50 protein-coding genes and 3 tRNA genes (2 of these 53 running past the window's edge) are annotated in these 57,671 nt (G+C 53.3%); 31 read left to right on the top strand and 22 right to left on the bottom strand.

The window, feature by feature from the left end; translation table 11 throughout:
- Window positions 1-144 carry the 3' end of a carbamate kinase family protein gene (locus FDW92_RS14875; RefSeq protein ID WP_042310821.1) on the top strand. The gene continues 807 nt to the left of window position 1, outside the view, so the window shows 144 of its 951 coding nt (coding positions 808-951); its start codon lies off the left edge, out of view; the stop codon is at window positions 142-144.
- 12 nt (window positions 145-156) lie between these two features.
- The gene (locus FDW92_RS14870) at window positions 157-1,539 is read left to right on the top strand and encodes an amidohydrolase family protein (protein ID WP_042310819.1); all 1,383 of its coding nucleotides are present in this window, start codon (window positions 157-159) and stop codon (window positions 1,537-1,539) included.
- 45 nt (window positions 1,540-1,584) lie between these two features.
- Here the strand turns inward: FDW92_RS14870 and FDW92_RS14865 are convergent, their stop codons facing one another.
- Window positions 1,585-2,460 (bottom strand): nickel/cobalt efflux protein RcnA, encoded by an 876-nt coding sequence (locus FDW92_RS14865; protein WP_042310818.1) that lies wholly within the window; start codon window positions 2,458-2,460, stop codon window positions 1,585-1,587.
- Between the two features lie 120 nt (window positions 2,461-2,580).
- On the opposite strand from FDW92_RS14865, the gene rcnR reads away from it, so the two are divergent.
- A complete protein-coding gene (gene rcnR, locus FDW92_RS14860) occupies window positions 2,581-2,853 on the top strand; it encodes a Ni(II)/Co(II)-binding transcriptional repressor RcnR (protein ID WP_003825567.1) in 273 nt (90 codons plus the stop codon).
- Window positions 2,854-2,904: 51 nt separating this feature from the next.
- On the opposite strand, the gene FDW92_RS14855 is transcribed toward rcnR, so the two are convergent.
- Window positions 2,905-4,134: an amino acid permease gene (locus FDW92_RS14855; RefSeq protein ID WP_042310816.1), complete on the bottom strand. Its 1,230-nt coding sequence runs from the start codon at window positions 4,132-4,134 to the stop codon at window positions 2,905-2,907.
- Between the two features lie 142 nt (window positions 4,135-4,276).
- Window positions 4,277-4,732, bottom strand: coding sequence for a multidrug/biocide efflux PACE transporter (locus FDW92_RS14850; RefSeq protein WP_042310814.1), 456 nt, complete (start codon window positions 4,730-4,732; stop codon window positions 4,277-4,279).
- Between the two features lie 101 nt (window positions 4,733-4,833).
- Between FDW92_RS14850 and FDW92_RS14845 the strand changes: the two genes are divergently transcribed.
- The 5 genes from FDW92_RS14845 (at window position 4,834) to araE (ending at window position 10,872) form a co-directional block, all read left to right on the top strand.
- The gene (locus tag FDW92_RS14845) at window positions 4,834-5,718 is read left to right on the top strand and encodes a LysR family transcriptional regulator (protein WP_042310811.1); all 885 of its coding nucleotides are present in this window, start codon (window positions 4,834-4,836) and stop codon (window positions 5,716-5,718) included.
- A gap of 102 nt (window positions 5,719-5,820) precedes the next feature.
- Complete coding sequence (locus tag FDW92_RS14840) at window positions 5,821-6,999, top strand: acetyl-CoA C-acetyltransferase (RefSeq protein WP_032944867.1); 1,179 nt, start codon at window positions 5,821-5,823, stop codon at window positions 6,997-6,999.
- Between the two features lie 482 nt (window positions 7,000-7,481).
- Window positions 7,482-8,318, top strand: a complete 837-nt coding sequence (gene kduI / locus FDW92_RS14835) for a 5-dehydro-4-deoxy-D-glucuronate isomerase (protein ID WP_042310807.1) — start codon at window positions 7,482-7,484, stop codon at window positions 8,316-8,318.
- Window positions 8,319-8,376: 58 nt separating this feature from the next.
- Window positions 8,377-9,138: a 2-dehydro-3-deoxy-D-gluconate 5-dehydrogenase KduD gene (gene kduD / locus FDW92_RS14830; protein WP_003033923.1), complete on the top strand. Its 762-nt coding sequence runs from the start codon at window positions 8,377-8,379 to the stop codon at window positions 9,136-9,138.
- Window positions 9,139-9,453: 315 nt separating this feature from the next.
- A complete protein-coding gene (araE, locus tag FDW92_RS14825) occupies window positions 9,454-10,872 on the top strand; it encodes an arabinose-proton symporter AraE (protein ID WP_042310805.1) in 1,419 nt (472 codons plus the stop codon).
- A 55-nt stretch (window positions 10,873-10,927) separates the two neighbouring features.
- Here araE and FDW92_RS14820 read toward each other — a convergent pair whose 3' ends face one another.
- Together FDW92_RS14820 and FDW92_RS14815 are read right to left on the bottom strand one after the other, a co-directional pair.
- On the bottom strand, window positions 10,928-11,815 hold the full coding sequence (locus FDW92_RS14820; protein ID WP_042310803.1) for an Rpn family recombination-promoting nuclease/putative transposase: 888 nt from the start codon (window positions 11,813-11,815) through the stop codon (window positions 10,928-10,930).
- Between the two features lie 196 nt (window positions 11,816-12,011).
- Window positions 12,012-12,338, bottom strand: a complete 327-nt coding sequence (locus FDW92_RS14815; RefSeq protein WP_042310801.1) for a cupin domain-containing protein — start codon at window positions 12,336-12,338, stop codon at window positions 12,012-12,014.
- 141 nt (window positions 12,339-12,479) lie between these two features.
- Between FDW92_RS14815 and FDW92_RS14810 the strand changes: the two genes are divergently transcribed.
- Window positions 12,480-13,187 carry an aspartate/glutamate racemase gene (locus FDW92_RS14810; protein ID WP_042310799.1) on the top strand — a complete coding sequence of 236 codons (708 nt, stop codon included), beginning with the start codon at window positions 12,480-12,482 and terminating at the stop codon, window positions 13,185-13,187.
- On the opposite strand, the gene FDW92_RS14805 is transcribed toward FDW92_RS14810, so the two are convergent.
- Window positions 13,159-14,094, bottom strand: a complete 936-nt coding sequence (locus tag FDW92_RS14805) for a LysR family transcriptional regulator (RefSeq protein WP_042311160.1) — start codon at window positions 14,092-14,094, stop codon at window positions 13,159-13,161. The genes FDW92_RS14810 and FDW92_RS14805 overlap by 29 nt on opposite strands.
- 118 nt (window positions 14,095-14,212) lie before the next feature.
- Between FDW92_RS14805 and lysA the strand changes: the two genes are divergently transcribed.
- Entirely contained in the window at window positions 14,213-15,469 is a 1,257-nt protein-coding gene (gene lysA / locus FDW92_RS14800) for a diaminopimelate decarboxylase (RefSeq protein WP_042310798.1), read from the top strand.
- A gap of 44 nt (window positions 15,470-15,513) precedes the next feature.
- Here the strand turns inward: lysA and FDW92_RS14795 are convergent, their stop codons facing one another.
- Complete coding sequence (locus FDW92_RS14795; RefSeq protein ID WP_042310796.1) at window positions 15,514-16,524, bottom strand: LacI family DNA-binding transcriptional regulator; 1,011 nt, start codon at window positions 16,522-16,524, stop codon at window positions 15,514-15,516.
- A 13-nt stretch (window positions 16,525-16,537) separates the two neighbouring features.
- Window positions 16,538-17,566 carry an HTH-type transcriptional regulator GalR gene (galR, locus tag FDW92_RS14790; RefSeq protein WP_042310793.1) on the bottom strand — a complete coding sequence of 343 codons (1,029 nt, stop codon included), beginning with the start codon at window positions 17,564-17,566 and terminating at the stop codon, window positions 16,538-16,540.
- A gap of 597 nt (window positions 17,567-18,163) precedes the next feature.
- Between galR and aas the strand changes: the two genes are divergently transcribed.
- Together aas and lplT are read left to right on the top strand one after the other, a co-directional pair.
- The gene (aas, locus tag FDW92_RS14780) at window positions 18,164-20,323 is read left to right on the top strand and encodes a bifunctional acyl-ACP--phospholipid O-acyltransferase/long-chain-fatty-acid--ACP ligase (RefSeq protein WP_042310791.1); all 2,160 of its coding nucleotides are present in this window, start codon (window positions 18,164-18,166) and stop codon (window positions 20,321-20,323) included.
- The gene (gene lplT, locus FDW92_RS14775) at window positions 20,316-21,509 is read left to right on the top strand and encodes a lysophospholipid transporter LplT (protein ID WP_038633338.1); all 1,194 of its coding nucleotides are present in this window, start codon (window positions 20,316-20,318) and stop codon (window positions 21,507-21,509) included. The genes aas and lplT overlap by 8 nt, the downstream gene beginning before the upstream one ends.
- An 84-nt stretch (window positions 21,510-21,593) precedes the next feature.
- Here the strand turns inward: lplT and FDW92_RS14770 are convergent, their stop codons facing one another.
- The 4 genes from FDW92_RS14770 to mutH form a co-directional block, all read right to left on the bottom strand.
- On the bottom strand, window positions 21,594-22,634 hold the full coding sequence (locus FDW92_RS14770; RefSeq protein ID WP_042310789.1) for an NADP(H)-dependent aldo-keto reductase: 1,041 nt from the start codon (window positions 22,632-22,634) through the stop codon (window positions 21,594-21,596).
- A 106-nt stretch (window positions 22,635-22,740) separates the two neighbouring features.
- Window positions 22,741-22,959, bottom strand: coding sequence for a lipoprotein YgdR (gene ygdR, locus FDW92_RS14765; protein WP_038633333.1), 219 nt, complete (start codon window positions 22,957-22,959; stop codon window positions 22,741-22,743).
- 145 nt (window positions 22,960-23,104) lie between these two features.
- Window positions 23,105-23,818, bottom strand: coding sequence for a TerC family protein (locus FDW92_RS14760; RefSeq protein WP_038633330.1), 714 nt, complete (start codon window positions 23,816-23,818; stop codon window positions 23,105-23,107).
- Window positions 23,819-23,893: 75 nt separating this feature from the next.
- On the bottom strand, window positions 23,894-24,589 hold the full coding sequence (gene mutH, locus FDW92_RS14755) for a DNA mismatch repair endonuclease MutH (protein ID WP_042310787.1): 696 nt from the start codon (window positions 24,587-24,589) through the stop codon (window positions 23,894-23,896).
- Between the two features lie 684 nt (window positions 24,590-25,273).
- On the opposite strand from mutH, the gene rppH reads away from it, so the two are divergent.
- The 12 genes from rppH to recD all read left to right on the top strand — a co-directional run bounded on the left by rppH (window position 25,274) and on the right by recD (window position 43,663).
- Entirely contained in the window at window positions 25,274-25,804 is a 531-nt protein-coding gene (gene rppH, locus FDW92_RS14750; RefSeq protein ID WP_042310785.1) for an RNA pyrophosphohydrolase, read from the top strand.
- 12 nt (window positions 25,805-25,816) lie between these two features.
- Window positions 25,817-28,063 carry a phosphoenolpyruvate--protein phosphotransferase gene (gene ptsP, locus FDW92_RS14745; RefSeq protein ID WP_042310784.1) on the top strand — a complete coding sequence of 749 codons (2,247 nt, stop codon included), beginning with the start codon at window positions 25,817-25,819 and terminating at the stop codon, window positions 28,061-28,063.
- A 189-nt stretch (window positions 28,064-28,252) separates the two neighbouring features.
- Window positions 28,253-29,128 (top strand): prolipoprotein diacylglyceryl transferase, encoded by an 876-nt coding sequence (gene lgt / locus FDW92_RS14740; RefSeq protein ID WP_042310782.1) that lies wholly within the window; start codon window positions 28,253-28,255, stop codon window positions 29,126-29,128.
- A gap of 6 nt (window positions 29,129-29,134) precedes the next feature.
- Window positions 29,135-29,929, top strand: coding sequence for a thymidylate synthase (gene thyA, locus FDW92_RS14735; RefSeq protein WP_003033990.1), 795 nt, complete (start codon window positions 29,135-29,137; stop codon window positions 29,927-29,929).
- A 184-nt stretch (window positions 29,930-30,113) separates the two neighbouring features.
- Window positions 30,114-30,584, top strand: coding sequence for a prepilin peptidase-dependent protein (locus FDW92_RS14730; protein WP_042310780.1), 471 nt, complete (start codon window positions 30,114-30,116; stop codon window positions 30,582-30,584).
- Complete coding sequence (locus tag FDW92_RS14725; RefSeq protein ID WP_042310778.1) at window positions 30,575-31,138, top strand: prepilin peptidase-dependent protein; 564 nt, start codon at window positions 30,575-30,577, stop codon at window positions 31,136-31,138. The genes FDW92_RS14730 and FDW92_RS14725 overlap by 10 nt, the downstream gene beginning before the upstream one ends.
- Window positions 31,135-31,542 carry a DUF2509 family protein gene (locus FDW92_RS14720; RefSeq protein WP_042310776.1) on the top strand — a complete coding sequence of 136 codons (408 nt, stop codon included), beginning with the start codon at window positions 31,135-31,137 and terminating at the stop codon, window positions 31,540-31,542. The genes FDW92_RS14725 and FDW92_RS14720 overlap by 4 nt, the downstream gene beginning before the upstream one ends.
- Window positions 31,527-31,850, top strand: coding sequence for a prepilin-type N-terminal cleavage/methylation domain-containing protein (locus FDW92_RS14715; RefSeq protein WP_042310774.1), 324 nt, complete (start codon window positions 31,527-31,529; stop codon window positions 31,848-31,850). Before FDW92_RS14720 ends, FDW92_RS14715 begins: the two co-directional genes overlap by 16 nt.
- Before the next feature lie 12 nt (window positions 31,851-31,862).
- Window positions 31,863-35,231 (top strand): exodeoxyribonuclease V subunit gamma, encoded by a 3,369-nt coding sequence (gene recC / locus FDW92_RS14710; RefSeq protein ID WP_042310771.1) that lies wholly within the window; start codon window positions 31,863-31,865, stop codon window positions 35,229-35,231.
- Between the two features lie 179 nt (window positions 35,232-35,410).
- A complete protein-coding gene (gene ptrA / locus FDW92_RS14705) occupies window positions 35,411-38,299 on the top strand; it encodes a pitrilysin (protein WP_137400653.1) in 2,889 nt (962 codons plus the stop codon).
- Window positions 38,292-41,837 carry an exodeoxyribonuclease V subunit beta gene (gene recB, locus FDW92_RS14700; RefSeq protein WP_042310767.1) on the top strand — a complete coding sequence of 1,182 codons (3,546 nt, stop codon included), beginning with the start codon at window positions 38,292-38,294 and terminating at the stop codon, window positions 41,835-41,837. The genes ptrA and recB overlap by 8 nt, the downstream gene beginning before the upstream one ends.
- The gene (recD, locus tag FDW92_RS14695; protein ID WP_042310765.1) at window positions 41,834-43,663 is read left to right on the top strand and encodes an exodeoxyribonuclease V subunit alpha; all 1,830 of its coding nucleotides are present in this window, start codon (window positions 41,834-41,836) and stop codon (window positions 43,661-43,663) included. The genes recB and recD overlap by 4 nt, the downstream gene beginning before the upstream one ends.
- Window positions 43,664-43,707: 44 nt before the next feature.
- Here recD and argA read toward each other — a convergent pair whose 3' ends face one another.
- A complete protein-coding gene (gene argA / locus FDW92_RS14690; RefSeq protein ID WP_042310763.1) occupies window positions 43,708-45,039 on the bottom strand; it encodes an amino-acid N-acetyltransferase in 1,332 nt (443 codons plus the stop codon).
- A 234-nt stretch (window positions 45,040-45,273) separates the two neighbouring features.
- On the opposite strand from argA, the gene amiC reads away from it, so the two are divergent.
- Entirely contained in the window at window positions 45,274-46,527 is a 1,254-nt protein-coding gene (gene amiC / locus FDW92_RS14685) for an N-acetylmuramoyl-L-alanine amidase AmiC (protein ID WP_042310761.1), read from the top strand.
- Between the two features lie 75 nt (window positions 46,528-46,602).
- On the opposite strand, the gene FDW92_RS14680 is transcribed toward amiC, so the two are convergent.
- From FDW92_RS14680 to FDW92_RS14670, 3 genes are all read right to left on the bottom strand, one after another.
- Window positions 46,603-46,679: transfer RNA gene (locus tag FDW92_RS14680), tRNA-Met, on the bottom strand.
- A gap of 151 nt (window positions 46,680-46,830) precedes the next feature.
- A tRNA-Met gene (locus FDW92_RS14675) sits at window positions 46,831-46,907 on the bottom strand.
- Window positions 46,908-46,955: 48 nt separating this feature from the next.
- Window positions 46,956-47,032, bottom strand: a tRNA-Met gene (locus FDW92_RS14670).
- Between the two features lie 205 nt (window positions 47,033-47,237).
- Here FDW92_RS14670 and mltA point away from each other — a divergent pair.
- Together mltA and tcdA are read left to right on the top strand one after the other, a co-directional pair.
- Entirely contained in the window at window positions 47,238-48,335 is a 1,098-nt protein-coding gene (gene mltA, locus FDW92_RS14665) for a murein transglycosylase A (RefSeq protein WP_042310759.1), read from the top strand.
- Window positions 48,336-48,399: 64 nt separating this feature from the next.
- Window positions 48,400-49,206 (top strand): tRNA cyclic N6-threonylcarbamoyladenosine(37) synthase TcdA, encoded by an 807-nt coding sequence (gene tcdA / locus FDW92_RS14660; protein WP_042310757.1) that lies wholly within the window; start codon window positions 48,400-48,402, stop codon window positions 49,204-49,206.
- Between the two features lie 78 nt (window positions 49,207-49,284).
- Here tcdA and csdE read toward each other — a convergent pair whose 3' ends face one another.
- Window positions 49,285-49,731, bottom strand: a complete 447-nt coding sequence (gene csdE / locus FDW92_RS14655) for a cysteine desulfurase sulfur acceptor subunit CsdE (RefSeq protein WP_042310755.1) — start codon at window positions 49,729-49,731, stop codon at window positions 49,285-49,287.
- Window positions 49,731-50,936, bottom strand: coding sequence for a cysteine desulfurase CsdA (gene csdA / locus FDW92_RS14650; RefSeq protein WP_042310753.1), 1,206 nt, complete (start codon window positions 50,934-50,936; stop codon window positions 49,731-49,733). Before csdA ends, csdE begins: the two co-directional genes overlap by 1 nt.
- A gap of 192 nt (window positions 50,937-51,128) precedes the next feature.
- Between csdA and FDW92_RS14645 the strand changes: the two genes are divergently transcribed.
- From FDW92_RS14645 to rlmM, 4 genes are all read left to right on the top strand, one after another.
- Window positions 51,129-51,356, top strand: coding sequence for a YgdI/YgdR family lipoprotein (locus FDW92_RS14645; protein ID WP_016154261.1), 228 nt, complete (start codon window positions 51,129-51,131; stop codon window positions 51,354-51,356).
- A gap of 362 nt (window positions 51,357-51,718) precedes the next feature.
- Window positions 51,719-52,636: a glycine cleavage system transcriptional regulator GcvA gene (gene gcvA, locus FDW92_RS14640; RefSeq protein WP_038633269.1), complete on the top strand. Its 918-nt coding sequence runs from the start codon at window positions 51,719-51,721 to the stop codon at window positions 52,634-52,636.
- 18 nt (window positions 52,637-52,654) lie between these two features.
- On the top strand, window positions 52,655-53,050 hold the full coding sequence (locus tag FDW92_RS14635; RefSeq protein WP_003034037.1) for a DUF423 domain-containing protein: 396 nt from the start codon (window positions 52,655-52,657) through the stop codon (window positions 53,048-53,050).
- Window positions 53,043-54,143, top strand: coding sequence for a 23S rRNA (cytidine(2498)-2'-O)-methyltransferase RlmM (rlmM, locus tag FDW92_RS14630; RefSeq protein WP_042310750.1), 1,101 nt, complete (start codon window positions 53,043-53,045; stop codon window positions 54,141-54,143). The genes FDW92_RS14635 and rlmM overlap by 8 nt, the downstream gene beginning before the upstream one ends.
- A 43-nt stretch (window positions 54,144-54,186) precedes the next feature.
- Here rlmM and fucR read toward each other — a convergent pair whose 3' ends face one another.
- From fucR to fucI, 4 genes are all read right to left on the bottom strand, one after another.
- Window positions 54,187-54,906 (bottom strand): L-fucose operon activator, encoded by a 720-nt coding sequence (gene fucR / locus FDW92_RS14625; RefSeq protein WP_042310748.1) that lies wholly within the window; start codon window positions 54,904-54,906, stop codon window positions 54,187-54,189.
- Between the two features lie 57 nt (window positions 54,907-54,963).
- Window positions 54,964-55,386, bottom strand: coding sequence for an L-fucose mutarotase (gene fucU / locus FDW92_RS14620; protein WP_042310745.1), 423 nt, complete (start codon window positions 55,384-55,386; stop codon window positions 54,964-54,966).
- 1 nt (window position 55,387) lies between these two features.
- Window positions 55,388-56,806, bottom strand: coding sequence for an L-fuculokinase (fucK, locus tag FDW92_RS14615; RefSeq protein WP_042310744.1), 1,419 nt, complete (start codon window positions 56,804-56,806; stop codon window positions 55,388-55,390).
- A gap of 104 nt (window positions 56,807-56,910) precedes the next feature.
- Window positions 56,911-57,671, bottom strand: the end of a protein-coding gene (gene fucI / locus FDW92_RS14610; protein ID WP_042310743.1) for an L-fucose isomerase. 1,015 nt of this gene lie beyond the right edge of the window; 761 of the gene's 1,776 nt are visible here — the last part of the coding sequence; its start codon lies beyond the right edge, outside the window — the gene reads right to left on this strand; it ends in the stop codon at window positions 56,911-56,913.

Below are 57,671 nucleotides of genomic sequence, written 5' to 3'. Positions count from 1 at the left end.
TTCCCACCGGGCAGCATGCTACCCAAAATCGTTGCCAGCCTGACATTCCTGGCACGCGGCGGTAAGCGAGTGATCATCACCACGCCGGAATGTCTGCCCGCCGCAATCCGCGGCGAAACGGGTACCCACATTGTCCATTCCTGAGAGGAGATGCGAATGAAAGAAAGTAACAGCCGCCGCGAATTTTTAAGCCAGAGCGGAAAAATGGTGACCGCTGCCGCGCTGTTTGGCGCAGTGGCTCCGGTCGCGTATGCTGCTAATCCTGTCGGGAACACCTGCGGGTCGAAGAGCACGATGACGATTAACGATAAACACTATTACCTGGACAACGTTCTGCTGGAAGCAGGGTTTGATTACGAAAACGCGGTGGTGGTACATACCCGTACCGCATTGCAAACCGTTGAAATCCAGGACGGGAAAATTGTTGCGCTGCGTGAGAATAAGCTGCATCCGGATGCGACGCTGCCGCACTACGATGCGGGTGGCAAGCTGATGCTGCCCGCCATGCGCGATATGCACATCCACCTGGATAAAACCTTTTATGGCGGTCCGTGGCGCTCACTGAACCGTCCGGCTGGCACCACTATTCAGGATATGATCCGCCTGGAACAAAAGCTGCTGCCTGAACTCCAGCCTTACACCCAGGAGCGCGCAGAAAAGCTCATCGATCTGCTGCAATCCAAAGGTACCTCGATCGCCCGCAGCCATTGCAACATCGAACCGGTTTCCGGGTTGAAAAACCTGGAAAACTTGCAGACGGTGTTGGCGCGTCGCCAGCCGGGTTTTGCCTGTGAAATTGTGGCATTTCCACAGCATGGCTTGCTGTTATCAAAATCAGAACCGCTGATGCGCGAAGCGATGCAGGCGGGGGCGCATTACGTTGGCGGTCTGGACCCAACCAGCGTGGACGGAGCGATGGAAAAATCCCTCGACACCATGTTCCAGATCGCGCTGGATTACGATAAAGGCGTGGATATTCACCTGCATGAAACCAGCCCGGCGGGCGTAGCGGCGGTGAATTACATGGTGGAAACGGTAGAGAAAACGCCGCAGTTGAAGGGCAAACTGACCATCAGCCACGCTTTCGCGCTGGCAACGCTGAACGAGCAGCAGGTTGACGCGCTGGCGACCCGTATGGCGGCGCAGCAGATTACCATTGCCTCGACGGTGCCGATTGGCACATTGCATATGCCGCTCAAACAGCTGCGTGACAAAGGCGTGGAGGTGATTACCGGGACCGACAGCGTGATTGACCACTGGTCGCCGTACGGGCTGGGAGACATGCTGGAGAAGGCGAATTTGTACGCGCAGCTCTATATTCGCCCCAACGAGCTTAACCTGTCGCGCGCGCTGTTTCTTGCCACCGGCGATGTGCTGCCGCTAAACGATAAAGGTGAACGCGTGTGGCCGAAAGCGCAGGATGAAGCCAGCTTTGTGCTGGTGGATGCCTCCTGTTCGGCAGAAGCGGTTGCCCGCATCTCCCCCCGCACCGCGACCTTCCATAAAGGGCGACTGGTATGGGGGAATGTCGCCAGCTAGCCTGGATTTACGCGCAGCGGCAATCGCTGCTGCGCGTTCTGTTCGTTAACCGACGATCCCCATATAGCCATGAATCCCCATATATAAGCCAACCATGGCGATGAGCGCGCTGGAAAAATAGGGCGCTTTGCGTGCCAGCGTGTTAAATCCACTCCAGCGTTTGGCCGCCTGCTGTACGCTGATTGCTGCGCCCACACCCACCGTCACCAGCGTCAATGCCAGTCCGAGGCTGAAGCACAGCACCATAGTCGCGCCCAGCGTGAAGGCTTTGAGCTGGATGCAAATCAGCAGCACCGTAATGGCGGCAGGGCAGGGGATTAACCCGCCGGTCAAACCAAATAGTAATATTTGGCCGTTAGTGACCTCTTTACCGGCAAAGCGGCGCTGAATGTCGGTGGCATGCGCCCGTTCGTGGGCATCCTGATACTCTTTTGAACCCTCGCTCAGCCCTGCCAGCGCGGCATGGTCATGATCGTGGTGATGGTGGTGGTGCTCGCCGTCGTGATCGTGATGATGATCGTGGTGGTGATGATCATGATGTTCGTGGCCATCATCGTGATGCGTCTGGGCCAGCCAGCTCTGCTCTCCCTGCCGGGTTCGCCAGAACATCCAGAATGCGGTGCCGAGAATGATAATCGCCGAGACAAACTGCAGCCATGGCTCAACGGCCTGGGCGGTAAACGCTTTGCTGATATACATCCCGCCGAGCGCGATCAACCACACCACTGCGGTATGCGACAGCGTTGCCGCCAACCCCAGCATCACTGCCTGTTTGATGGTGCCTTTAATGGCAATAATAAAAGCCGCCATCATCGTTTTCGAATGCCCCGGTTCCAGACCATGTAACACACCCAATAAAATCGCGCTGGGAATGAAAAACCAGGCGTTGCCTTGCTGAAGAAGCGTAGAAAACTCACCCATGAGAATGATTCTTAGTTGTTTAATTTCGCCCGATTCTACTCCCCCCCAGTATTAAATACTACCCCCCAGTAGAATGTCGATGGTATTGTCGCTACAGCCAGACGTTAAATAGGTAAAGTTATGTCACATACGATCCGCGACAAACAAAAGCTGAAAGCCCGAACCAGCAAGATTCAGGGGCAGGTAGCGGCGTTGAAAACCATGCTGGATGAACCGCATGAATGCGCGGCGGTATTGCAGCAAATAGCGGCGATCCGCGGGGCGGTAAACGGATTAATGCGTGAGGTGATTAAAGGTCATCTGACCGAGCACATTGTGCATCAGGGCGATGAAATAAAGCGCGAAGAAGATTTGGATGTGGTGCTGAAAGTACTGGATTCGTACATCAAATAAGTCAGTTTAACGGCTCATCCACATACAGGAATGAGCCGTTAAATACACGTTCTAGCCAAAAAACATCACAGATACACACAGCAACCCGACAATCAAAGTGATCAGATTACCCACTGAACGGTACGGCTTCAGCGCCGGGATCAGATAGGTAGATAATGTCGGCATGATAAACAAAATCATAGCGATGAGTGGCCCGCTAATGGCGTAAATCATTGAAATCGCATTAGGGTTAATGCAGCAGATGATGAACGTAATGGCCGAAACCAACATAATGGACAGGGCGCGGTTAAAGGCCCGGCTTTTCTTCACGCCCACCTGATGCAGCGACGTTTTTACCACTTCCGTTGCCCCTTCAATCACCCCAAAGTAGGTGCCAAGGAACGATTTTGACATCGCCACGACGGCGACGATAATCCCGGAAATTGACAGCCATGCCGGCGCGTTGGGCATCATCGATAGCGCTGACAGAATGGTCACGCCTTCATTTTTCGCGTCTTCAATATAGTGTGTCGGAATCGAAAGCAAACAGCTGAAGACGAAAAACAGTACGCTCAGGCAGATGATGATGTAGGCGACCTTCATGATTTTTTTGCATTTACCCATGGCCTGCTCGCCGTATTTCTCACGTCGGTCAATGGCGAACGTAGAGATAATTGGCGTATGGCTAAAAGCGAAAACCATCACGGGAATAGAGATCCAAACCTGATGAAGCGTGTGCTGATCGAAAGACATCTGGCCGGTGAGTAGCGTTGGCTGCCAGCTTCCGGTCAGGTAAAGCGAAAGGAACAAAAAGTAAGCAATCAGTGGGAATACCAGAAAGCCCATAACCCGAATGGTGGCTTGTCGGCCCATCAGAAAAATCAGGTTCAGCACCAGCACCACACCGAGACTGACCAGCATACGAACACGCAAATCGATAGTGATATGTTTTGCCAACTGTTCAGTGAGTGAATTGGTTATCGCCACAGCGTAGATCAGCACCACCACAAAGAAGGCAATAAAATAGAGGGTGGTGATCAGGTTGCCAATCTTCTTGCCGTAGTAGTGCGTAACCGCGCCGGTAATTCCTTCACCTGCCGAGGTTTTTGAGGACAGGATAAACTGGCACAGCGCCTTGTGCGGCCAGTAGGTTAAAGGCCAGGCGACGAGTGCGGTGATAAACAATACCACCGCGCCTGCAGAACCCAGCTGTATGGGGAGGAAGAGGGTTCCTGCGCCGACGGCAGTCCCATATAGTGCGAAGCTCCAGAGAGTCTCTTCTTTTGACCAAATTTTCGACATTATTTGAACGTATCAACTATAAAATAAACAAAAAGAAGCGCAATTTACCACAAATGAGAGGGGCTGGGGGAAGTGTGAACAAGTGGGCTGGTGAATAGATGAATAGTCGGAATCAAGATAATTCCGACTATTTATTGAATTATCAGGCAGTAACACGCTGCTGGCGACGCTTCATAACACGCTCGCGTAACGTGTCATAAGCCCAGTTATAGAACATGGTGTACGGCAGGAAGAACAGGAAGAAACCTATTTCCAGCGTGAATGCCTGAATCAGGCTGACGTTCAGCACATAGGCCACGATGCTCACCCCGATCACAATAAACCCGCTCTCGAAGCCTAAGGCGTGAAAGGCTCGAATTTTCGCCGTACGTTTTACCCGATGCGACGGCCATAAGCGGTCAAACAGAGCGTTATAAATGATATTCCAGATCATTGCCGTGGTAGCCAGAATAATTGTCAGCCCGCCCATTTCCAGCACCGAGCGCTGCATCAGCCACGCGGTGGTTGGCGCAAGGATCGCGGTGGCAATGCCTTCAAAGCAGACGGCATGAAAAATACGCTCCACTAGCGAGCGACGTTGGACTGTATCGTGTTGCATAACCTAAAACCTTCTTTAATGCCCGGATAACGGAATGGTGGCAATTTTATCGTTTTATGTGATATCTAAAAGATAGTATCCATCGATAAAGTAGATAGTTCATGCGTTACTCTCCTGAAGCATTAACGGCATTTGTAGAGACCGTTTCCTGCGGCTCATTTTCTGCCGCGGCCCGGCGACTGCGTAAAAGCCAGTCCACCATCAGTACGGCCATTGCGCATCTGGAAGCCGATCTTGGTTTTGCGCTGTTTGACCGATCGTCCCGTCAGCCAACGCTGACTGAAGAAGGTAAGCGGGTGCTGGGCTATGTGCAGGCAATTTTGACGGCCAGCGAACGTCTCGATGAGGCGGCTATCTCGCTGTCGGGTGAAACGGAAGCGCGCCTGACCTTCGTACTTTCGGACACGCTGCACCCGGATGTGCTGGAAGAATTAATGGTGCAGTTTGACCGCAAGTTTCCGCATACCGAGTTTGAATGTCTGATTGGTGAAGATGAAGACGTGATCGATCTGCTGCAAAAAGGGCGCGCGCAGGTCGGGTTGATTGAGGCAAGAGAGGATTACCCGACCGACATGGGCGTTACGCGTCTGCCGATGCAATCCTGGATGGGGTTGTACGTTGCGGACTCGCATCCGCTGGCGTGTCAGGAAAAACTACAATGGGAACAGCTACATACCTGGCGCGAGTTGCGTCTGAATACCTACCTGGAAAGCAGTACCAACGTGGCGCGTGGCCCCGTCTGGTCGGCGCCTAACTATTTGCTGTTGTTGAGTATGGCGGTTCAGGGATTCGGCTGGTGCGCGCTCCCTTGTGCACTGGTGGAAGAGTTTGCAGCGGAAAAACCGCTGGTTCAACTACAGGTGCCCGGCTGGCCAAAGGCTATCTCTATTGATCTGTTGTGGAATAAGAAATCACCGCCAGGCGTGGCGGGAAGTTGGCTGCGCGATCATTTACAGCAGAGTGGCGTTCAGATGACCAATAAATGATACGAAATTCATTTGTGATAAAAATCACCATTTTTAAACAACTTTGATAACTACTTTTAACAATCATCTACTATTGCGGTGTTATTTTGCGCTGAGGTAGTGATGAAAGAGGTTGTGATAGTCGGGGCGTTAAGGACACCGATCGGCTGCTTCCAGGGAACGCTGGCTCGCCACTCTGCCGTTGAGTTAGGCAGCATGGTGGTCAAGGCGTTGCTGGAACGCACGGGCGTGGATGTTCACGCCGTGGATGAAGTGATCCTCGGGCAGGTGCTTACCGCAGGTGCCGGGCAGAACCCGGCCCGTCAGTCCGCCATCAATGGTGGGCTACCTAATACCGTTTCCGCCATCACCATTAACGATGTTTGTGGTTCGGGGCTGAAAGCGCTGCATCTGGCGACCCAGGCTATTCAATGCGGCGAAGCCGACATTGTGATTGCCGGTGGACAGGAGAATATGAGCCGTGCGCCGCATGTCCTTACCGATAGCCGCACTGGCGCACAACTGGGGAACAGTCAACTGGTCGACAGCCTGGTGCATGATGGTCTGTGGGATGCTTTCAACGATTATCATATGGGCGTCACTGCAGAAAACCTCGCGCGGGAATACGGCATTAGCCGTGAATTACAGGATGCCTACGCGCTGCACTCGCAGCACAAGGCTCGGATGGCTATCGACGCCGGACGCTTTAAAGATGAAATCGTGCCGGTGGTGACCCAGCGTAATGGTCAATCATTCGTAGTGGATACCGATGAGCAACCGCGTACCGATGCCAGTGCGGAAGGGTTGGCGCGTCTGGATCCTACCTTTGACCGGCTCGGTTCGGTCACCGCGGGGAACGCCTCATCCATTAACGATGGCGCCGCCGCGGTGATGATGATGAGCGAGGCCAAAGCGCAGGAGCTGAATTTGCCGGTGCTGGCCCGCATTCGCGCGTTCGCCAGCGTCGGGGTCGATCCCGCACTGATGGGGATTGCGCCGGTGTATGCGACGCGCCGCTGCCTTGAGCGTGTGGGCTGGCAACTGGCTGATGTTGATCTGATCGAAGCCAACGAAGCCTTCGCCGCGCAGGCCTTGTCCGTTGGGAAAATGCTGGAGTGGGATGAACGGCGGGTAAATGTGAACGGCGGCGCTATCGCGCTTGGCCATCCGATTGGCGCATCGGGTTGTCGTATACTGGTTTCGTTGGTGCATGAAATGGTGAAGCGTCGGGCGCACAAAGGGCTGGCAACGCTGTGTATCGGCGGCGGTCAGGGGGTGGCGCTCGCTATCGAACGAGACTAACGATCTTAGATTTCCCTTCTTAGACGCCTTTTTTGTGTGTTACCCCGGCATCCATAAAAAAGCCCTCCAACAGGAGGGCAAGGCCAGTTACAGAAACATACACTCTAAACGCCGTTAATATATCAAAACATTGTTTCATTTCATGTGATTGACTGCGCACTTTGTCAGCAAAGGTGTGCGAACATCGTATATTGCCAGCTGTGTTTTCAATGTCTTATCCCTGCCACTAATGATTATCTCTTTTTCACTTTAATCTATCTAATTGTTTTAAATAATTTTATTTTAAATATTCCCACGATTTATATGCCCGAGCGTGATCGCAACTACACTTTTGACAATAAGATGCGGAAAAAGTGAAACAACGTTTCAGTTGTAATTGAAAACCCTATCCGGGAGGGATATCATGAGCGCATTAGATAAAACGGAACAGCGTTTTGCTATTCGTTAAAGCATTCACGGTCAATTTATCACTGGAGGTAAATGTGGACGTAAGACAAAGCATCCATAGTGCGCATGCCAAAACCCTCGACACTCAGGGGCTGCGTAATGAGTTTTTGGTCGAAGAAGTATTTGTCGCAGATGAATACACCATGGTTTACAGCCACATCGACCGTATTATTGTTGGCGGCATTATGCCGGTGGCCAAAACTGTCTCTGTAGGTGGCGAAGTCGGTAAACAACTGGGCGTAACCTATTTTCTTGAACGCCGTGAGTTGGGTGTGATTAACATCGGTGGTCCGGGCACGATTACCGTTGACGGTCAGTGCTATGAAATTGGTCATCGTGATGCCCTGTACGTCGGCAAAGGGGCAAAAGAAGTTGTGTTTGCCAGCGTTGATACGGCGAAACCAGCGAAGTTTTACTACAACTGCGCGCCGGCCCACACGACTTATCCAACCAAAAAAGTCACGCCTGCTGACGTTGCGCCAGTGACGCTGGGCGATAACCTCACCAGTAATCGTCGCACCATCAACAAATATTTTGTACCGGATGTGCTGGAAACCTGCCAACTGAGCATGGGCCTGACTGAGCTGGCGCCGGGCAACCTGTGGAACACCATGCCGTGCCATACCCATGAACGTCGTATGGAAGTCTACTTCTACTTCAACATGGAAGAAGATACCTGCGTCTTCCACATGATGGGACAGCCTCAGGAAACGCGTCATATTGTGATGCACAACGAGCAGGCGGTGATTTCCCCGAGCTGGTCTATTCACTCAGGCGTTGGCACAAAAGCTTATACGTTCATTTGGGGCATGGTTGGTGAAAACCAGGTCTTTGATGATATGGACCATGTCGCCGTCAAAGATCTGCGCTAGTTGCGGGCGACAGCCGTGCCTGCCTGCGGCGGGCATTATAAAAAATTAAGGATTTACAATGATTTTGAATGCATTCTCTCTTGAAGGTAAAGTCGCCGTTGTGACCGGTTGCGACACTGGCCTGGGTCAGGGTATGGCGCTGGGTCTGGCGGAAGCGGGTTGCGATATTGTCGGTATCAACATTGTTGAACCGACGGAAACCATCGAACGCGTGACCGCACTGGGTCGCCGTTTTTTAAGTCTGACCGCCGACCTGCGCCAAATTGATGGTATTCCAGCGCTGCTGGAGCGCGCAGTGGCAGAATTCGGCCATATCGATATTCTGGTCAACAATGCGGGCCTTATCCGTCGTGACGATGCGATCGACTTCAGCGAAAAAGACTGGGATGACGTTATGAACCTGAACATTAAGAGCGTATTCTTTATGTCTCAGGCTGCGGCGAAGCACTTTATCGCTCAGGGTAACGGCGGCAAAATTATCAATATCGCCTCTATGCTCTCTTTCCAGGGCGGTATCCGCGTTCCGTCTTACACCGCGTCTAAAAGCGGCGTAATGGGCGTCACCCGTCTGATGGCGAACGAGTGGGCAAAACATAACATCAACGTCAACGCGATTGCGCCGGGTTATATGGCGACCAACAACACTCAGCAGCTGCGTGCTGATGAGCAGCGTAGCGCAGAAATCCTCGATCGTATTCCGGCAGGACGTTGGGGACTGCCGAGCGACCTGATGGGGCCTGTCGTGTTCCTGGCGTCCAGCGCGTCTGACTATATTAACGGCTATACCGTTGCGGTAGACGGCGGCTGGCTGGCACGTTAATACATTTTTTGAATAACAAACCCTGTCATCTGGCAGGGTTTTTTTTGGTTTTAAGTTATTTTAATCCATATTCTGTCTATAAATTAATCCATACATAATTATATATGTATGAATTTGTAATGTTTAATCCTCTTTAATATCAATAAATTAAATTTAATTGAGTGGTTGCTGATAAATTTTAAAATTGGAATATCCATCACATAACGAGGTGGTGTAGCTATTTAATCCATGTTTTTGCCGTTTCCCGCCTGACGCTTCATGTAAGGGATCCCTTACTTTCAGGGACATGGTTTACTCTGTATCTGGCAGGAAAAAATGGTCTCAATAAATAATGATGCTGCTTTAGCGCCGCGCCCTGTGCGCGATACGCGACGTATGAATATGTTTGTCTCTATCTCTGCGGCTGTCGCAGGATTGTTATTCGGCCTGGATATTGGCGTGATAGCGGGCGCGTTGCCTTTCATTACCGATCACTTTGTCCTGACCAGCCGCCTGCAGGAGTGGGTGGTGAGCAGCATGATGCTGGGTGCGGCAATTGGCGCACTGTTTAATGGTTGGCTGTCATTCCGCCTGGGACGTAAATACAGTCTGATGGCGGGCGCGATCCTTTTTGTCGTCGGTTCTCTGGGATCGGCGTTGGCATCCAGCGTTGAAATGCTCATTTTTGCCCGCGTGGTGCTGGGCGTTGCGGTGGGTATCGCGTCTTACACCGCGCCGCTGTATCTCTCAGAAATGGCCAGTGAGAATGTGCGCGGTAAGATGATCAGTATGTACCAGCTGATGGTTACGCTGGGCATTGTGCTGGCCTTCTTATCCGATACGGCATTCAGCTACAGCGGTAACTGGCGCGCGATGCTGGGGGTGCTGGCGCTCCCGGCGGTGTTACTGATTATCCTGGTGGTTTTCCTGCCGAACAGTCCGCGCTGGCTGGCGGAAAAAGGTCGCCATATCGAAGCTGAAGAAGTATTGCGTATGCTGCGCGATACGTCAGAAAAAGCCCGCGATGAGCTGAACGAAATCCGTGAAAGCCTGAAGCTGAAGCAGGGCGGCTGGGCGCTATTTAAAATTAACCGTAACGTGCGCCGCGCGGTTTTCCTCGGAATGTTGTTGCAGGCGATGCAGCAGTTCACCGGGATGAATATCATCATGTACTACGCGCCGCGCATTTTTAAAATGGCGGGCTTTACCACCACCGAACAGCAGATGATTGCCACGCTGGTGGTTGGCTTAACGTTCATGTTCGCCACCTTTATTGCCGTTTTCACGGTCGACAAAGCGGGGCGTAAACCGGCGCTTAAAATTGGTTTCAGCGTGATGGCCATTGGGACGCTGGTACTCGGCTATTGCCTGATGCAGTTTGATAACGGCACGGCTTCCAGTGGCCTTTCCTGGCTGTCAGTCGGTATGACCATGATGTGCATTGCAGGTTACGCGATGAGCGCCGCGCCGGTGGTGTGGATCCTGTGTTCGGAAATTCAGCCGCTGAAATGCCGTGATTTTGGTATTACCTGCTCGACCACCACCAACTGGGTGTCGAACATGATCATTGGCGCCACGTTCCTGACGCTGCTCGACAGCATTGGCGCGGCGGGTACGTTCTGGCTGTATACCGCGTTGAACGTCGCTTTTATCGGTATTACATTCTGGCTTATCCCAGAAACCAAAAACGTCACGCTGGAACACATCGAGCGCAAGCTGATGTCGGGTGAGAAGCTAAGAAATATTGGGGTGTAAGTGAGCAGGGAGCCCGATAGATCAACTCATTATCGGGCTCCCATTGCTACCTGTTTCAATGCGGAGACGCCTGCCTGGCGAGGAGGTCCTTAGCAGACAGACCGGTTATCTTTAGTATAATTTCATGACTAATACCATTCGCTAACATCATCTGGGCAATGCGTAACGCCTCTTGTTGTTTAGCTTCTTGTCGCAACACTTCCGCAATAGTCATCAGACGTTCCTTTTGCTGTGGTACCCGATAGGCAACCTCACGGATAAATTTATCAACGTGAGGCGTATTTCCAAACTGCATCATGTAATTAAATAGCGTTTTGAGCTGGCTGTCATTAGCGTATCCCGTAGCCAGCAACGAGACCAGTTGTTCCACTAATCCCATTAAATCACGCTTGCGGATATGTTTTTGCATCAATTCCAGCAGTGCTATACGGCGATGTTGCATAATTTCGTCATCGGGTATTACGGTGATATCTACCAGCGGAAATGTTGCTGAGTACAGCTGTCGTGCCAATGCGGGATCGTCAAACTCATCCAGCCAGCAGAGTGAAAAGGGGTAGGGGCTGAGAGCGCCATGATAAAACAGCATCGGTATCACCAAAGGTAATGTTTTATGGCCAGCATCCAGATGGCGTTGCATTGCAGCCATGGCGTAGCGCATTAGCCGAAATGCCATGTGAGCGTCGGGTGAACTCTGATGCTCGATAACGACATAGATATACCCATCGCCTTCGTTTGTTTTTAATGACCACAGCACGTCGGAGTAGCTGGCTCGCAGGCTATCCTCAATAAAACTGCCTGATTCCAGTTTTAATGTTTGCAGATCACATAGCTCCCGCAAGGTTGATGGAAGATAGATATCCAGAACATCTCTTGCAGTATCGGGATGGTACAAGAACTGTTTGAAGACTGCGTCATGTGGAGTGGCCGTTGTCATTTTTGTCATGGCGATCCGTCACCGTTAATTAAGTTAACGTGACAGTAATCGCCCACATGGCGAGGCGCATCGGGTGATTAATGCTTATGCGAGCTGGTATCGAAGGAAAATACCCCACCTTGTAACGTATTCATTTTTAGGGAACTGAGTACGCATTTTAGCGTGTCCTCAAACCGTTCAGTAGCACGGCTTGAAAACAGCGAAATTACCCGTGCAGAAAATCTTCGCGCACCGGGGTGAACGTATCGAGTAATGTTCCCGGTTTTAAGCAGACGCAGCCATGCATAATGTTGGGCTGTTTATACAGGGTGTCACCTGCGGACACGACATGCTTTTCTTCCCCAATCGTAAATTCAAACTCACCGGATAAAACGTAAGTCAGCTGTTCATGCGGATGGTTGTGCAGCGGACCAATCGCTCCCTGCTCGAAGTTCACCTCAACCGCCATCATTTTACCGTCGTGAGCCAGAATGCGACGGGTAACGCCATTGCCCAGATCTTCAAGCGTGGTCTCTTTATGAAAAATAAACATCCGGCATTCCTGTAAGTTAATGAAACACTGTTTCATTAAATTTATACCAGCAAAGTATAAAAAGAAATGCACACCAACAAATGTGGAAAGTTGATCACATCTTTGGTTCACTGGAGAGATAACAACGAATGAGGGGAAGCGATGAAGACGATCGGTCTGTTAGGCGGTATGAGCTGGGAATCCACCATTCCTTATTATCGACTCATTAATGAAGGGGTAAAACAGCGTCTGGGTGGCCTGCATTCAGCACAGATTCTGTTGCACAGCGTAGATTTTCATGAGATTGAAGCCTGTCAGTCCAGCGGCGACTGGCTGCGGGCCGGGCAGATCCTCGCGCAGGCCGCCAGAGGGCTACAGGAGGCGGGTGCTGAGGGAATCGTGTTGTGTACCAACACGATGCACAAGGTTGCTGAGGCGATTGCAACCGCCTGTGATGTACCGTTCCTGCATATTGCTGATGCCACTGGCCGCGCCATACAAAAGCAGCAGATGAGCAACGTGGCGCTGCTGGGTACGCGCTACACCATGGAGCAGGATTTTTACCGTGGGCGCTTACAGGCTGAATTTGGCATTAGTACACTTATTCCTGACGTTAACGACCGGCAAAAAATAAACCAGATTATTTTCGATGAGCTGTGCCTCGGCGAATTCAATGAAACGTCCCGCGATTATTATCTCAGTGTGATTGCTCAACTGGCTAAGCAGGGCGCGCAAGGGGTAATTTTTGGCTGTACCGAGATTGGTCTGTTGGTGCCAGCCGAGCTAAGCCCACTACCGGTTTTCGACACTGCGGCTATCCATGCGCAAGATGCGGTGGAGTTTATGCTTTCGTCTGTGGATGCAAAATAGCGTTCAGCGGATCGATAAGCCTCGGGAGATGGGTTTGCAGATGCGCACTAAAAGCATCGACCAACGCCGAGGCGGGGCGATGAAGCGGGTGAATCAGGCTGACCGTAAACGGTACCGAAATACTGAAGCGGCGGATAACGATCCCGCTACTGGCGTAATCCAGCGCCGTTAAGGGATTGACCACCGAGATCCCTACGCCCGCCCGTACCATTGCACAAATTGAAGCGGCGCTATGGGTTTCTATTACCATGCGACGTTTCACCTGATGCTCATTAAACAGGGTATCCAGAAGCTGACGGTAACTGTCGGTCCGCGACAGGCTGATGTAGTTTTCGCCCTGAAAATCCTGGGGGGTGAGCACGGATTTTTCGGCCAGCGGATGTCCTTGTGGCAGCACGCATACTTCATCCAGCGCCAGCAATTCTGTACGTTTAGTTCCTGCTGGGGTATGCAGGGTTTCTGTGATCCCCAGATCGTGGCGTTGCGCCGACAGCCACTCTTCCAGCAATGGTGACTCCTGCGGCACTATCTGAATATTGACCTGCGGGTAGCGTGTGAGGAATGGCTGCAGCAGCGGCGGTAAAAAAGATTGTGAGAATACCGGCAGGCAGACAATCGATAATTCGCCCTGACGAAATTCGCGCAGACTTTCGGCGGCGCTCACAATCCTGTCCAGACCATACCAGGAACGTTGTACCTCTTCAAACAGACGTAACCCTTGCACGGTCGGATGCAATCTGCCACGCGAACGTTCGAACAGCGTTAATCCCAGCACTTTCTCGAATCGGGCCAGTTCCCGACTGACGGTCGGCTGCGAGGTATGTAGCATCCGCGCGGCTTCCGTCAGATTACCTGCGGTCATGATGGCATGAAAAATTTCAATATGGCGCAGGTTAACGGCGGGCATGAGTAATCCTCGAATGATGTAAGCCATATCATTTTTGCATAGACTCACGATAAAACGATATTTTTTATTCTTTCTGGCCTGTGGCGTAATCATAAAAAAGCCAATACCGGAGCACATCATGCCACGCCCACTCAACAGCACTGATACCGATCTCACCGCCGCCAACCTGCTACGCCTGCCCGCTGAATTTGGCTGCCCGGTGTGGGTGTATGATGCACAGATTATCCGCGCGCAGATTGCCAAACTGAGCCAGTTTGACGTGGTGCGTTTTGCCCAGAAGGCATGCTCAAATATTCATATTCTGCGCCTGATGCGCGAGCAGGGCGTGAAGGTCGATTCCGTCTCGCTGGGCGAAATTGAACGTGCGCTGGCGGCGGGCTTTGAGCCGGGAAAAGATGAGATAGTCTTTACCGCCGATATGATCGATGAAGCGACGCTCGCCCGGGTGCATGAATTGAGCATTCCGGTAAATGCTGGATCGGTGGATATGCTGGAACAACTGGGTCAGCTTTCGCCGGGCCATCGCGTGTGGCTGCGCGTGAATCCTGGTTTTGGTCATGGACACAGTCAAAAAACCAACACCGGCGGCGAGAACAGCAAGCACGGTATCTGGTACAGCGATCTACCGGCGGCGCTGGAAGTGATCCAGCGCTATCAGTTGAAGTTGGTGGGTATTCATATGCATATTGGATCCGGCGTGGACTACGGCCATCTGGAACAGGTATGCGGCGCGATGGTGCGTCAGGTTGTCGAGTTTGGTCAGGATCTGGAGGCTATCTCCGCGGGCGGCGGGCTGTCGATCCCGTATCGTGAGGGCGAAGAGGCGATCGATACCGATCATTACTTTGGGTTATGGAACGCCGCGCGCGATCAAATTGCGCGTCATCTGGGTCACGCTGTCAAACTGGAGATCGAACCGGGCCGTTTTCTGGTCGCGGAAGCTGGCGTGCTGGTGGCGCAGGTGCGCAGCGTAAAAGCGATGGGCAGCCGTCACTTTGTGCTGATTGACGCAGGCTTCAACGATTTGATGCGCCCGGCGATGTACGGTAGCTATCACCATATCTCTGCACTGGCGGGAGATGGCCGTTCTCTGGAGCAAGCCGCGCAAATAGAAACCGTAGTAGCCGGGCCGCTGTGTGAGTCCGGCGACGTCTTTACCCAGCAGGAAGGCGGAAATGTGGAAACCCGTCTGTTGCCAGCGGTAGTGCCGGGGGATTATCTGGTGCTGCACGATACCGGGGCGTACGGCGCGTCAATGTCGTCAAATTACAATAGCCGTCCGCTGCTGCCGGAGGTGTTGTTTGATAACGGCGTGGCGCGACTGATCCGTCGTCGCCAGACGATTGATGAGCTACTGGCGCTGGAGTTAATCTGAATATAGCGTTGTGAAACGCCGGATGGCGCTTGCGCCATCCGGCACTATTCGTAATACGGCCCCGTTGTCACCGATTCCCGCAACACCAGTTTGCCGGTAAACGGTGGGATCGGCTCTACGCTCTCACCGTTGGCCAGACGGATAGCCTGGTCAATTGCCGTTGTTATCATGGCGTCAATCGGCAGATAAACGGTAGAAAGCCCCGGTTCCAGCCATTTGGCGCTGGGCGCATCATCAAAACCAAACAGCGAGACGTCCGTTGGGATCTTCAGGCCAGCCTGATGCAACGCTTTTGATGCACCTAATGCCATGTCATCGTTACAGGCGAACAGGGCGCTGAATGTCACCCCTTCCTCCAACAGTTCACGGCAGGCTTCATAGCCTCGCGTCATTGTGGAGTCGCCGTATTTGACCTTGTCGGGATCCCAGGGAATACCGTTTTTTTCCAGCGCCTTACGATATCCCATCAAACGTGATTTACCGGTAGGGGTATGGCCCGGCACGGTGATGCAGGCAATATCGTTATGCCCCTGGGAGATCAGATAATTGACCGCCTGGAACGCGGCTTCTTCCTGTTCAAAGAAAATCGCGCGATCGCGGGCCTGACTGACATCACGGTTAATGACCAGCAACGGCATAGCAATGCTGTTCATTAGCGACATAATCGCCTGTTCACTCATATAACGGGTATAGAGAATAATGGCATCACACTGCCTGTCGGCCAGCATTTGCACGGCTTCCTGTTCACGCTCCGGCGTGTCGTGGCCGTCGGTGACGATCAACTGCTTACCGTGAGATTCCGTCTGGCGCGAAGCCTGTTGCAGCAGGCGTCCAAAGTAGAATCCATCAAACGTGGAAACCACCAGGCCAATGCTGTTGCTGGTACGGTTCGCCAAAGAGCGCGCTAAAAAATTGGGTCGATAATCAAGTGCCTGCATGGCCTTAAACACTTTCTGGCGCGTACTCTCTTTTACCTGACCCGTACCATTCAGCACGCGCGAAACGGTCGCTTTTGAGACGCCAGCGTGTCGTGAAACGTCCAACATCGTGGTCATGACGCTATCCTGGTTAATCGTTTGACGAAGAATTGCCCGGCTCTGTCAGCGTCGAAACGGAATGGCGGCGCACCAGAGTTGGGTTAAATACGTGGGTGATTTCAGGCGTGGGTCGCTTTTCCGCCAGCGCCAGCGCCAGTTCAGCGGCCTGGGTTGCCATCGTCACTATCGGATAGCGTACCGTGGTCAGACGTGGACGCACATAGCGGGAAACCAGCACATCATCGAAGCCGATCAGGGAAATTTCGCCTGGTACATCAATGCCGTTATCATTTAACACGCCCATCGCGCCAGCCGCCATGGAGTCGTTATAGCAGGCTACTGCCGTGAAGTTTTTGCCACGGCCAAGCAACTCGGTCATGGCCTGCTCACCGCCGCTCTCATCCGGCTCGCCAAAGGTCACCAGCCGATCGTTAATCGGTATATTGCTCTCCGTCAGCGCATCGTAATAGCCTTGCAGGCGATCCTCCGCATCTGAAATGGTGTGATTGGAACACAGATAACCGATACGCGTATGGCCCTGCTGAATAAGGTGTCGGGTAGCCAACCACGCGCCGAAGCGGTCATCGAGGGCAACACAGCGTTGTTCGAATCCCGGCAGAATTCGGTTGATCAATACCATGCCGGGGATTTGCTTCATTAATGAAGCGAGGTCTGCATCCGGGATGATTTTGGCGTGGACAACAAGCGCAGCGCAGCGGTGGCGAATGAGCTGTTCAATCGCCTGACGTTCCTTCTGTTCATTATGGTAGCCGTTGCCGATCAGTAAAAAATTACCGGTGTTATAGGCCACCTGCTCGACAGCTTTAACCATTGCCCCAAAAAATGGATCTGACACATCACCAACCACCAGTCCGATGGTTTCGGTAGATTGTTGCGCCAGCGCACGCGCGTTGGCGTTGGGGTGGTAGCTGAGTGATTCCATTGCACTCGTTACGGCCAGACGCGATGCTTCGCTGGCTTTGGGGGAGTCATTAATCACTCGAGAAACGGTGGCGACTGATACACCAGCTAGTCGGGCTACATCCTTTATGGTCGCCATGATAGTACCTGTTGTGGGTAAACGCTTACATTATGTCAGTGTTACGGAAAATGGCTGGCTGTTCAAGCAGATTGCCTGTCAGGACGTCGCAAATGTGAGCGCGCACGAGCGAAGTAAGACAAAAAATAGAAAACGCTAATTTTTACTTACACTTTGCGATGTGCTGTTGCGATTGTTCGCTGGTGAGGGCACTGAGCAGATTGCTAGAGTTGGGATCCCAGAGGTATTGATAGGTGAAATCAACTTTCGGGTTGATCACTAGAATTACACCAGCCTGCGCAGATGCGCAGGTTTTTTTTTGTCTTCGGCCTATCTGTAACAGTAACCGATAATTTACACAACTCGTTGCATTTGGGTTCATTCCTTTGCGTTTTCGCACTGGCGTATCTGGCTGCTGACGACCACAATCAAGATCCCAGAGGTATTGATTGGTGAGATTATTCGGTACGCACTTCGTACCTGTCTCTTGCACCGACCTGCGCGGATGCGCAGGTTTTTTTTCGGATTGTATTCACCAGTTACCTGTCGCGCCCACTCTCCAACTCGTATACTCTCCCAACATTAATGTTTATGTAATTAATGGCACAGGGAGTTGAGATGCTATTTGGCTTTTTTCGTAATCTGTTTCGCGTGCTTTTCCGCGTTCGCGTCACGGGCGATATCAGCGCGCTACAGGGAGAACGCGTTCTAATTACTCCCAACCATGTCTCATTTATCGACGGCATCCTGCTGGCGCTTTTTTTACCGATCCGCCCCGTTTTTGCTGTTTACACCTCTATTAGTCAGCAATGGTACATGCGCTGGCTGACTCCGCTGATTGATTTCGTGCCGTTAGACCCGACCAAACCGATGTCGATTAAACATCTGGTTCGCCTGGTCGAGAAGGGGCGTCCGGTGGTTATTTTCCCGGAAGGGCGTATTTCGACCACCGGTTCATTGATGAAAATCTATGACGGCGCCGGGTTTGTCGCGGCAAAGTCAGGGGCCACGGTGGTTCCTGTGCGCATCGAAGGCGCGGAGTTGTCACGCTTTAGTCGCCTGAAAGGTCTGGTTAAACAGCGATTCTTCCCGCGTATACGCTTGCACATCCTGCCGCCGACCCACATGCCGATGCCGGAAGCGCCGCGTGCCCGCGATCGCCGCAAAATCGCGGGTGAAATGCTGCATCAAATTATGATGGAAGCGCGCATGGCGGTACGTCCGCGTGAAACACTTTACGAATCTCTGCTGGCGGCGAAATATCGCTTTGGCGCAGGCAAAAACTGCATTGAAGATGTTAACTTTACGCCGGACAGCTACCGTAAACTGCTGACTAAGACGCTGTTTGTGGCCCGTATCCTGGAAAAATATACCGCCGAGGGTGAAAAAATTGGCCTGATGCTGCCAAACGCGGGGATCAGCGCGGCGGTCATTTTTGGCGCTATTGCGCGTCGACGTATTCCGGCGATGATGAACTATACAGCAGGTGTAAAAGGGCTAACCAGCGCCATTACTGCTTCAGAAGTCAAAACTATCTTCACTTCCCGACAGTTTCTCGATAAAGGCAAACTTTGGCATTTACCGGAACAGCTCACCCAGGTGCGCTGGGTTTACCTGGAAGATCTGAAAGCCGATGTGACGTTTAGCGATAAGCTGTGGATTTTCTCGCATCTGCTGGCGCCGCATCTGGCGCAGGTGAAACAGCAGCCGGAAGAGGCTGCGGTGATCCTCTTTACCTCTGGCTCGGAAGGTCATCCTAAAGGTGTGGTACACAGCCACAAGAGCATTCTGGCGAACGTCGAGCAGATTAAAACCATCGCTGATTTCACCGCCGACGACCGCTTTATGTCTGCGTTGCCGCTATTCCACTCCTTTGGTCTGACGGTGGGATTATTCACGCCGCTGCTGACCGGCGCAGAAGTGTTTCTTTATCCCAGCCCGCTGCATTACCGCATTGTGCCGGAACTGGTCTACGACCGGAACTGCACCGTACTGTTTGGTACGTCAACGTTCCTTGGCAACTATGCTCGTTTCGCGCATCCCTATGATTTTCACCGTCTGCGCTATGTGGTGGCGGGAGCGGAAAAACTGCAAGACACCACAAAACAGCTGTGGCAGGAGAAATTTGGTCTGCGCGTCCTTGAAGGCTATGGCGTGACGGAATGTGCGCCGGTGGTGTCGATCAACGTACCGATGGCTGCGAAATCAGGAACGGTAGGGCGCATCTTACCCGGTATGGATGCCCGACTGTTAGCTGTTCCTGGCATTGAGGACGGAGGGCGTTTACAGCTGAAGGGCCCTAATATTATGAGCGGCTATTTGCGCGTCGAAAAACCCGGCGTGCTGGAAGTGCCGACGGCAGAAAATGCACAGGGTGAGATTGAGCACGGCTGGTATGACACCGGAGACATCGTGCGTTTTGATGAAAACGGCTTTGTGCAGATCCAGGGACGCGCCAAGCGTTTTGCTAAAATTGCCGGAGAGATGGTCTCGCTGGAAATGGTTGAGCAACTGGCGCTGGCGGTATCTGCAGACAAAATGCACGCCACGGCGATCAAAAGCGATGCCAGCAAAGGCGAGGCGCTGGTGCTGTTCACCACCGACAGTGAACTGACGCGCGAAAAACTGCAGCAGTATGCGCGAACGCACGGCGTGCCTGAACTTGCCGTGCCGCGTGATATTCGCCATCTGAAACAACTCCCACTACTCGGCAGCGGTAAGCCGGATTTTGTTACGCTGAAAAGCTGGGTCGATGAGCCGGAAAAACAACATGAGTGAGTCAGTGCACACTAACACTTCTATCTGGTCCAAAGGGATGATGTCCGTTATCGCCGCGCAGTTCCTGTCGGCGTTTGGCGATAACGCCTTACTGTTCGCCACGCTGGCTTTGCTTAAGGAACAATTTTATCCGGACTGGAGTCAGCCGATCCTGCAAATGGTGTTTGTGGGCGCTTACATCCTGTTTGCGCCCTTTGTCGGGCAGGTGGCAGACAGCTTTGCCAAAGGCCGGGTGATGATGTTCGCTAATGGCATGAAGCTGCTGGGCGCGGCGAGTATTTGTTTCGGCGTGAATCCATTTCTCGGCTATACGCTGGTGGGGATCGGCGCGGCGGCGTATTCACCAGCCAAGTATGGCATTCTCGGTGAACTGACCACTGGCGACAAACTGGTGAAAGCTAACGGCCTGATGGAAGCCTCCACCATTGCCGCGATTTTGCTCGGTTCTGTGGCAGGCGGCGTGCTGGCCGACTGGCACGTGATTGCTGCGCTTTCTGCCTGTGCGCTGGCCTATGCGGGCGCCGTGGTGGCTAACCTGTTTATCCCTAAGCTGGCCGCGGCTCGCCCTGGCCAGTCCTGGCATTTGGGGAAAATGACCCGCAGTTTTTTCTGTGCGGCCACTTCGCTGTGGCGTAACGGTGAAACGCGTTTCTCATTGGTGGGAACCAGCCTCTTTTGGGGCGCTGGCGTCACACTGCGTTTTCTGTTGGTGCTGTGGGTGCCGGTGGCGCTGGGCATCACTGATAACGCTACACCTACTTACCTGAATGCCATGGTGGCAATCGGGATTGTGGTCGGCGCGGGTGCGGCGGCGAAGCTGGTGACACTGGAAACCGTGTCGCGCTGTATGCCAGCGGGGATCCTGATTGGCGTCGTGGTGCTGATCTTCTCGCTGCAACATGCGCTGCTTCCGGCTTACGCGTTGTTAATGCTTATCGGCGTGTCAGGCGGGTTCTTTGTGGTGCCGCTGAATGCGTTGTTACAGGAGCGGGGCAAGAAAAGCGTCGGTGCGGGTAATGCGATTGCGGTGCAAAACCTGGGTGAAAACAGCGCGATGCTGCTGATGCTGGGTATTTACTCGCTGGCAGTGCTGGTAGGGATCCCGGCGGTAGCGATTGGTATTGGATTTGGCGCGCTGTTTGCGCTGGCGATTGCGGCGCTATGGATTTGGCAGCGCCGCCATTAGTCTGTGACGTGTAGTTGCCTTATCCGGCCTACAGGGAATGCTTTCTGTAGGCCTGATAAGCGTAGCGCCATCAGGCACTAACCGCTATGGTGCAGGATAGGTATACACCTGATGCACCGCTTCAATCTCGGCCAGAACCTCTTCGCTCAACTCCAGATGCAGGCTTTCAACGTTGGTTTTTAACTGCTCCATCGTCGTTGCTCCCAGCAGGGTGCTGGCGACAAACGGCTGACGACGCACGAATGCCAGCGCCATTTGCGCAGGATCCAGATTATGGCGTTTCGCGATATCCACATAGGCTGCAACGGCCTTTTGCGTTTGCTCACCGCTGTAGCGCGTGAAACGGCTAAACAACGTATTACGTGCGCCGGCAGGCTTCGCGCCGTTCAGATACTTACCGGTGAGCGTACCGAAGCCCAGGCAAGAATAGGCCAGTAGCTCAACCCCTTCGTACTGGCTGACTTCTGCCAGTCCAACCTCATAGCTACGGTTCAGCAGGCTGTAGGGATTCTGGATAGTGGCGATGCGCGGCAGATCGTGTTTGTCCGCCAGATGCAGATAACGCATCACGCCAAACGCGGTTTCATTGGAAACGCCGATGTAGCGAATTTTCCCCGCGCGCTGAAACTCAGCCAGCGCGTCCAGCGTGTCCAGCAGGGAGACGACCGGCGCGGAGTCCGTCCAGCTGTAGCCTAACTTACCAAAGCAATTGGTGGGGCGCTGCGGCCAGTGAACCTGATACAGATCCAGGTAATCGGTTTGCAGTCTTTTCAGGCTGTCGTGCAGCGCTTCACGGATATTTTTACGGTCCAGCGCCTGATTCGGTCGAATGCCGCTGTCGTTGTTACGTGATGGCCCACTGACCTTCGACGCCACGATTAGCTTTTCGCGGCTACCGTGTTTGGCTAGCCAGTTGCCCACGTAAGTTTCGGTGAGCCCCTGGGTTTCAGGACGCGGCGGTACCGGATACATCTCGGCAACGTCGATCAAATTTATGCCTTGTGCCACGGCATAATCGAGCTGTGCATGGGCGTCGGCTTCGCTGTTTTGTTCACCAAACGTCATTGTGCCCAGCCCCAGTGTACTGACTTCCAGCGAGCTGTGGGGTATACGGTGATATTGCATAGCCGTTTCCTTTTTATAATCACGACATAAGGATTATAAAAATGGCTGAGGGAAGAGAAAAAGGGAAGTAAAATTGTTAAGGCCAGCGCGCTGCTGACCTCAACCATCAGCGTTCAATGATTTGAGATACATCGTCGCGGTTGATCTGCATCGCGTTGCCTTGCTGATCGTGGTAGCTCACCAGACCGGTATCGTCATCAATTTCTGGTTTTCCGTCGGTCAGGATCATTCGACCATCTTTTGTCGCCATTACATAATCGCTGCTGCACCCAGAAACTACAAAAGCCAGTCCTACGGCGGAAATTAAAACTGCCCATTTTTTCATCTGCTTATCCTCACATGGCCTGCGTCTGACAATAGTTTAGTAATAACGCGAAGTTATGCATGACGAAAGCAGTAAAATCTTAAACTGTGAGAAGAGGTAGGTACGGCGCGGTATTCGCTCCCCTTGCGGGGAGCGACAGATTTCATCAGAGCGGATTTTTTTTATTGCGCCACAGATTCAGAGTCTCTACCGCGATAGAGAAGAACATGGCGAAATAGATGTATCCTTTCGGAACGTGGACGTCGAAACTTTCCAGAATCAGCGTAAAACCGACCAGAATCAGGAAAGAGAGCGCCAGCATTTTCACTGAAGGGTGACGATCGACAAACTCACCAATTGGGCGAGCAGCAAACATCATCACGCCTACGGCAATCACCACCGCCGCCATCATGATAAACAGATGGTCAGACAAGCCTACCGCTGTAATCACGGAATCCAGACTGAAGATAATGTCTAACAACATGATCTGCACAATCGCGCCCAGGAACGAAGAGACGCGGGTTTTCAGTCCCTCTTCCTCACCTTCAATGGATTCGTGGATCTCTTTGCTGGCTTTCCAGATCAGGAACAACCCGCCGAGCAGAAGGATCAGATCACGCGCGGATATCGCCTCGCCAAACACCTCGAACAACGGGTTTGTCAGTCGCGTGACCCAGGCGATAGAGGCCAGCAGCGCCAGACGCATAATCATTGCTGCCGCCAGCCCAATACGTCGGGCATGATTGCGTTGCGCTGTCGGAAGTTTGGCTACAACCAGAGAGAGGAAAATAATATTGTCGATCCCAAGAACGATCTCCAGCAGCGTCAGCGTACCGAGCGCAAGCCAGGCGTTAGGATCGGTTATCCATGCAAATAACATCGAGCAAAGTCCTGCCAAAAAAAAGAAGCGGTAATTATAGGCCCGTAACGCGGCGGGTGAAAGGCCGGGCAGTGCCTATTGCGGCTGGAATAAGAAATGCCGCTCAAGCAATGCGCGCGTGAAGTTCTTTTTCAGATAAAATCCGCGTGGCAGGGTCAGGATGGGTTCGCCATTGGCGCCAATCGCTTCGGTCAGCGCCCGGGCATTGGCGGCTTTGGGACGCAGCTGTAACACTTCCCCATGGCGAGCGGTGATGCGTTCGACGTGGCCTAGTACAATCATGTCCATTAGTTCTTCCCAGTCCAGCCGTAATTGCTGCTCTTCTTCGTCGTTCGGGCTCCAGAGCAAGGGCGAGCCGACGCGACGTTCAGCCAGTGGAATGCTGCGTTCACCCTCTACCGGGATCCACAGTACGCGTTTAAGTTTGTGCCGCACATGGCTGGTTTCCCAGGTGACGCCAGTATTGCCAGTTAACGGCGCCACGCACACGAAGGTGGTTTCCAGCGGTCTGCCAAGACTATCCACAGGGATCGTTTTCAGCTCTACGCCCAGCGCCGCAAAATCCTGCTCCGGCTTGCTGCCTGCGCTGGCGCCCAGCCAAATCTCCAGCAGGACGCCAATCCAGCCTTTATCACGTTTGAGATCCTTGGGTGTGACGAGTCCCGCCATGGTCGCCAATTCTCCCAACGAGTAGCCCGCAAGCTGCCGCGCCTGGGTCAGCAATTGGACTTCAGAATCAGGCGGAGAAAGTAACGGATGGAGTTCTGGCATCGGGTTAACCCTTAGGTGAAAAAATGAGCAATGATTTTATACCGTGTGGACAGAGTTTATCTTTTTCCACATGCTTTATTCAATTATTTGATTTATATTGGTTTTTATATTCGCGCGCGCGTTGTTGCGCAACAGCAATGTAGGTTTTCCAATTCTGGTCACTGACAATGAACAGGATCTTACACCATGTTATCCACAGAAAGATGGGATAACTGTGAAAAACCCCCACTACTGTTTCAATTTACAGCCTTGACGTGCGACGAAAATCGAATTTTTACACAAATTGTGCCTAACTTATTGGCATAATCTGTGGATAAAACCAACGCTGGTCGATCTTTCATCAGCCTGAAGATCGTGCGCGTGATACACATCACATTTATGTGTGTCCGTTGGTGGAGATCGTTTTTAACTTAATGAATAAAGAAGACTATTTTTTATATGTGACGAATGTCTTATTCGGACTGTTCTGGGTTTTCCCATAGTAATTCCGTACTTCTTCACAACTATATCCACAGAAAAGGTGAATAAAATCGCCCTGAATGCTCTTCTTCTGTTTATAACTCGGGCCTTCGCTGTGAGTTATTCAATTGTTATTAGAATATCGCACCCTTAACAGAGTGGTTTACCGCCTCTCAGTAGTGTGAAACAATCATTTGTATATAAGGTTTATATTGAGGTAGTCCGGTGATTGATGACGATGGCTACCGCCCGAATGTAGGGATAGTAATTTGTAACCGCCAGGGGCAGGTCATGTGGGCCCGGCGATTTGGTCAGCACTCCTGGCAATTCCCTCAAGGTGGGATAAACGCAGGAGAGACAGCAGAGCAGGCGATGTACCGGGAACTCTTTGAAGAAGTGGGTCTCAGCCGTAAAGATGTACGGATCCTTGCTTCTACTCGTAACTGGTTGCGTTACAAGTTACCGAAACGTTTGGTGCGTTGGGACACAAAGCCGGTTTGTATCGGCCAGAAACAAAAATGGTTTCTTCTGCAATTGGTCAGCAGTGATGCTGAAATCAATATGCAAACCAGCAGTACACCTGAGTTCGACGGCTGGCGCTGGGTGAGTTACTGGTATCCGGTTCGACAGGTGGTGTCATTTAAACGCGATGTCTATCGCAGGGTGATGAAAGAATTCGCAAGTGTTGTTATGGCGCTTCAGGAGGCCACTCCTAAACCGCAAAGCGCACCTGCGTACAGACGTAAAAGAGGTTAAGCTACGCAAATTATGCTCACCCGCCTGCGCGAAATAGTCGAAAAGGTGGCCAGTGCTCCGCGTCTTAATGAGGCGCTTAATATACTGGTTACCGACATCTGTCTTGCGATGGATACAGAGGTCTGCTCGGTCTATCTGGCCGATCACGACCGACGTTGTTATTACCTCATGGCGACACGGGGTCTGAAAAAACCCCGTGGTCGCACTGTCGCACTCGCGTTTGATGAAGGTATCGTTGGCCTGGTTGGCAGGCTGGCGGAACCTATCAACCTCGCCGATGCGCAAAAACATCCCAGCTTTAAATACATCCCTTCGGTAAAAGAAGAGCGCTTTCGTGCGTTCTTAGGCGTACCGATTATTCAGCGTCGTCAGCTCTTGGGTGTGCTGGTGGTGCAGCAGCGTGAATTACGTCAGTACGACGAAAGCGAAGAGTCTTTCCTAGTGACGCTCGCCACGCAAATGGCGGCCATACTTTCCCAGTCGCAACTGAATGCGTTGTTCGGCCAATATCGGCAAACGCGTATCCGTGCATTGCCTGCTGCTCCCGGTGTAGCCATTGCCGAAGGCTGGCAGGATGCGACGCTACCGCTGATGGAGCAGGTTTATCAGGCTTCAACGCTGGATCCCGTGCTCGAACGTGAGCGACTGACCGGCGCGCTGGAAGAAGCGGCGAACGAATTCCGCCGTTACAGCAAGCGTTTTACCGCCGGGGCGCAGAAAGAAACGGCGGCGATCTTTGATCTCTACTCGCACCTGCTTTCCGATACCCGTCTGCGCCGCGAACTGTTTGCGGAAGTGGATAACGGCTCGGTGGCTGAGTGGGCCGTTAAAACGATCATCGAAAAATTTGCCGAACAGTTTGCCGCGCTGAGCGATAACTACCTCAAAGAGCGGGCCGGAGATTTACGCGCGCTGGGCCAGCGTCTGCTATTTCATCTTGACGACTCGATCCAGGGACCGAATGCCTGGCCGGAACGTTTTGTGCTGGTGGCGGATGAGCTTTCCGCGACCACGCTGGCGGAACTTCCCCAAGACCGGTTAGTCGGCGTGGTTGTCCGGGACGGCGCAGCCAACTCTCATGCGGCAATTATGGTGCGTGCGCTGGGTATTCCTACCGTCATGGGGGCAGATATCCAGCCGTCAGTGCTACACCGGCGAACGCTGGTGGTGGATGGTTATCGAGGCGAAGTTCTGGTCGATCCGGAACCGGTATTGGTCCAGGAATACCAGCGTCTTATCAGCGAAGAGATTGAGCTGAGCCGCCTGGCGGAAGATGACGTCAATCAGCCGGCGCAGTTAAAAAGCGGCGAGCGCGTGAAGGTGATGCTCAATGCGGGTCTCAGCCCGGAACATGAAGAGAAGCTGGGCAGCCGGATCGATGGCATTGGCCTGTACCGCACTGAAATCCCGTTCATGCTGCAAAGCGGTTTTCCTTCGGAAGAAGAACAGGTTGCGCAGTATCAAGGGATGCTGCAAATGTTTAACGACAAGCCAGTGACTCTGCGGACGCTGGATGTCGGGGCCGATAAACAGCTGCCCTATATGCCGATCAGTGAAGAAAACCCATGCCTTGGCTGGCGAGGGATCCGCATTACGCTCGATCAGCCGGAGATCTTTTTGATCCAGGTCCGGGCCATGCTGCGTGCGAACGCGGCAACCGGTAACCTGAGCATTTTGCTGCCGATGGTGACCAGTATTGATGAAGTGGACGAAGCGCGACGCCTGATTGAACGCGCCGGACGCGAAGTGGAAGAGATGATCGGTTACGCAATCCCGAAACCGCGCATCGGCATCATGCTGGAAGTTCCGTCGATGGTGTTTATGCTGCCGCATCTGGCTAACCGGATAGACTTTATCTCGGTCGGAACCAACGATCTTACCCAATACATTCTGGCCGTCGATCGTAACAATACGCGGGTGGCCAGCATTTATGACAGCCTGCATCCGGGGATGCTACGTGCGCTGGCGATGATTGCGCAGGAAGCTGAAAGAAGCGGTATCGACTTGCGCTTATGCGGTGAAATGGCGGGTGACCCGATGTGCGTGGCCATTCTGGTCGGCCTGGGTTTCCGTCATTTGTCAATGAACGGTCGATCCGTGGCCCGCGTGAAATATCTGCTGCGCCATATTGATTTTGGCGAGGCGCAAACGCTGGCCCAGCGCAGCCTGGAAGCGCAGATGGCGGCAGAAGTACGCCATCAGGTGGCGGCCTTTATGGAGCGCCGTGGCATGGGGGGATTGATTCGCGGGGGATTGTAGGCCTGATAAGCGTAACGCTATCAGGCATTATGGGGGTAAAGATTACCTATACAGATCTTTTACATCTTCCCGGCATCCGCTGCGATCCCCTTGTGCTATCATTCGCACCTTTGGAGCGCCTGCATTATGCAGGCGCGCTTATCAATTGCTGTCTGACTTCAGCGAAATAACAAGAACTTGTGGTGACAGATGACCAGTAGCTATCTGCATTTTCCGGATTTCGATCCGGTCATTTTCTCAATCGGACCCGTCGCGCTTCACTGGTACGGCTTGATGTATTTGGTGGGTTTTATTTTCGCGATGTGGCTGGCGACGCGCCGTGCTAATCGGCCGGGTAGTGGCTGGACTAAAAATGAAGTAGAAAACTTACTGTATGCAGGCTTCCTCGGGGTTTTCCTCGGTGGGCGTATTGGTTACGTACTGTTCTATAACTTCCCATTGTTCCTCGATAATCCGCTGTATCTGTTCCGCGTTTGGGATGGCGGCATGTCCTTCCACGGCGGGCTTATCGGTGTGATTCTGGTGATGATTATCTTCGCCAGACGCACCAAGCGTTCGTTCTTCCAGGTTTCTGATTTCATCGCTCCGCTGATCCCGTTTGGTCTGGGAGCAGGGCGTCTGGGCAACTTTATCAACGGTGAACTGTGGGGACGCGTCGACCCGAATTTCAAGTATGCCATGCTATTCCCGGGCTCCCGTACCGAAGATATTTTACTGCTGCAAAGCAACCCGCAGTGGCAGTCTATTTTTGATACCTACGGCTCGCTGCCGCGTCACGCATCTCAGCTTTATGAGATGGCGCTGGAAGGGGTTGTACTGTTTATCATTCTGAACCTGTACATTCGCAAGCCTCGTCCTATGGGGGCAGTGTCCGGTCTTTTCCTGATTGGTTATGGCGCGTTTCGTATTATCGTTGAATTCTTCCGCCAGCCGGATGCACAGTTTACCGGCACCTGGGTGCAGTACATCAGCATGGGACAGATCCTCTCTATCCCGATGATTGTCGCAGGCATTATTATGATGGTTTGGGCGTACCGCCGTAGCCCACAGCAACACGTTTCCTGAGGAACCATGAAACAGTATTTAGAACTGATGCAAAAAGTGCTGGATGAAGGCACACAGAAAAACGACCGTACCGGAACCGGAACGCTTTCCATTTTTGGCCATCAGATGCGTTTTAACCTGCAGGAAGGGTTCCCGCTGGTTACGACCAAACGCTGCCATTTACGCTCGATCATTCATGAGCTGCTGTGGTTCTTGCAGGGCGACACTAACGTTGCCTACCTGCATGAAAACAATGTCTCAATCTGGGATGAATGGGCGGATGAAAACGGTAATTTAGGCCCGGTTTATGGCAAACAGTGGCGCGCGTGGCCAACGCCGGACGGTCGCCATATTGACCAGATCACCACGGTGCTAAACCAGCTGAAAAATGACCCGGATTCTCGCCGCATCATCGTTTCGGCATGGAACGTTGGTGAGCTGGATAAGATGGCGCTGGCGCCGTGCCATGCTTTCTTCCAGTTCTATGTGGCGGATGGCAAGCTCTCTTGCCAGCTGTATCAACGTTCATGTGATGTGTTCCTCGGTCTGCCGTTCAACATTGCCAGCTACGCCTTACTGGTACACATGATGGCGCAGCAGTGCGACCTTGAAGTGGGCGATTTTGTCTGGACCGGCGGCGACACGCACCTGTACAGCAATCATATGGATCAAACGCATCTGCAGCTTAGCCGCGAACCGCGCGCGTTGCCGAAGCTGGTCATCAAACGTAAGCCTGAATCTATCTTTGATTATCGTTTCGAAGATTTCGAAATTGAAGGCTACGATCCGCATCCAGGTATTAAAGCGCCAGTAGCTATCTAACCGAGCTTCATGTTGTCATAACCGACGCCTTCGCGCGTCGGTTTTTTTTGTCTGTCATTTCATTCTTCGGCGCCGGTTCCTGAAATATTGCAACGCTCTGCAACGCGTCAAATATTCCTCGTAGCTCGCCGTAGAAACCGAATTTCCCGCTCGTTATTCATTTTCCTCGCGCCATACTGGCGGCATGAAAAAACAACAAGGCTACACGCTTCTCGAAACCCTGATTGCGATGCTGATTGTCACGGCGCTTGGCGCGTCCGGGTTGTATGGTTGGCAGTACTGGCAACAACAACAGCGCCTGTGGCAGACCGCCTGTCAGGTGCGGGATTACCTGCTGCAATTACGTGAAGATGCTAACTGGCGTAACCGCGATCACGTCATCAGCGTGATGCGGGATGGCACATCCTGGTGTCTGGTCAGTTCTGCGGCTTCACAAGGCGGGTGTAAACCGACTTCACCCCTGGTGTTTGCACCGCTATGGGACGATGTCGAAATGGCAGAGATAACACCTTCACTGGCCTTTTTTGGGCTGCGCAATACGGCATGGGCTGGACATATTCGCCTGAAAAATACGACAGGGGAATGGCGTGTGATGGTGTCAGGCTGGGGGCGAATCAGACTTTGTGAACGCGATGAGGCCAGGTCATGTCAGTAAACGAGCGGGGTTTTTCACTGCTGGAGGTGCTCATTGCTATGGCGATCACCAGCATTTTACTGCTTAGCGCTGCGCGATTTTTACCCGCTCTGCAGCGAGAGATCCTGCGCAATACGCGCCAGTTAGCGCTGGAAGATGAAATATGGCAGCGGGTTTATACCGTGGCAAAACATCTTCAGCGGGCAGGGTATTGCCGGGGAACCTGTGTCGGAGAGGGACTGGTGATGTCGGCTAAGGGCGACTGTGTCATTGCCCGTTGGGATGCCAACGGTAACGGCGTTTGGGAGAATAGTCCCGCGAAAGAGGCTGATGTCATCGGATTTCGTTTACAGGACAAAGTACTGGAGACCCTGCGGGGAGCAACTGGTTGTAATGGAAAAGGGTGGGAGAAAATGACCGATCCGGCCACCATTCAGATTGAGGCATTTCAGGTTGAACGCGTGAATATTCGCGGATTTCAACCACTCCTTACGTTGCGTTTGCGTGGAGTGAGCAACGTCGAACCACAAAAAGTCATTGAAGCCTTTTACAGTGTGACAGGTTTCAACCTGTGAATAGTGAGCGAGGTGTTTCATCTCTGGCGATGGTTCTGCTATTGCTGGTGCTCGGCAGCCTGTTACTGCAGGGTGTTAGCCGACAAGAAGCGAGCTTCGCATCGCGTGTTACATCGGAAAGTCGGTCTTTGCAGCGGCAGGCGGTAGTGCAATCGGCTATCGAATGGGGACGCATGCAGTCCTGGGGCTTACAACCGACGATACAGTGTCGGCGTTATACCGGGCAGGATGCCGCGGTTTGCCTGCGACGACTTACTGAGACTTCCGTGCTGCTTATCGCTCATTATGAAGAGGTATCGCTATGGCGTCAGGGAGAGGTTATCGATGGCAATATCAAATTTTCGCCGCATGGCTGGAGCGATTTTTGTCCGTTAAAGGCGGTAGCGTTATGCCAGATCCCCTGAACAGACAACGTGGTTTTAGCCTGCCGGAAGTGATGTTGGCAATGGTGCTGATGATCATGGTTGTGACCGCACTATCGGGATACCAGCGGGCGTTGATGAACAGTTTTATCGTCAGAAACCAGTATCAGCAACTCTGGCGTCACGCCTGGCAACAAACCCAGCTGTATCCGTTTTCACCACCTGTGAACTGGCAGGTTAACCGAATGCAGACAACGGGAGCAGGATGTGTCAGCATCAGCGTTAAAATTTCTTCACCCCTGGGCAGGCAAGGTCAAATGACACGTCTGCATTGCCCGAACCGTCAGTAGTCAGGAGCCGCTATGTTAAGGGTCTATCACTCCAATCGTCTGGATGTGCTGGAAGCGTTAATGGAGTTTATCGTTGAGCGCGAGCGGTTGGACGACCCCTTTGAACCGGAAATGATCCTGGTGCAAAGTACCGGTATGGCGCAGTGGCTACAGATGACCCTTGCACAGAAATTTGGTATCGCCGCCAACATCGATTTCCCGCTGCCCGCGAGTTTTATCTGGGATATGTTTGTGCGCGTGTTGCCGGATATCCCGAAAGAGAGCGCGTTCAGCAAACAGAGCATGAGCTGGAAGTTAATGACTCTGCTGCCGCAGTTGCTGGATAACGATGACTTCGCACTACTGCGACACTATCTGACGGACGACACCGATAAACGTAAGCTGTTTCAACTCTCCGCACGCGCGGCGGACCTTTTCGATCAGTATTTAGTTTATCGCCCTGACTGGTTAACTCAGTGGGAAGCGGAGCGCCAGATTGAAGGACTCGGCGAGGCTCAGGCATGGCAGGCACCGTTGTGGAAAGCACTGGTGGAATACACCGCTGAACTGGGCCAACCGCGCTGGCATCGTGCCAATTTATATCAGCGATTTATTCACACCCTGGAAAATGCGTCTGAATGTCCGCAGGGGCTGCCTTCTCGCGTCTTTATTTGCGGAATTTCGGCGCTACCGCCGGTTTACCTGCAGGCATTGCAGGCGTTGGGTAAGCATATTGATATTCATCTGCTATTTACCAACCCTTGTCGCTACTATTGGGGCGACATTAAAGATCCCGCCTGGCTGGCAAAGCTGCTGGCGCGTCAGCGTCGGCACAGTTTTGAAGAACGTCACCTGCCGCTGTTTCGTGATACTCAGAATGCGGCAGGATTGTTTAACAGTGATGGTGAGCAGGACGTAGGCAACCCGATGTTAGCCTCGTGGGGCAAGTTGGGACGTGATTATATTTATCTGCTTTCAGAACTGGAAAACAGCCAGGAGCTGGATGCGTTTGTCGATATAACCCCAGACAATCTTTTGCATAACATTCAGTCGGATATTCTCGAGTTACAAAGCCGGGCCGTGGCGGGCGTTACGCTGGACGAGTATTCCCGGAGCGACAACAAACGGCTGCTTGATGCGAACGACACCAGCGTGACTTTCCATGTCTGCCATAGCCCTCAGCGTGAAGTGGAAATTCTTCATGACCGACTGCTGGCAATGCTGGAAGCAGATCCCACGCTGACGCCGCGCGACATTATCGTGATGGTGGCGGATATCGACAGCTATAGCCCGTTCATTCAGGCGGTTTTTGGCAGCGCGCCAGCCGACCGTTACTTACCATATGCGATTTCCGACCGTCGGGCACGCCAGTCCCATCCCGTCTTACAGGCCTTTATCAGTCTGCTTTCGCTGCCGGATAGCCGTTTTGTTTCTGAGGATGTGTTGGCATTGCTGGACGTTCCCGTACTGGCGGCGCGTTTCAACATTGATGAAGAAGGTCTGCGCTATCTTCGTTTGTGGGTCAATGAATCAGGTATTCGCTGGGGAATTGACGACGATAACGTGCGCGAGCTGGAACTGCCGCCAACGGGTCAGCATACCTGGCAATTTGGTTTAACGCGCATGCTGCTCGGCTATGCGATGGAAAGCGCCCAGGGCGAGTGGCAATCGGTATTGCCCTACGATGAGTCGAGCGGTTTGATTGCCGAGCTGGTAGGGCATCTGGCCTCGTTGCTGATGCAGCTTAATCTCTGGCGTCGTGGACTGGCGCAGGAGCGCCCGCTGGAAGAGTGGCTACCCGTTTGTCGGGACATGCTTAATGATTTCTTCCTGCCGGATGCGGATACCGAAGCGGCGATGACGCTGATTGAACAGCAGTGGCAGGCAATTATTAGTGAAGGACTGGGGGCTGAGTATGGTGATGCCGTACCGCTTTCCTTGCTACGTGATGAGCTGGCGCAGCGTCTCGACCAGGAACGCATTAGCCAGCGCTTCCTGGCGGGGCCTGTTAACATTTGTACGCTGATGCCGATGCGCTCCATTCCTTTTAGGGTTGTGTGTCTGCTGGGTATGAACGATGGCGTTTATCCGCGTCAGCTTGCGCCGCTGGGCTTTGATCTGATGAGCCAAAAACCGATGCGGGGCGATCGCAGCCGTCGCGATGATGACCGTTATCTGTTCCTCGAAGCGTTAATTTCGGCGCAGCAAACGCTCTACATCAGCTACATTGGCCGCTCAATTCAGGACAACAGCGAACGCTTCCCGTCGGTATTAGTGCAGGAACTGATGGATTACATCGGGCAAAGCCATTATCTGCCGGGCGATGAATCGTTGACCTGCGATCAAAGCGAGGCCAGGGTAAAAGCGCACATTACCCGTCTGCATACCCGCATGCCTTTTGACGCACAAAACTATCAGCCCGGCGAACAGCAAAGCTACGCCCGAGAGTGGCTGCCTGCGGCGAGCTTGTCAGGAAAAGCGCACACGGATTTTGTGCAGCCTCTCCCCTTTGAAATGCCAGCCACGTTAACGCTGGAAACGCTACAGCGTTTTTGGGCTCATCCGGTACGGGCCTTTTTCCAGATGCGTTTGCAGGTCAACTTTCGCGCTGAAGAAAGTGAGATCCCAGAAACAGAACCTTTTGTTCTGGAAGGATTAACTCGCTATCAGCTTAATCAGCAATTGCTTAACACGCTGGTTGAAGAGAACGATGCTGAACAACTATTTCGCCGTTTCCGTGCGGCAGGCGTGCTGCCCTATGGGTCATTTGGTGAAATTCTGTGGGATACGCAGCGTCAGGAGATGCAGTCGCTGGCTGAACGCATTATCGCCTGTCGTCAGCCCTGTCAGAGTACGGAGATCGATCTTAACTGTAACGGCGTGCAAATCACCGGTTGGCTACCGCAGGTGCAAGAGGACGGTTTGTTGCGCTGGCGTCCATCTTTGATAAGCATTGCGCAGGGAGTGCAACTTTGGCTGGAACATCTTGTCTATTGTGCCAGTGGCGGTACGGGAGAGAGCCGGCTGTTCCTGCGTAAAGACGGAGAATGGCGTTTTCCGCCACTGGAGGCAGAACAGGCGCTGTTGTATTTGTCGCAACTCATTGAGGGATATCGGGAAGGCATGTCATCGCCATTGTTGGTATTACCGGAAAGCGGCGGCGCATGGATAAAAACCTGTTATGACGCTGCAAATGATGCCATGTTAGATGACGACGATACGCTGCAAAAAGCGCGCAGTAAGTTTTTGCAGGCTTATGAAGGCAACATGATGGTTCGTGGCGAAGGCGATGATATCTGGTATCAGCGCCTGTGGCGTCAACTGGATGCCGAGACGCTGGAACGCATTGTTTTACAGTCACAGCGCTATCTGTTACCGATTTTTCGCTTTAACCAGTCCTGATGGTTGTATAAAAATTGCGCAATTCGATAGCTTCCACTATGATGCGCATTCTGTCACGGACTGATTCTTACAAAGAGAAGATGCTGACTTGTTCAGCACAAAGTCTTGCCCTGTTCAGGTCACGTATTGATACGTGGTTTGCAGTGAACAGGTGAATACGTTAATGATGAGGTTTGTGAATGCCCCGCAGCACCTGGTTCAGCGCATTATTGTTGTTCGTCGCCCTTTGGGTTCCCGTAAGTCAGGCAGATACCGGTTGGCAGCCTTTAGCTGAAACCATCCGTAAAAGCGATAAAGATACCCGCCAGTATCAGGCCGTGCGCCTTGATAACGGCATGGTCGTGTTACTGGTATCCGATCCGCAGGCCGTGAAATCCCTTTCTGCACTGGTGGTACCTGTTGGCTCGCTGGAAGATCCGGACGATCATCAGGGGCTGGCGCATTATCTCGAACACATGTGTCTGATGGGCTCGAAAAAATACCCGCAGCCCGACAGCCTGGCTGAATTCCTGAAAATGCATGGCGGCAGCCACAACGCCAGCACAGCGCCTTACCGTACGGCTTTTTATCTTGAAGTCGAAAACGACGCGCTGGTGGGGGCAGTGGATCGACTGGCGGACGCGATCGCCGATCCGTTGCTGGATAAAAAATATGCCGATCGCGAGCGTAACGCGGTGAACTCCGAGCTGACGCTGGCGCGTACCCGGGATGGGATGCGTATGGCGCAGGTCAGCGCTGAGACGATCAACCCGGCGCACCCTGGCTCGCGTTTCTCCGGCGGAAATCTGGAGACATTAAGCGATAAACCGGGTAACCCGGTGGTGCTGGCATTACAAAAATTTCATGAAAAATACTACTCCGCGAACCTGATGAAGGCGGTGATTTATAGCAATAAACCACTGCCAGAGCTGGCGCGGATAGCCGCTGAAACTTTCGGCCGCGTACCGAACAGAAATATCGAAAAACCGGAAATCACCGTACCGGTTGTCACCGACGCGCAGAAAGGCATCATCATCCACTATGTGCCGGCAATGCCGCGCAAAGTCCTGCGCGTCGAGTTTCGTATCGATAACAACAGCGCAAAGTTCCGCAGTAAAACGGATGAACTGATAACCTACCTGATTGGCAATCGTAGCCCTGGTACGCTGTCCGACTGGCTGCAAAAACAGGGGCTGGTGGAGGGCATTCGTGCCGATTCCGACCCGGTTGTTAATGGTAACAGCGGCGTGTTAGCCATTTCTGCGACGTTAACCGACAAAGGGTTGGCGAATCGCGATGAAGTTGTCGCGGCCATCTTTAGCTATCTCAATCTGTTGCGTGAGAAAGGCGTCGATAAACGCTACTTTAACGAACTGGCGCACGTGCTGGATCTCGATTTCCGTTATCCTTCAATCACTCGTGATATGGACTACGTGGAATGGCTGGCTGATACCATGATCCGCGTTCCCGTCGAGCATACGTTGGATGCGGTGAATATTGCCGACCAATATGATGCGCAAGCCATTGCGCAACGTCTGGCAATGATGACGCCGCAGAATGCGCGTATCTGGTATATCAGCGCGAAAGAACCGCATAATAAAACCGCTTATTTTGTCGATGTGCCTTATCAGGTGGACAAAATCAGCGACAAAACCTTTGCTGACTGGCAGCAAAAAGCACAGGGCATTGCGCTGTCTTTGCCAGAGCTGAACCCCTACATTCCGGATGATTTCACGCTGATCAAAGCGGATAAAAAATACGCTCACCCGGAACTGATCGTCGATGAGCCGGATTTGCGCGTGGTGTATGCGCCGAGCCAGTATTTTGCCAGCGAGCCGAAGGCTGATGTCAGCGTGATCCTGCGTAACCCGAAAGCGATGGACAGCGCGCGCAACCAGGTATTATTCGCCCTGAACGATTACCTGGCGGGAATCGCGCTCGATCAGTTAAGCAACCAGGCATCGGTGGGTGGAATAGGTTTTTCGACCAACGCTAACAATGGTCTGATGCTTAACGCTAACGGCTACACTCAACGTCTGCCGCAGCTTTTTCAGGCTTTATTGAGCGGTTATTTCAGCTACACCTCAACGGATGAACAACTGGCACAGGCGAAATCCTGGTACGCTCAGATGATGGACTCTGCGGAAAAAGGTAAAGCCTACGATCAGGCGATTATGCCGGTGCAAATGCTGTCTCAGGTGCCCTATTTCTCTCGCGATGAACGTCGCGCGCTATTGCCATCCATTACGTTGCAAGAGGTGATGTCCTACCGCGATGCTTTAAAAGCGGGGGCGCGGCCTGAATTCCTGGTGGTAGGTAATATGAGCAAAGCTCAGGCTACAACCATGGCGCAGGATATTCAGAAACAGCTTGGCGCGAATGGTTCGCAGTGGTGCCGGAACAAAGAAGTGGTCGTGGACAAGAAGCAGTCCGTCATCTTTGAGAAAGCGGGCAGCAGCACGGATTCTGCGCTGGCGGCGGTATTTGTGCCAACTGGCTATGACGAATACAGCAGTTCAGCCTACAGCGCCATGTTAGGGCAAATTGTTCAGCCGTGGTTTTACAATCAATTGCGTACTGAAGAGCAGTTAGGTTACGCCGTATTTGCTTTCCCGATGAGCGTTGGTCGTCAGTGGGGGATGGGGTTCCTGTTACAAAGCAGTGATAAGCAACCGTCTTACCTCTGGGAGCGTTATAAAGCATTTTTCCCGACGGCGGAAGCGAAGTTGCGGGCAATGAAACCGGAAGAGTTTGCGCAAATTCAGCAGGCGATCATTGCGCAAATGCTACAGGCGCCGCAAACGCTGGGGGAAGAAGCCTCACAGTTAAGCAAAGATTTTGATCGCGGCAATATGCGCTTCGATTCACGTGATAAAATAGTGGCTCAGATTAAACTGCTGACGCCGCAAAAACTTGCCGACTTCTTCCATCAGGCGGTGGTTGAGCCGCAAGGCATGGCGATACTGTCACAGGTTTCCGGCAGTCAGAACGGGAAAGCAGAATACGTGCGCCCGGAAGGCTGGAAAGTGTGGCAGACCGTCAGCGCGTTGCAGCAAACCTTACCCCTGATGAGTGACAAGAATGAATGATGCCGCTGAGTCCCTTGATCCACTGCGCTTGCCCCTGACGGGCGAGCGCCTGATTGAAGCCTCTGCGGGCACCGGTAAAACCTTTACCATCGCCGCCCTGTATTTACGTTTACTGCTTGGACTGGGCTGCTCTGCCGCCTTTCCACGTCCTCTGACCGTCGAAGAAGTGCTCGTGGTCACCTTCACCGAGGCGGCCACCGAAGAGCTGCGTGGCCGAATTCGTAGCAACATTCACGAGCTGCGCATTGCCTGTCTGCGCGAAACCACCGACAACCCGCTATATGCTCGTTTGTTAGACGAAATAGCCGATAAAAAACAGGCCGCCCAGTGGCTGCTATTGGCTGAAAGACAAATGGATGAAGCGGCGGTGTTTACCATTCATGGTTTTTGTCAGCGCATGCTCAGCCTCAACGCCTTTGAGTCAGGCATGCTGTTTGAACAGCAACTGATTGAAGACGAATCACTGCTGCGTTATCAGGCGTGCGCGGACTTCTGGCGGCGGCATTGCTATCCGTTGTCCCGCGACATTGCGCAGGTTATTTTTGAAACGTGGAAAGGTCCTCAGGCGCTATTGAGTGATATCAATCGCTATCTGCAGGGGGAAGCACCGGTAATCAAGGCTCCGCCGCCAGATGACGAAACACTGGCCTCCCGGCACGAACAAATTCTCGCCCGCATTAACCTGATTAAGCAGCAATGGCGTGATTCCGTTGATGAGCTTGACGGTCTGCTGGAAGCCTCCGGGATCGACCGGCGTAAATTTAATCGCGGTAACCAGGGTAAGTGGATCGAAAAGATCAGCGCATGGGCGCAGGAAGAAACCCAGAGTTACCAGCTTCCTGACGCGCTGGAGAAATTTTCACAGCGTTTTCTGCAAGAGCGCACCAAAGCGGGTGGCGTAACGCCTCAGCACCCGCTTTTCGTCGCCATTGATGAACTGCTTAGCGAACCGTTAACTCTCCGCGATCTGGTGATTACCCGGGCGCTGGCGGAAATCCGCACCGCGGTTGCCGAAGAGAAGCGCCGACGCGGCGAGCTTGGCTTTGACGATATGCTCAGCCGTCTGGATGCGGCGTTGCGCAGTGAAAGCGGCGATGCGCTGGCGACGGCTATCCGTACCCGTTTTCCGGTCGCGATGATCGATGAATTTCAGGATACCGATCCGCAGCAGTACCGCATATTCCGCCGGATCTGGCAGCATCAGCCAGAGACCGCGCTGCTGCTGATTGGCGATCCCAAACAGGCTATTTATGCGTTTCGCGGCGCGGATATCTTTACCTATATGAAGGCGCGCAGCGAAGTCAGCGCACACTATACGCTCGACACCAACTGGCGTTCTGCCCCCGGCATGGTCAATAGCGTGAATACGCTTTTCAGCCAGATGGACGACGCCTTTATGTTCCGCGAAATCCCCTTTAGCCCGGTAAAATTTGCAGAGAAAAACCAGTCGCTACGGTTTGTTTTACATGGTGAAACGCAGCCCGCAATGAGTATGTGGCTGATGGAAGGGGAAAGTTGTGGCGTAGGCGACTACCAGAACTACATGGCGCAGGTGTGCGCAACGCAAATTCGCGACTGGCTTAAGGCCGGACACTCTGGTGATGCGCAACTGGTGAGCGGTAAAGCATCCAGGCCGGTACGCGCCTCAGACATTAGCGTACTGGTTCGTAGCCGCCAGGAGGCGGCGCTGGTCCGCGATGCCCTGACGCAACTGGCGATTCCCTCCGTCTACCTTTCCAACCGTGACAGCGTATTTGAAACGCTGGAAGCACAGGAATTGCTGTGGATGCTGCAAGGGGTGATGACGCCAGAACGGGAAAACACGCTGCGCAGCGCGCTGGCGACCTCAATGATGGGGCTGAATGCGCAGGATATTGAAGCATTAAATAACGACGAGAATGCCTGGGATGCGGTAGTTGAAGAATTCGATGGCTATCGTCAAATCTGGCATAAACGCGGCGTCATGCCGATGCTGCGTGCGCTGATGACAAACCGCCAGATTGCGGAAAATCTACTGGCTACGGCAGGGGGCGAACGCCGCCTGACTGATATTTTACATATCAGCGAACTGCTCCAGGAAGCGGGATCGCAACTGGAAAGCGAGCATGCGCTGGTGCGCTGGTTGTCCCAGCATATTCTTGAACCGGACAGCAATGCGTCCAGCCAGCAGCTCAGACTGGAAAGCGACAAGCATCTGGTACAAATCGTGACTATTCATAAATCGAAAGGGCTGGAATATCCGCTGGTCTGGCTGCCGTTTATCACGAATTTCCGCGTCCAGGATCAAGCGTTCTACCACGATCGCAGCTCCTTTGAAGCGGTACTGGATCTCAGTGACGCCAGGGAGAGCGTTGAGCTGGCAGAGGCTGAACGCCTGGCGGAAGACCTGCGCTTGCTCTACGTTGCGCTAACCCGTTCGGTATGGCACTGCAGCCTTGGCGTTGCGCCGTTGGTACGTCGTCGGGGCGATAAAAAAGGGGATACCGATGTGCATCAGAGCGCCCTTGGCCGTCTGTTGCAAAAAGGTGAGCCAATGGATGCCGTGGGTCTGCGTGGCGCGATTGAAGCGCTGGGTTGCGACGATATTGCCTGCCTGACGCCAGGTCAACCTGACGGTGAGCGCTGGCAGGTTGCACAGCCGGTCAGCGCCACATTGAGTGTGAGAACACTGCAACGTACCCCCGGCGACGGCTGGCGCGTGACCAGTTATTCCGGCCTGCAACAGCGCGGACATGGAATCGCGCAGGATCTGATCCCGCGCCTGGATGTTGATGCCGCAGGCGTTGGCGAGGTCATTGCGGAGTCAGGATTCACCCCGCATCAATTTCCGCGCGGCGCCTCGCCGGGCACGTTTTTGCATAGTCTGTTTGAGGACCTTGATTTTACCCAACCGGTAGATCCGTGTTGGGTCGAAGAAAAACTGGCGTTGGGTGGTTATGACGCGCATTGGACGCCGGTTTTGACCGCATGGCTGGACACCATTTTGCAGGCGCCTCTTAACGAGACGGGCGTCAGTTTGAGCCAACTTTCTGCTCGTGAAAAACAGGTGGAGATGGAGTTTTATCTGCCGATTTCGCAGCCGCTGATGGCCAGCCGACTTGATGCGTTAATCCGTAAATACGATCCGCTCTCAGCGGGCTGCCCTGCGTTGGATTTTATGCAGGTACGCGGCATGCTAAAAGGGTTTATTGACCTGGTGTTTCGTCATCAGGGGCGTTATTACCTGCTTGATTACAAATCTAACTGGCTGGGTGAAGACAGCGCAGCCTACACGCAGCAGGCGATGGCCTCAGCTATGCAGGCGCATCGCTACGACCTGCAATATCAACTTTATACCCTGGCGCTGCATCGCTACTTACGCCATCGCATCAGTGATTACGATTATGAACGCCATTTTGGTGGCGTCATCTATCTTTTCCTGCGGGGCGTTGATGGTCAGGAGCCGCAGCAGGGAATTTACGCCACCCGACCAGACGGAGAAATGATCGCTTTGATGGATGAGATGTTTGCCGGTGCGGAGCTGGAGGAGATGTCATGACAATCCAGAAACGATTACTGCAAGCCGTTGAGCAAAAACAGCTCCGGCCTCTGGATGCCCAGTTTGCGCTGGCAGTTGCCGGAAATGACAATCCTGCGGTTGCGCTGGCTGCGGCATTGCTCAGCCGCGAAGCGGGAGAAGGGCACGTCTGCTTACCGCTTTCGCGATTATCCTTACGCGAAGATGCTCATCCTCTGTTAAGCGCCTGGCTTGCTGAGATGGGCGAGCCTGAAAACTGGGCTGAATGTTTGCTGGCCTCCGGGGCAGTAAGCCGTGGCGAGCAACCGACCCCGCTGGTGCTGTACGGCGATCGTTTATATCTGAACCGCATGTGGCATAACGAACGCGCGGTGGCGCGTTTTTTCAGTGAAGTTAACCACGCCATTGAGGTGGATGAACAACGGCTGACCGACACGCTGGAGGCGCTGTTTCCATCATCGGAAGGCGTTAACTGGCAAAAGGTGGCCGCTGCTGTGGCGCTGACCCGTCGTATATCAGTGATCTCCGGCGGGCCGGGCACCGGAAAAACGACAACGGTCGCGAGGCTTCTGGCGGCGTTGATCCAGATGATGGATGGTGAACGCTGCCGTATTCGTCTGGCGGCGCCAACGGGAAAAGCGGCTGCGCGTCTGACCGCCTCGCTGGGGGCGGCGCTGCGAGAACTGCCGCTTACCGATGAGCAAAAGAAACGCATTCCCGATGATGCCAGTACGCTGCATCGGTTATTAGGCGCTCAGCCTGGCAGCCAGCGTCTGCGTCATCATGCGGGGAACCCGCTGCATGTGGATGTGCTGGTGGTGGATGAAGCCTCGATGATTGATTTGCCGATGATGTCGCGCCTTATCGATGCCCTGCCATCGCACGGGCGGGTGATTTTTCTTGGCGATCGTGACCAGCTTGCCTCCGTCGAGGCGGGGGCGGTGCTTGGGGATATTTGTGCTTTTGTCAGCGAAGGATTCACCCCGGAACGTGCCCGGCAGCTTAGTCGCCTGACCGGTAGCGCTATTCCGGCGGGAACGGGTACCCAGGCGGCGGCGTTGCGTGACAGCTTGTGTCTGCTGCAAAAAAGCTACCGTTTTGGCAGTGACTCTGGGATCGGTCAATTGGCTGCTGCGATTAATCGCGGTGACAAAGCTGCGGTAAAAACGGTTTTCCAGCAGGGATTCAGCGATATCGAAAAACGCACGTTACACAGCAGTGAAGATTACGCCGCGATGCTGGATGAGGCGCTGGCCGGTTATGGGCACTACCTGGATTTACTGCACGAGGGCGCCGCGCCGGATGCCATCATTCAGGCCTTCAATGAGTATCAGCTGTTATGCGCTTTGCGGGAAGGCCCGTTTGGCGTTGGCGGTTTGAATGAACGCATTGAGCAGGTGATGACGCAAAAACGTAAAATTCGCCGTTCGACGCACAGTCGTTGGTATGAGGGAAGGCCGGTGATGATTTCGCGCAATGACAGTTCGCTGGGGTTATTTAACGGTGATATTGGCATTGCCCTCGAGCGTGGACAAGGGTTGAGGGTGTGGTTTGCGCTGCCGGACGGTTCGATTAAGTCGGTGCAACCCAGCCGCTTGCCTGAGCATGAAACCACCTGGGCGATGACGGTACATAAATCGCAGGGATCTGAGTTTGACCATGCGGCGTTGATTTTACCCAGCCAGCATTCCCCTGTGGTTACCCGCGAGCTGGTCTATACCGCCGTAACCCGCGCGCGCCGCCGTCTGTCGCTGTATGCCGATGAACGAATATTGGGCGGGGCAATTGTCATGCGTACCGAACGCCGCAGCGGGCTATCAGCATTATTTAATGACGGCCTGATGTAGCTGTAGGCCGGATGAGGCTGTTATGCCGCATCCGGCAACCACTCTTACCCCAAATCCGCCATCAGCACTTTTGAGCGCCGCTGATAGTTGTACATCTCTTTCTTGCTTTCCGGCAGCAGGTCGATATCCACTGGCGTGAAGCCGCGCTCCTGGAACCAGTGGATGCTGCGGGTGGTCAGTACGAACAGCTTACTCAGCCCCATTTGCCGGGCCTGCGCGGCGATCCGCTCCAGCAATACTTCCCCGCGTGACGAACTACGGTAGTCCGGATGTACCGCCACACACGCCATTTCGCCAATCCTCTCTTCCGGGAAAGGGTACAGAGCGGCGCAGGCGATAGTCAGGTTATCGCGCTGAATAATGGTGAATTTGTCGATCTCCATTTCCAGTTGTTCGCGGGAGCGGCGGACCAGAATGCCTTGTTGTTCCAACGGACGGATGAGCTCCAGAATGCCGCCGATATCATTAATGGTGGCGCGGCGAATTTGCTCGGCGCTTTCCATCACGATTTGCGTACCGATGCCATCGCGGGAGAACAGTTCTTGCAGCAACGCGCCATCTTCCTGATAGCTGATCAGGTGGCAGCGGCGTACGCCACTGCGACAAGCTTTCACCGCACCACGCAGGAAGCGCACCGTACCTGAGCTGTAGTCACCTTTCTCTTCCTGTGACTCGACGCGCGCCTGGGCTTCGTTAGGGAACAATTCGGAAATAATATCGCCATCATCGTTGGTGACCCCTTGGGAGGAACAAAAGCCAATCATTTTCTCCGCCTTCAGTTTGATAGCCAACTGCGTGGCGACCTCTTCTGACGTCAGATTAAAGCTCTCACCGGTAACGGAAACGGCGACTGGCCCCATCAGGACTATCGCGCCACTGTCCAGTTGACGGTGAATGGCCTCTTCATCAATACGACGAATACGCCCGCTATGGCAGTAGTCCACGCCGTCATCAACGCCCAGCGGCTGGGAGATAATAAAATTACCGCTGACCACATTGATATGCGCACCCTGCAATGGCGTATTATTCAGGCTCATCGACAGGCGGGCGGTAATATCAAGCTGGAGCAATCCCGCAGCCTGTTTGACCAGCTCCAGGGTTTTAGCGTCGGTGACGCGCGTATTTTTGTGGTACACCGGCTCATAATGATGCGCCGCAAGATTGGCATCAATCTGCGGTCGTGCGCCATAGACCACGACAAGGCGGATGCCGAGGCTATGAAGAAGCCCAATGTCATTGACGATACTGGAAAAGTTTTCATGCTCGATGGCTTCGCCGCCCAGCATAATGACAAACGTTTTTCCCCGATGGGTATTGATATAGGGAACAGAATGGCGGAATCCCTGTACCAGTTCGGTTCTACGCTCCTTCACCACGGCACACCCTCATTGCATGATTATTCGTAATTTGTGTATTTTTATTCTGTTTTGGTGCTGTGCGCAAGCGTAATTTTTACTCATGCCGAAGATTTTTTTCAGTAATGCCGTGAATATAAAAAGAATGTTTACCCTTTTATAGATGACAGATTATGCGTCATTCGTTAAAGTTTCCGGTCAATTCGGACGTTTTACGTATTACTTCAATAAAGATTTCTTTTGCTCGGGAGAAGCATGTCGGGATCCAATTCAGCAATCAGTCGCCGTCGTTTACTGCAAGGTGCGGGTGCTATGTGGCTTTTGAGCGTCAGTCAGGTTGGTCTGGCTGCCGTGAGTCAGGTCGTTGCCGTTCGTATCTGGCCTGCGTCCAGTTATACCCGCGTCACGGTGGAATCCAACCGTTTGCTGAAATACAAACAGTTTGCCCTGAGTAATCCTGAGCGTGTGGTTGTCGATATTGAAGGCGTTAATTTGAACTCGGTGCTTAAGGGCATCGGCGCGCAGATTCGTCCTGACGATCCCTATATTAAGTCGGCGAGAGTCGGGCAATTTGACCCGCAGACCGTGCGGATGGTGTTCGAGCTGAAACAGAATGTGAAGCCGCAACTCTTTGCCCTGGCCCCCGTCGCCGGTTTTAAAGAGCGCCTGGTCATGGATCTTTATCCTGCCAATGCGCAGGATGTTCAGGATCCGCTGCTGGCGCTGCTTGAAGATTACAACAAGGGCGATCTGGATAAACAGGTGCCGCCTGCGCAAAGTGGTCCGCAGCCGGGTAAAGCGGGGCGCGATCGTCCGATTGTCATTATGCTGGATCCCGGACACGGTGGAGAAGACTCCGGTGCGGTGGGGAAATATAAGACGCGTGAAAAAGATGTGGTACTGCAAATTGCCCGTCGCCTGCGAGCCCTTATTGAAAAAGAGGGCAACATGAAGGTCTTTATGACGCGTAATGAAGATATATTCATTCCGCTAAAAGTGCGTGTGGCGAAAGCGCAGAAACAGCGTGCAGACCTGTTTGTCTCTATTCACGCCGATGCCTTTACCAGCCGGCAACCCAGCGGCTCATCGGTGTTTGCGCTCTCCACGAAAGGGGCGACCAGTACCGCGGCAAAATATCTGGCCCAAACCCAGAACGCCTCGGATCTCATCGGTGGCGTTAGCAAAAGCGGTGACCGTTATGTCGACCACACCATGTTCGATATGGTGCAATCGCTGACCATCGCCGACAGCCTGAAGTTTGGCAAAGCGGTGCTGAATAAGCTCGGTAAAATTAACAACCTGCATAAGAATCAGGTTGAGCAAGCCGGGTTCGCGGTGCTGAAAGCGCCGGATATTCCCTCTATCCTCGTGGAGACGGCATTTATCAGTAACGTCGAAGAGGAGCGTAAGCTGAAGACGGCAACCTTCCAGCAGGAAGTGGCGGAGTCGATTCTGGCAGGGATTAAAGCCTACTTTGCCGATGGCGCGACGCTGGCGAGAAGGGGATAACAAAAAAGCGCTGAAAAGCGCTTTTTTTAACGAACTACAGATACAAAAAAACACCTGTTAAGGTGTTTAATGTGTTGGTTGCGGGGGCCGGATTTGAACCGACGACCTTCGGGTTATGAGCCCGACGAGCTACCAGGCTGCTCCACCCCGCGTCCGTCTTTTTGCTTCGTATTTCAAACCACATCTGCGTTGGCTTTCCTCGTTCACCTCAGTCACTTACTGGAGTAAGCTCCTAAGGATTCACTGCGTCGCCGCCTTGCTGTGATTCGAACTACTTTGCAAAAATATTGCAGCAAATATGATTGGTTGCGGGGGCCGGATTTGAACCGACGACCTTCGGGTTATGAGCCCGACGAGCTACCAGGCTGCTCCACCCCGCGTCCGTCATTACTCTTCCATCGAGTAACGTTACTGCTTCTGATTTTAATTGGTTGCGGGGGCCAGATTTGAACTGACGACCTTCGGGTTATGAGCCCGACGAGCTACCAGGCTGCTCCACCCCGCGTCCGTGGATGCGCACTATACTCTGCTCGCATTTTCATGCAACCCTTTTTTCACCTTGATCACGTTTTAAGGGTGAAAATGAACAAAAACAACGTATTCTGGATTATTTTTTGCGCAAAATTTGCGTTCGGGTATGCATACGCATTTCATTAGGTACGGGGGTTTGTTATCTTCGTCTCGCATTCAGGCAACATAAGACGAGAACAATGAAAGGACGTTGGGCAAAATATCTTCTGGCGGGAGCAGTCGTTGCGATGCTCGCCGCGTGTTCCTCAAAACCCACCGATCGTGGGCAGCAGTATAAAGACGGGAAATTTACCCAGCCTTTCTCACTGGTGAACCAGCCTGATGCGGTTGGCGCGCCAATCAATGCCGGTGATTTCGCCGAGCAGGTTAATCAGATCCGTAGCGCATCGCCACGTTTATATGGCAATCAGAGCAATGTCTATAATGCCATCCAGCAGTGGTTACGTGCGGGCGGTGATACCCGCAGCATGCGTCAGTTTGGTATTGACGCGTGGCAAATGGAAGGGGCGGACAACTACGGTAACGTCCAGTTTACTGGTTATTACACGCCGGTTATTCAGGCGCGCCACACGCGTCAGGGTGAGTTCCAGTATCCTATCTACCGCATGCCGCCAAAACGCGGGCGTTTACCGTCTCGTGCCGAGATCTACGCAGGCGCGCTAAGCGATAATTACATTCTGGCGTACAGCAACTCCCTGATGGACAACTTTATTATGGATGTTCAGGGCAGTGGATATATCGATTTTGGCGACGGCAGCCCGCTAAACTTCTTTAGCTATGCCGGGAAAAACGGCCATGCCTATCGCAGTATCGGGAAGGTGTTGATCGACCGTGGCGAAGTGAAAAAAGAAGATATGTCGATGCAGGCCATTCGCCATTGGGGAGAAACGCACAGCGAGGCCGAAGTGCGTGAGCTGCTGGAGCAGAACCCATCGTTTGTCTTCTTTAAGCCGCAATCTTTTGCGCCGGTGAAAGGGGCCAGCGCGGTACCGCTGATTGGCCGTGCATCCGTGGCTTCTGATCGCAGTATCATTCCTGCGGGTACCACGTTACTGGCGGAAGTTCCCTTGCTGGATAATAACGGTAAGTTCACCGGTCAGTACGAACTGCGCCTGATGGTGGCGCTGGACGTGGGCGGTGCGATTAAAGGCCAGCACTTTGATATCTATCAGGGCATTGGCGCTGACGCCGGACATCGTGCCGGGTGGTATAATCACTACGGCCGCGTGTGGGTGCTGAAAACAGCGGCCAACGCGGGTAACGTGTTCAGCGGTTAATTGCTTGATGGCGGCAGCGCCATCCGGCAGTCATACTGCTCGGTATTAATGAATTTGAGGTTCTATGTCTGTGGTTATCAGTGACGCCTGGCGTCAGCGTTTTGGCGGCACGGCGCGGCTGTATGGCGAAAACGCGCTGCAGTTATTTGCCGGAGCGCATGTTTGCGTGGTCGGGATTGGCGGTGTGGGATCGTGGGCGGCGGAAGCGCTGGCGCGTACCGGCATTGGCGCGATTACGCTGATCGATATGGATGATGTTTGCGTCACCAATACTAACCGTCAGATCCATGCGCTGCGCGATAACGTTGGTTTAGCGAAAGCTGAGGTGATGGCGGAACGTATCCGCCAGATTAACCCGGAGTGCCGGGTGAACGTGGTCGATGATTTTGTTACGCCAGATAACGTTGCTGAATATATGAATGCGGGATTTTCGTATGTCATCGATGCGATTGACAGCGTGCGCCCGAAAGCGGCGCTCATTGCGTACTGTCGGCGCAATAAGATTCCGCTGGTAACCACCGGCGGTGCGGGCGGGCAGATCGATCCGACGCAGATTCAGGTGGTTGATCTGGCAAAAACCATTCAGGATCCGCTGGCGGCCAAGCTGCGTGAGCGACTGAAGAGTGATTTTGGCGTGGTGAAAAACAGTAAAGGCAAGCTGGGCGTGGACTGCGTGTTCTCGACCGAGGCGCTGGTTTACCCGCAGGCAGATGGCTCGGTGTGTGCCATGAAGGCGACGGCGGAAGGGCCAAAACGTATGGATTGTGCCTCAGGGTTTGGCGCTGCCACCATGGTGACGGCTACCTTTGGCTTTGTAGCCGTTTCCCATGCGCTGAAGAAGATGATGGCGAAAGCGGCGCGCCAGAGTTGATTGTGTCGGATGGCGTTATGCTTATCCGACCTACAGTTCGTGCGGTGTTATAGGCCGGATAAGACGCATCAGCCGTCGTCATCCGGCTTGCCGGGCAGCTTCAAGAATCGCCTCGTTCAACGCATGCAGGCCCTGGCTTCGTGAGGCGCTGAGCTGCCCGCTTAACCCTAACTCGTCAAATAACGCCATCGGTGAATGCGCCAGCAACTCCGTTGCGGTTTTACCTTCTGTGGCGGTGAGCAATACTGCCAACAGCCCGCGAACAATGCGGCCTTCGCTGTCGCCGAAGAAATGCAGAGTGCCATTCTGGTGCAGGGTATATCCCAGCCAGACGCGGTTTTCGCATCCCGCAATCTCTTTTGCCTGCGCCCTTAGCGCATCCGGCAGCGCCGGAAGCTGCTTGCCCAGCAGAATTAGCTGACGATATTTATCCTCCCACTGGGTGAGCGGGGCAAACGTATTACGCAACGTCTCTTCAGTTACGGTTGTGCCAAACGGGTGTCCGGCGAATAAAGGGCTTGTCATTAATCCACCAATATATCCAGCGCGCGGTCAACGGCTGAGACCAACGCATCCACATCACTTTGCGTATTATAGGGCGCAAAAGAGGCGCGTAGGGTCCCGGATACGCCCAGTTCCGCCAGCAGCGGTTGTGCGCAGTGTTGCCCCGCGCGCAGCGCAATGCCATTTTCGGCCAGCAGCGTCACCATATCGCTATGATGAACGCCAGCGAAATCAAAGGCTAACAGACTAGAGTCCTGACAACGGAAGGAACGAAAACCGGGACGTTTCGCCAGGGCGTCTTCTGCCAGCGTCGCCAGACCCCGGCTCCAGTTTTCGGCCTGCGCAACATCAATGTCCGCCAGCCACTCGAGCGCCGCGCTTAACCCGATGACGCCAGCTACGTTAGGCGTACCGGCCTCCAGCTTCCAGGGGGCTGCCTGGGTGGTGAAACCGTCAAAGCTGACTTCGCTAATCATCTTGCCGCCGCCGAGCCACGGTGACATGGCTTCCAGTAATTCTGGCTTACCATAAAGTACGCCAATACCGGTAGGGCCATACAACTTGTGGCCCGAGAAGGCATAGAAATCAATATCTAACTGCTGCACGTCAGCGGGGAAATGCACAATTCCCTGCGCGCCATCTACCATTACCACCATGCCAGCCGCATGGGCGAGCGTAATGGCGCGGGCTAAATCCGGACAACCACCGGTAACGTTCGACATCTGCCCCAGCGCCAGAATGCGACTGCGCGGAGTGATGAGTTCAACCAGACGCTCGACGTCCGGTAGCAAATGGGCGTTGAGCGGGAGTTTGACTACTCTGGCTCCCGTTTGCTCAGCCACCATCAGCCACGGAACGAGATTGGCATGATGTTCCGCCACGCTGACGATAATCTCATCGCCCGGCCGTAAGCGCGGACGCGCATAGCTTTGGGCAACCATATTGATAGCTTCCGTCGTGCCACGGGTCCAGACTATCGTTTTCTCATCCGGGGTGTTGATCAGGCGTGCGGCCTTTCCCCGTGCGGCCTCATAGCGCGCGGTCAGGCGTTGCGCTTCGGCAAACTGACTGCGATGCACGTTTCCGGCGCTCAGGCTATAGAATTGCTGGGTCGCCTCAATCACGGCTTGCGGCTTCAGTGCAGTAGCAGCGCTGTCGAGATAGACGCCGGCATCGTTGAGTGCGGGAAATTGCGCACGAAACTGCGCGGGATTAAATGCGTTCATGATCATCCTCAGTTCAATAAACCGATCGTCGCGCAAAACAGGCGCTGACACAAGAGTTGTGCTAACCATCGGAATACTCTGGATATCCTGGCAAAGTCCTCACAGTGTCTTATGCTAAATAGCGTTAGGCGAGCAATTTTGCCTGTTACGGAGTGTGTTTTTAATAGCATAAATCGCTTTAAGGAGAAGAAGATGAAAAAGACTGCCGCAATTATCTCTGCCTGTATGCTGACTTTTGCCCTGAGCGCCTGTTCTGGATCGAATTACGTGATGCACACCAACGATGGTCGATCAATCGTATCTGATGGCAAGCCACAGACTGACAATGAAACGGGAATGATTTCGTATAAAGACGCTAACGGCAACAAACAGCAGATCAACCGTACCGATGTGAAAGAGATGGTAGAACTGGATAACTAACCGGTCGCCATCGACATAAAGTCGGACAAAAAAAAGCACCGCAATTTGGCGGTGCTACATTAATCACTATGGACAGACAGGGTAAATGTACAGGAAGTGAAAAAGGGTAGCTTTGCTACCATGGTCTGAATCGCAGACCAATTGCAAACACAACAACACAACATCACAACCGTAAGCCAAAAGCCCACCAGAACACGCATTCCGATAAAACTTTTCGTTCCGGCTTCAGGAAGTGCCGCCACTATAGGTATTTGCTGGTAGAACCTCAACGGACAATTTATAATGGCTCAGATAAAAAAAACTAATAGGTTACAGCCTGTTAGATAATTGTTAAATTCATTTAACATCAAAGCCTAAAAGTCATGTCAAAACGATTACCACCCCTAAATGCATTGCGTGTTTTTGATGCTGCAGCGCGTCATTTGAGCTTTACCCGCGCAGCGGAAGAGCTTTTTGTGACGCAGGCCGCAGTAAGTCACCAAATCAAGTCACTCGAGGATTTCCTGGGGCTGAAGCTGTTTCGTCGACGCAATCGATCTCTGTTGTTAACAGAAGAAGGTCAAAGCTATTTCCTCGACATCAAAGAGATTTTTTCGCAATTAACTGACGCGACGCGTAAACTTCAGGCACGCAGTGCAAAAGGTGCGCTTACCGTTAGTTTATTGCCCAGTTTCGCGATCCAATGGCTGGTGCCCAGACTCTCTAGCTTTAACTCAGCTTATCCGGGAATCGATGTCAGGATCCAGGCGGTGGACCGTCAGGAAGACAAACTGGCTGATGATGTTGATGTGGCGATTTTCTACGGACGCGGCAACTGGCCGGGTCTGCGCGTTGAAAAATTGTACGCAGAATATTTATTGCCGGTCTGCTCGCCGCTGTTACTCACCGGTGATAAACCACTGAAGACGCCGGATGACCTGGCAAAACACACATTATTGCACGATGCATCGCGGCGTGACTGGCAAGCCTATACGCGCCAGCTTGGCCTGAATCATATCAACGTACAGCAGGGACCTATCTTCAGCCATAGCGCCATGGTGCTACAGGCTGCTATCCATGGACAGGGGATTGCGCTGGCGAATAACGTCATGGCGCAGTCCGAAATTGAAGCCGGACGTCTGGTCTGTCCGTTTAACGATGTTCTGGTCAGCAAAAACGCGTTTTATCTGGTTTGTCATGACAGTCAGGCAGAACTGGGTAAAATAGCCGCCTTCCGTCAGTGGATACTGGCGAAAGCGGCCTCGGAACAAGAAAAATTCCGCTTTCGTTATGAACAATAAATTACGTAGGGTATTAACATGACCAGCCGTTTTATGCTGATTTTTGCCGCCGTAAGTGGTTTTATCTTTGTGGCGTTGGGCGCCTTTGGGGCACATGTTCTGAGTAAAACCCTTGGTGTCGTAGAAATGGGTTGGATCCAGACTGGCCTTGAGTATCAGGCGTTTCATACGCTGGCTATCTTCGGGCTGGCCGTCGCCATGCAGCGACGCATTAGCATTTGGTTTTACTGGAGTAGCGTGTTCCTGGCATTAGGGACGGTGCTGTTTAGCGGCAGCCTGTATTGCCTCGCGCTCTCTCATTTACGCCTGTGGGCGTTTGTTACCCCCGTCGGCGGTTTCAGCTTCCTTGTAGGCTGGGCGCTGATGTTAGTGGGCGCTATTCGATTGAAACGTAAGGGCGTTAGCCATGAATAAGGTTGTATTGTTGTGTCGCCCGGGTTTTGAAAAAGAGTGCGCCGCAGAAATTACGGATAAAGCAGGACGTCGGGAAATCTTCGGTTTCGCCCGCGTTAAAGACAATGCGGGCTATGTGATCTTCGAATGCTATCAGCAGGACGATGCCGAAAAGTTAGTGAAAGAACTGCCGTTTAGCTCGCTGATTTTTGCCCGTCAGATGTTTGTTGTGGGCGAACTGCTGCAATATTTACCGCCGGAAGATCGTATTACGCCAATTGTCGGCATGTTGCAGGGCGTGGTGGAAAAAGGCGGCGATCTGCGGGTCGAAGTCGCCGACACCAATGAAAGCAAAGAGCTGGTTAAGTTCTGCCGTAAATTTACCGTACCGCTGCGCGCGGCGCTGCGCGAAGCGGGCGTACTGGCAAAATATGAAACGCCGAAACGTCCGGTGGTTCATGTTTTCTTTATCGCCCCTGGCTGTTGTTATACGGGTTATTCCTGGCCTGACAATAACTCCCCGTTCTACATGGGGATTCCGCGCCTGAAGTTCCCGGCCGATGCCCCGAGCCGCTCAACGCTGAAGCTGGAAGAGGCGCTGCATGTGTTCATTCCAGAAGATGAGTGGGACGAGCGTCTGGCCAACGGCATGTATGCCGTGGATTTAGGCGCATGTCCGGGCGGTTGGACCTATCAACTGGTTAAACGCAACATGTGGGTTTATTCCGTGGATAACGGTCCGATGGCGCAAAGCCTGATGGATACAGGGCAGGTCACCTGGCTGCGCGAAGACGGATTTAAGTATCGCCCGAATCGTAACAACATCTCATGGATGGTGTGCGACATGGTGGAGAAGCCGGCGAAGGTTGCCGCGCTGATGGCGCAGTGGCTGGTCAACGGCTGGTGTCGCGAGACGATCTTCAACCTCAAACTGCCGATGAAAAAACGTTACGAAGAGGTATCGCAGAATCTGGCCTATATCCAGGCACAGCTTGATGAGCATGGCGTCAATGCCCAGATTCAGGCGCGTCAGCTGTATCATGATCGGGAAGAAGTGACCGTACACGTGCGTCGTCTGTGGGCGGCCGTCGGCGGTCGTCGGGACGAGCGATAACGCTAAACATAGACCGGATGGCGGCGTAAACGTCTTATCCGGTCTATGTTGTTTCAATCAGCTGTGTATCTGACACGATATGCGTCACATCATCCAGATGCCCAATCCGGGCCTCCCCGGAACGATTTAACTTACTTTTATCGATCAGCAATAAAGATTGCGATGCGCGCTTAAGCATAATGGATTTGAATTCTGCGTTGGTGGCATTGGAGTCCCAGAGCGCGCCATCGCTGTCGATCCCTTCGCAGGAAAAAATAAACAGATCGATATCGAGGGATTTTAGCTGCGAGATGAGCGCGGAATTAACATAACAGCCGTATTTACGTTCAAGGCGGCCGCCAGAGCTGATGAGCTGAATGTGTTCGCGTTTAGCCAATTCCTGACAAATGGGGTGGCTGTTGGTGAAAACGAGAATGTCGATGTCCGGTAGCTGACGCGCCAGATACCAGCAGGTTGAGCTGGCGTCTAAGGCGATCACCATTCCTTCTTCAATCCATGCCAGCGCTTCCCGCGCAATATCCGCTTTGTGCGCATAGTGACTTTTGAGTCGAATATGAAACGGGTCGCCACTGTCCTGATTTTTCCGGTGAATGGCCTTGGCCCGCCCGTGATTGCGTAGCACTTTGCCCCGGGTTTGTAATTCACTGAGATCGCGGCGGATGGTCTCTTTGCTGACGTTTAGCTGCAAAGACAGGGCTTCGGTTGTCAGGCTTTTGTGGTGGGTAAGCAGATCTACAATTGCCTGCTGGCGCGCCGCTTTCATGTTCTGATCCTCATCTTATGCAGAATGCCCGTATCAGACGGGCATTCTGACCAGAGATTATGGCGTTACCCCTTTTTTTAAAAGAATATTCCCGTACTTTGCCCGCTCTCCTGTGATAACGATCGCAAACGCCTTTTGCGCGCGTTCGTAAAAGGCATAGCGGTCAATACGCGTGATGTCTGGGCAGGGGGCCTGCAAGGAAAGCGCCTGACGATAGCGAGTCTCGACGTCAGGATCGAGAGCGTCGCCTTCTACTGCGGCCATCATCACCAGCGGCGGGGCGTAGCTGTCCAGTTCAAAAAGCGGAATAATCGCCTGCAGCAGGTCGCTGACCAGCAGACCGTCGGCGCGAATCACCTGCGGTCCCATGCTGTGAGCCGGAAAATGGGCATCGGAAAAGATAATCTCATCGCCGTGACCCATCTCAGCCAGCACCTTCAGCAGGTCGGGAGAAATTAAGGGTGATATCGTTTTGAGCATGTTACTCGACTCCTGTCAGTTCAGATTCGGTTTGCGGATAGAAGTAACGGTACTGGTAGCGCACCTGGGCACGAGCCTGTTCCGGGGAGGTAAATTCGCCCATACCTGACCAGGCAAACATCGCGGCGCCTGCCACAGTGGTTTCGGCGTCATCCAGCACTTTGACAGGGATCCCGAGAACGTTCGCTTTAATCTGGTTCCACAATGCGTTACGGCTGCCCCCGCCAACCAATAACAATTCAGAGGCCTGGAAATGACCGATTTTTTCCAGCGTGTGCAAATTCCGCTGCAACTGTTCTGTCAGTCCTTCCAGCGCGGCGCGATAAAAATGCCCGCGGGTGGTATTGAGCGTAACCCCTTGCCAGCCCGCATTCTGAGAGGCCAGCAGGTTGCAGTGCATCTTGACGCCTTCTGCGCCAGCAGGAATGGACCGGGCTTCGTCAATCAGCGTCTGCCAGGGCGTTTCGGCAGTCCAAAACAGCTTACGCACCCATTCGAGTACACCGGAGGCCAGCCACTGCATGCCGGGATTGTACAGTCCGGCCTGGCTATCTAATTCACAAGTGGAACCCGCATAACGGCTGAGCAGAGAGGTGTTCACCTGCGCACTGCGCACCATCAGAATTTCCCATGTACCGGAAGAGAGCACCGGTTCGTCTGGCTGAGCCCCCGCGCCAAACAGCGCAAACTGCGTGTCGTGCCCGGCAGATATCACCGGAATACCCACTGGCAGCCCGAGCAGGCTGGCGGCCTCGTGTTGCAGTGCCCCAATCTGTTCGCCCGCTTCCACCAGACGTGGAAACAGTCGGCGCGGTATGCCGGTTGCCTGCAAAATGTCATCACTGAAATCGCGCTGCTGGATGTTCAGCATCTGGCTGGTGCCCGCCATAGTGATATCTGTGGTGAACTTGCCGGTTAAACGGTGGTTAATAAGCGACGAAATAAACAGCCAGGCGTGTGCCTGTTCGAGCAGTTGTGGATGGTTTTCTTTCAGCCACACCAGTTTATACAGCGTGTTGAAGCTGAACGCGCCGACGCCGGAGATTTCCTGCAGTTGCTGGGGCGACATGTAGCGATGGATGTTTTCCATCACTGCTGCGGTGCGCGGGCACTTCCAACTGATTACCGGATATAACTGCCTGCCGTGTTGATCGACCAGCGCACCGTCTACGCCGAAGGTGGTGACGGCGATCCCGCAGATACGGCAATTGGCCAGTTGCGTGGAGAGCCGCTGACAGCAGTCGGCGAAGCGTTGCAAAATGGCTTCCAGCGACCACTGATGCCAGGCGCCATTCTCCGCGGCAATATCACTGGCGTTGGGCGTTGAGGCGCGGGCGATAATTTTTCCCTGTTGGTCAACGGCAATGGCCCGCACGTTGGTTGCGCCACAATCGAGGACCAGAATAACGTCTTGTTTCATAATCGCTCCCGAGACGTTGCCGGATGGCGGCGTAAACGCCTTATCCGGCCTACACGTTGTGCTCCTGTAGGCCCGGTAAGCTTGCGCCACCGGGCGGAGTCGCATTAACGCTTATACAGCGGGCCGTAGTTTTGGCAGGCACGATAATCCTGGCCTTCGCTATCCATACCGTGGGCCGCCCAGGCTGAAGGACGATAGATTTTTTCGTCTTCCACGTTGTGCATGCAAACCGGAATACGCAGCATGGCGGCAAGCGTAATAAAGTCCGCGCCGACGTGACCAATCGTCAGCACACCGTGGTTTGCGCCCCAGTTAGCCATGACGGAATAGACATCGCTGAATGGACCTTTACCGGTTAAGCGCGGGGCAAACCAGGTGGTCGGCCAGGTCGAGTTGGTACGCGCATCAAGCTGAGCATGCACCTCTTTTGGTAACTCCACGCTCCAGCCTTCGGCGATTTGCAGTACCGGTCCTAACCCTTTGATAATATTGATGCGAGTCATGGTGAATGGCACACCGCCCTCGGTCAGGAAGCGAGAGGAATAACCGCCGCCGCGGAAGTATTCGTGAATAGCCGGACACCATTCGGTCGCCGCCAGACAATCATCAGCCTCTTTCTGCGAGATTTCCCAGTGCGGCTTCATGGTTGGTTTCCCTTCGCCATTGCGCTGCTTGCAGGAACCATCCAGTGCAGCCGAGCCGGAGTTAATCAGGTGAATAATGCCGTGCTCAGCCAGCCCGGTCAGCGGTTTACCCGTGACACGCTCCACCGCCTCTGGCGACCAGAAGGTGCGCACATCAGCAAAAACCTGTGCTGTACCGGTGAGCTGGTGACCAAACAGCATCGCTACGCCGTTGAGACTGT

This window comes from Citrobacter sp. wls706 (genome assembly GCF_005281305.1).
Taxonomy (GTDB): Bacteria; Pseudomonadota; Gammaproteobacteria; order Enterobacterales; family Enterobacteriaceae; genus Citrobacter; species Citrobacter werkmanii.
The sequence above is the reverse complement of the archived record's forward strand: the minus strand, read 5'-3'. Positions and strand labels throughout refer to the sequence as shown.

Coding starts and splice junctions, on each gene's coding strand:
- aas (WP_042310791.1), top strand. CDS start 18,164: ATGCTATTTGGCTTTTTTCGTAATCTGTTTCGCGTGCTTTTCCGCGTT.
- ptrA (WP_137400653.1), top strand. CDS start 35,411: ATGCCCCGCAGCACCTGGTTCAGCGCATTATTGTTGTTCGTCGCCCTT.
- FDW92_RS14725 (WP_042310778.1), top strand. CDS start 30,575: ATGTCAGTAAACGAGCGGGGTTTTTCACTGCTGGAGGTGCTCATTGCT.
- FDW92_RS14805 (WP_042311160.1), bottom strand. CDS start 14,094: ATGCCCGCCGTTAACCTGCGCCATATTGAAATTTTTCATGCCATCATG.
- FDW92_RS14815 (WP_042310801.1), bottom strand. CDS start 12,338: ATGTTTATTTTTCATAAAGAGACCACGCTTGAAGATCTGGGCAATGGC.
- csdE (WP_042310755.1), bottom strand. CDS start 49,731: ATGACAAGCCCTTTATTCGCCGGACACCCGTTTGGCACAACCGTAACT.
- FDW92_RS14760 (WP_038633330.1), bottom strand. CDS start 23,818: ATGTTATTTGCATGGATAACCGATCCTAACGCCTGGCTTGCGCTCGGT.
- FDW92_RS14840 (WP_032944867.1), top strand. CDS start 5,821: ATGAAAGAGGTTGTGATAGTCGGGGCGTTAAGGACACCGATCGGCTGC.
- FDW92_RS14865 (WP_042310818.1), bottom strand. CDS start 2,460: ATGGGTGAGTTTTCTACGCTTCTTCAGCAAGGCAACGCCTGGTTTTTC.
- recC (WP_042310771.1), top strand. CDS start 31,863: ATGTTAAGGGTCTATCACTCCAATCGTCTGGATGTGCTGGAAGCGTTA.
- ygdR (WP_038633333.1), bottom strand. CDS start 22,959: ATGAAAAAATGGGCAGTTTTAATTTCCGCCGTAGGACTGGCTTTTGTA.
- FDW92_RS14645 (WP_016154261.1), top strand. CDS start 51,129: ATGAAAAAGACTGCCGCAATTATCTCTGCCTGTATGCTGACTTTTGCC.
- rlmM (WP_042310750.1), top strand. CDS start 53,043: ATGAATAAGGTTGTATTGTTGTGTCGCCCGGGTTTTGAAAAAGAGTGC.
- lgt (WP_042310782.1), top strand. CDS start 28,253: ATGACCAGTAGCTATCTGCATTTTCCGGATTTCGATCCGGTCATTTTC.
- FDW92_RS14715 (WP_042310774.1), top strand. CDS start 31,527: ATGCCAGATCCCCTGAACAGACAACGTGGTTTTAGCCTGCCGGAAGTG.
- thyA (WP_003033990.1), top strand. CDS start 29,135: ATGAAACAGTATTTAGAACTGATGCAAAAAGTGCTGGATGAAGGCACA.
- kduD (WP_003033923.1), top strand. CDS start 8,377: ATGATTTTGAATGCATTCTCTCTTGAAGGTAAAGTCGCCGTTGTGACC.
- fucK (WP_042310744.1), bottom strand. CDS start 56,806: ATGAAACAAGACGTTATTCTGGTCCTCGATTGTGGCGCAACCAACGTG.
- FDW92_RS14820 (WP_042310803.1), bottom strand. CDS start 11,815: ATGACAAAAATGACAACGGCCACTCCACATGACGCAGTCTTCAAACAG.
- mltA (WP_042310759.1), top strand. CDS start 47,238: ATGAAAGGACGTTGGGCAAAATATCTTCTGGCGGGAGCAGTCGTTGCG.
- ptsP (WP_042310784.1), top strand. CDS start 25,817: ATGCTCACCCGCCTGCGCGAAATAGTCGAAAAGGTGGCCAGTGCTCCG.
- fucR (WP_042310748.1), bottom strand. CDS start 54,906: ATGAAAGCGGCGCGCCAGCAGGCAATTGTAGATCTGCTTACCCACCAC.
- mutH (WP_042310787.1), bottom strand. CDS start 24,589: ATGCCAGAACTCCATCCGTTACTTTCTCCGCCTGATTCTGAAGTCCAA.
- recB (WP_042310767.1), top strand. CDS start 38,292: ATGAATGATGCCGCTGAGTCCCTTGATCCACTGCGCTTGCCCCTGACG.
- FDW92_RS14870 (WP_042310819.1), top strand. CDS start 157: ATGAAAGAAAGTAACAGCCGCCGCGAATTTTTAAGCCAGAGCGGAAAA.
- FDW92_RS14635 (WP_003034037.1), top strand. CDS start 52,655: ATGACCAGCCGTTTTATGCTGATTTTTGCCGCCGTAAGTGGTTTTATC.
- FDW92_RS14730 (WP_042310780.1), top strand. CDS start 30,114: ATGAAAAAACAACAAGGCTACACGCTTCTCGAAACCCTGATTGCGATG.
- lplT (WP_038633338.1), top strand. CDS start 20,316: ATGAGTGAGTCAGTGCACACTAACACTTCTATCTGGTCCAAAGGGATG.
- FDW92_RS14770 (WP_042310789.1), bottom strand. CDS start 22,634: ATGCAATATCACCGTATACCCCACAGCTCGCTGGAAGTCAGTACACTG.
- rcnR (WP_003825567.1), top strand. CDS start 2,581: ATGTCACATACGATCCGCGACAAACAAAAGCTGAAAGCCCGAACCAGC.
- FDW92_RS14855 (WP_042310816.1), bottom strand. CDS start 4,134: ATGTCGAAAATTTGGTCAAAAGAAGAGACTCTCTGGAGCTTCGCACTA.
- lysA (WP_042310798.1), top strand. CDS start 14,213: ATGCCACGCCCACTCAACAGCACTGATACCGATCTCACCGCCGCCAAC.
- FDW92_RS14795 (WP_042310796.1), bottom strand. CDS start 16,524: ATGACCACGATGTTGGACGTTTCACGACACGCTGGCGTCTCAAAAGCG.
- FDW92_RS14810 (WP_042310799.1), top strand. CDS start 12,480: ATGAAGACGATCGGTCTGTTAGGCGGTATGAGCTGGGAATCCACCATT.
- FDW92_RS14850 (WP_042310814.1), bottom strand. CDS start 4,732: ATGCAACACGATACAGTCCAACGTCGCTCGCTAGTGGAGCGTATTTTT.
- amiC (WP_042310761.1), top strand. CDS start 45,274: ATGTCGGGATCCAATTCAGCAATCAGTCGCCGTCGTTTACTGCAAGGT.
- tcdA (WP_042310757.1), top strand. CDS start 48,400: ATGTCTGTGGTTATCAGTGACGCCTGGCGTCAGCGTTTTGGCGGCACG.
- csdA (WP_042310753.1), bottom strand. CDS start 50,936: ATGAACGCATTTAATCCCGCGCAGTTTCGTGCGCAATTTCCCGCACTC.
- recD (WP_042310765.1), top strand. CDS start 41,834: ATGACAATCCAGAAACGATTACTGCAAGCCGTTGAGCAAAAACAGCTC.
- FDW92_RS14845 (WP_042310811.1), top strand. CDS start 4,834: ATGCGTTACTCTCCTGAAGCATTAACGGCATTTGTAGAGACCGTTTCC.
- galR (WP_042310793.1), bottom strand. CDS start 17,566: ATGGCGACCATAAAGGATGTAGCCCGACTAGCTGGTGTATCAGTCGCC.
- gcvA (WP_038633269.1), top strand. CDS start 51,719: ATGTCAAAACGATTACCACCCCTAAATGCATTGCGTGTTTTTGATGCT.
- fucU (WP_042310745.1), bottom strand. CDS start 55,386: ATGCTCAAAACGATATCACCCTTAATTTCTCCCGACCTGCTGAAGGTG.
- araE (WP_042310805.1), top strand. CDS start 9,454: ATGGTCTCAATAAATAATGATGCTGCTTTAGCGCCGCGCCCTGTGCGC.